This is a genomic window from Streptomyces sp. NPDC127595 (assembly GCF_042671685.1).
Lineage (GTDB): Bacteria > Actinomycetota > Actinomycetes > Streptomycetales > Streptomycetaceae > Streptomyces.
This window is the reverse complement of the sequence record NZ_JBHXWK010000003.1, coordinates 1-56,977: the sequence shown is the minus strand read 5'-3', so window position 1 is coordinate 56,977 and position 56,977 is coordinate 1. Positions and strand designations below refer to the sequence as shown.

The 56,977-nt window shown below is 69.9% G+C and carries 51 protein-coding genes and 1 pseudogene (1 of these 52 cut by a window edge); 38 read left to right on the top strand and 14 right to left on the bottom strand.

Annotation, left to right across the window (positions count from 1 at the left end):
* Positions 1 to 444 carry the 5' portion of a TetR/AcrR family transcriptional regulator gene (locus ACFVKT_RS11325; protein ID WP_385730067.1) on the bottom strand. It extends 204 nt beyond the left edge of the window, so only the first 444 of its 648 coding nucleotides appear in the window; its start codon is at positions 442 to 444; the stop codon falls past the left edge of the window.
* A gap of 179 nt (positions 445 to 623) precedes the next feature.
* Here ACFVKT_RS11325 and ACFVKT_RS11320 point away from each other — a divergent pair, with 179 nt between their 5' ends.
* The 8 genes from ACFVKT_RS11320 to ACFVKT_RS11285 all read left to right on the top strand — a co-directional run bounded on the left by ACFVKT_RS11320 (position 624) and on the right by ACFVKT_RS11285 (position 10,274).
* Positions 624 to 1,706, top strand: a complete 1,083-nt coding sequence (locus ACFVKT_RS11320) for an alpha/beta hydrolase (protein ID WP_385730065.1) — start codon at positions 624 to 626, stop codon at positions 1,704 to 1,706.
* A gap of 462 nt (positions 1,707 to 2,168) precedes the next feature.
* On the top strand, positions 2,169 to 3,068 hold the full coding sequence (locus tag ACFVKT_RS11315) for an alpha/beta hydrolase (protein ID WP_385731042.1): 900 nt from the start codon (positions 2,169 to 2,171) through the stop codon (positions 3,066 to 3,068).
* A 265-nt stretch (positions 3,069 to 3,333) separates the two neighbouring features.
* Positions 3,334 to 4,524, top strand: a complete 1,191-nt coding sequence (locus ACFVKT_RS11310; RefSeq protein WP_385731040.1) for an acyltransferase — start codon at positions 3,334 to 3,336, stop codon at positions 4,522 to 4,524.
* 76 nt (positions 4,525 to 4,600) lie between these two features.
* A complete protein-coding gene (locus ACFVKT_RS11305; RefSeq protein ID WP_385731038.1) occupies positions 4,601 to 6,112 on the top strand; it encodes a sensor histidine kinase in 1,512 nt (503 codons plus the stop codon).
* Positions 6,109 to 6,786 carry a response regulator gene (locus ACFVKT_RS11300; protein ID WP_385730063.1) on the top strand — a complete coding sequence of 226 codons (678 nt, stop codon included), beginning with the start codon at positions 6,109 to 6,111 and terminating at the stop codon, positions 6,784 to 6,786. Before ACFVKT_RS11305 ends, ACFVKT_RS11300 begins: the two co-directional genes overlap by 4 nt.
* Positions 6,787 to 6,949: 163 nt before the next feature.
* Complete coding sequence (locus ACFVKT_RS11295; protein WP_385730061.1) at positions 6,950 to 8,293, top strand: sensor histidine kinase; 1,344 nt, start codon at positions 6,950 to 6,952, stop codon at positions 8,291 to 8,293.
* Positions 8,290 to 8,967: a response regulator gene (locus ACFVKT_RS11290; protein ID WP_385730058.1), complete on the top strand. Its 678-nt coding sequence runs from the start codon at positions 8,290 to 8,292 to the stop codon at positions 8,965 to 8,967. The genes ACFVKT_RS11295 and ACFVKT_RS11290 overlap by 4 nt, the downstream gene beginning before the upstream one ends.
* A gap of 86 nt (positions 8,968 to 9,053) precedes the next feature.
* Positions 9,054 to 10,274 carry a cytochrome P450 gene (locus ACFVKT_RS11285; RefSeq protein ID WP_385730056.1) on the top strand — a complete coding sequence of 407 codons (1,221 nt, stop codon included), beginning with the start codon at positions 9,054 to 9,056 and terminating at the stop codon, positions 10,272 to 10,274.
* Here the strand turns inward: ACFVKT_RS11285 and ACFVKT_RS11280 are convergent.
* From ACFVKT_RS11280 to ACFVKT_RS11265, 4 genes are all read right to left on the bottom strand, one after another.
* Complete coding sequence (locus tag ACFVKT_RS11280) at positions 10,258 to 10,482, bottom strand: hypothetical protein (RefSeq protein WP_385730054.1); 225 nt, start codon at positions 10,480 to 10,482, stop codon at positions 10,258 to 10,260. The two genes, ACFVKT_RS11285 and ACFVKT_RS11280, sit on opposite strands and share 17 nt — an antisense overlap.
* Positions 10,483 to 10,636: 154 nt before the next feature.
* The gene (locus ACFVKT_RS11275; RefSeq protein WP_385730052.1) at positions 10,637 to 10,828 is read right to left on the bottom strand and encodes a hypothetical protein; all 192 of its coding nucleotides are present in this window, start codon (positions 10,826 to 10,828) and stop codon (positions 10,637 to 10,639) included.
* Complete coding sequence (locus ACFVKT_RS11270; protein ID WP_385730050.1) at positions 10,821 to 11,108, bottom strand: hypothetical protein; 288 nt, start codon at positions 11,106 to 11,108, stop codon at positions 10,821 to 10,823. Before ACFVKT_RS11270 ends, ACFVKT_RS11275 begins: the two co-directional genes overlap by 8 nt.
* Positions 11,109 to 11,121: 13 nt before the next feature.
* On the bottom strand, positions 11,122 to 11,517 hold the full coding sequence (locus ACFVKT_RS11265) for an ATP-binding protein (protein WP_385730048.1): 396 nt from the start codon (positions 11,515 to 11,517) through the stop codon (positions 11,122 to 11,124).
* 189 nt (positions 11,518 to 11,706) lie between these two features.
* Here ACFVKT_RS11265 and ACFVKT_RS11260 point away from each other — a divergent pair, with 189 nt between their 5' ends.
* A complete protein-coding gene (locus ACFVKT_RS11260; protein WP_385730047.1) occupies positions 11,707 to 12,570 on the top strand; it encodes a helix-turn-helix domain-containing protein in 864 nt (287 codons plus the stop codon).
* A gap of 2 nt (positions 12,571 to 12,572) precedes the next feature.
* Complete coding sequence (locus ACFVKT_RS11255) at positions 12,573 to 12,776, top strand: DUF397 domain-containing protein (protein ID WP_385730045.1); 204 nt, start codon at positions 12,573 to 12,575, stop codon at positions 12,774 to 12,776.
* 2,311 nt (positions 12,777 to 15,087) lie between these two features.
* Here ACFVKT_RS11255 and ACFVKT_RS11250 read toward each other — a convergent pair.
* Positions 15,088 to 16,608: an APC family permease gene (locus tag ACFVKT_RS11250; RefSeq protein WP_385730043.1), complete on the bottom strand. Its 1,521-nt coding sequence runs from the start codon at positions 16,606 to 16,608 to the stop codon at positions 15,088 to 15,090.
* Between the two features lie 207 nt (positions 16,609 to 16,815).
* On the opposite strand from ACFVKT_RS11250, the gene ACFVKT_RS11245 reads away from it, so the two are divergent.
* Positions 16,816 to 18,210 carry an ethanolamine ammonia-lyase subunit EutB gene (locus tag ACFVKT_RS11245; RefSeq protein ID WP_385730041.1) on the top strand — a complete coding sequence of 465 codons (1,395 nt, stop codon included), beginning with the start codon at positions 16,816 to 16,818 and terminating at the stop codon, positions 18,208 to 18,210.
* A gap of 269 nt (positions 18,211 to 18,479) precedes the next feature.
* The gene (gene eutC, locus ACFVKT_RS11240) at positions 18,480 to 19,268 is read left to right on the top strand and encodes an ethanolamine ammonia-lyase subunit EutC (protein ID WP_385730039.1); all 789 of its coding nucleotides are present in this window, start codon (positions 18,480 to 18,482) and stop codon (positions 19,266 to 19,268) included.
* Positions 19,269 to 19,432: 164 nt separating this feature from the next.
* Here eutC and ACFVKT_RS11235 read toward each other — a convergent pair whose 3' ends face one another.
* The gene (locus tag ACFVKT_RS11235; protein ID WP_385730037.1) at positions 19,433 to 20,296 is read right to left on the bottom strand and encodes a diacylglycerol kinase; all 864 of its coding nucleotides are present in this window, start codon (positions 20,294 to 20,296) and stop codon (positions 19,433 to 19,435) included.
* Positions 20,297 to 20,494: 198 nt separating this feature from the next.
* Here ACFVKT_RS11235 and ACFVKT_RS11230 point away from each other — a divergent pair, with 198 nt between their 5' ends.
* The 5 genes from ACFVKT_RS11230 to ACFVKT_RS11210 all read left to right on the top strand — a co-directional run bounded on the left by ACFVKT_RS11230 (position 20,495) and on the right by ACFVKT_RS11210 (position 24,408).
* The gene (locus tag ACFVKT_RS11230; protein WP_385730035.1) at positions 20,495 to 21,778 is read left to right on the top strand and encodes an adenylosuccinate synthase; all 1,284 of its coding nucleotides are present in this window, start codon (positions 20,495 to 20,497) and stop codon (positions 21,776 to 21,778) included.
* A 432-nt stretch (positions 21,779 to 22,210) separates the two neighbouring features.
* Positions 22,211 to 22,501: a hypothetical protein gene (locus tag ACFVKT_RS11225; RefSeq protein WP_385730033.1), complete on the top strand. Its 291-nt coding sequence runs from the start codon at positions 22,211 to 22,213 to the stop codon at positions 22,499 to 22,501.
* A 174-nt stretch (positions 22,502 to 22,675) separates the two neighbouring features.
* A complete protein-coding gene (locus ACFVKT_RS11220; RefSeq protein WP_385730031.1) occupies positions 22,676 to 23,575 on the top strand; it encodes a hypothetical protein in 900 nt (299 codons plus the stop codon).
* 117 nt (positions 23,576 to 23,692) lie between these two features.
* Positions 23,693 to 23,959, top strand: a complete 267-nt coding sequence (locus tag ACFVKT_RS11215; protein ID WP_225859703.1) for a hypothetical protein — start codon at positions 23,693 to 23,695, stop codon at positions 23,957 to 23,959.
* Positions 23,956 to 24,408: a hypothetical protein gene (locus tag ACFVKT_RS11210; RefSeq protein WP_385730028.1), complete on the top strand. Its 453-nt coding sequence runs from the start codon at positions 23,956 to 23,958 to the stop codon at positions 24,406 to 24,408. Before ACFVKT_RS11215 ends, ACFVKT_RS11210 begins: the two co-directional genes overlap by 4 nt.
* Positions 24,409 to 24,476: 68 nt before the next feature.
* Here ACFVKT_RS11210 and ACFVKT_RS11205 read toward each other — a convergent pair whose 3' ends face one another.
* The 3 genes from ACFVKT_RS11205 to ACFVKT_RS11195 form a co-directional block, all read right to left on the bottom strand.
* Complete coding sequence (locus ACFVKT_RS11205) at positions 24,477 to 25,127, bottom strand: hypothetical protein (protein ID WP_384381357.1); 651 nt, start codon at positions 25,125 to 25,127, stop codon at positions 24,477 to 24,479.
* Positions 25,128 to 25,419: 292 nt separating this feature from the next.
* Positions 25,420 to 26,115: a GntR family transcriptional regulator gene (locus ACFVKT_RS11200; RefSeq protein WP_385730026.1), complete on the bottom strand. Its 696-nt coding sequence runs from the start codon at positions 26,113 to 26,115 to the stop codon at positions 25,420 to 25,422.
* Positions 26,116 to 26,383: 268 nt separating this feature from the next.
* A complete protein-coding gene (locus tag ACFVKT_RS11195; protein WP_385730024.1) occupies positions 26,384 to 27,739 on the bottom strand; it encodes an aspartate aminotransferase family protein in 1,356 nt (451 codons plus the stop codon).
* A gap of 252 nt (positions 27,740 to 27,991) precedes the next feature.
* Here ACFVKT_RS11195 and ACFVKT_RS11190 point away from each other — a divergent pair, with 252 nt between their 5' ends.
* The 5 genes and pseudogenes from ACFVKT_RS11190 to ACFVKT_RS11170 all read left to right on the top strand — a co-directional run bounded on the left by ACFVKT_RS11190 (position 27,992) and on the right by ACFVKT_RS11170 (position 33,954).
* The gene (locus ACFVKT_RS11190; RefSeq protein WP_385730022.1) at positions 27,992 to 28,627 is read left to right on the top strand and encodes a type 1 glutamine amidotransferase family protein; all 636 of its coding nucleotides are present in this window, start codon (positions 27,992 to 27,994) and stop codon (positions 28,625 to 28,627) included.
* Positions 28,624 to 29,115: a MarR family winged helix-turn-helix transcriptional regulator gene (locus tag ACFVKT_RS11185; RefSeq protein ID WP_385730020.1), complete on the top strand. Its 492-nt coding sequence runs from the start codon at positions 28,624 to 28,626 to the stop codon at positions 29,113 to 29,115. The genes ACFVKT_RS11190 and ACFVKT_RS11185 overlap by 4 nt, the downstream gene beginning before the upstream one ends.
* Before the next feature lie 79 nt (positions 29,116 to 29,194).
* Positions 29,195 to 31,213 (top strand): protein kinase, encoded by a 2,019-nt coding sequence (locus tag ACFVKT_RS11180; protein WP_385730018.1) that lies wholly within the window; start codon positions 29,195 to 29,197, stop codon positions 31,211 to 31,213.
* A gap of 195 nt (positions 31,214 to 31,408) precedes the next feature.
* A pseudogene (locus tag ACFVKT_RS11175) lies at positions 31,409 to 32,442 on the top strand (substrate-binding domain-containing protein).
* A gap of 102 nt (positions 32,443 to 32,544) precedes the next feature.
* Positions 32,545 to 33,954 carry a M20/M25/M40 family metallo-hydrolase gene (locus tag ACFVKT_RS11170; RefSeq protein WP_385730016.1) on the top strand — a complete coding sequence of 470 codons (1,410 nt, stop codon included), beginning with the start codon at positions 32,545 to 32,547 and terminating at the stop codon, positions 33,952 to 33,954.
* Between the two features lie 211 nt (positions 33,955 to 34,165).
* Here the strand turns inward: ACFVKT_RS11170 and ACFVKT_RS11165 are convergent, their stop codons facing one another.
* Positions 34,166 to 34,927 carry an SLATT domain-containing protein gene (locus ACFVKT_RS11165; protein ID WP_385730014.1) on the bottom strand — a complete coding sequence of 254 codons (762 nt, stop codon included), beginning with the start codon at positions 34,925 to 34,927 and terminating at the stop codon, positions 34,166 to 34,168.
* A 335-nt stretch (positions 34,928 to 35,262) separates the two neighbouring features.
* Between ACFVKT_RS11165 and ACFVKT_RS11160 the strand changes: the two genes are divergently transcribed.
* From ACFVKT_RS11160 to ACFVKT_RS11150, 3 genes are all read left to right on the top strand, one after another.
* Positions 35,263 to 35,607 (top strand): YbaB/EbfC family nucleoid-associated protein, encoded by a 345-nt coding sequence (locus ACFVKT_RS11160; RefSeq protein WP_384381551.1) that lies wholly within the window; start codon positions 35,263 to 35,265, stop codon positions 35,605 to 35,607.
* 132 nt (positions 35,608 to 35,739) lie between these two features.
* Positions 35,740 to 36,339 (top strand): recombination mediator RecR, encoded by a 600-nt coding sequence (recR, locus tag ACFVKT_RS11155; RefSeq protein ID WP_326721624.1) that lies wholly within the window; start codon positions 35,740 to 35,742, stop codon positions 36,337 to 36,339.
* Positions 36,332 to 36,991, top strand: coding sequence for a DUF5063 domain-containing protein (locus ACFVKT_RS11150; RefSeq protein WP_385730011.1), 660 nt, complete (start codon positions 36,332 to 36,334; stop codon positions 36,989 to 36,991). Before recR ends, ACFVKT_RS11150 begins: the two co-directional genes overlap by 8 nt.
* 194 nt (positions 36,992 to 37,185) lie before the next feature.
* On the opposite strand, the gene ACFVKT_RS11145 is transcribed toward ACFVKT_RS11150, so the two are convergent.
* Positions 37,186 to 38,358, bottom strand: a complete 1,173-nt coding sequence (locus tag ACFVKT_RS11145; protein WP_385730009.1) for an LLM class flavin-dependent oxidoreductase — start codon at positions 38,356 to 38,358, stop codon at positions 37,186 to 37,188.
* Between the two features lie 235 nt (positions 38,359 to 38,593).
* Here ACFVKT_RS11145 and ACFVKT_RS11140 point away from each other — a divergent pair, with 235 nt between their 5' ends.
* From ACFVKT_RS11140 to ACFVKT_RS11085, 12 genes are all read left to right on the top strand, one after another.
* Complete coding sequence (locus ACFVKT_RS11140) at positions 38,594 to 39,283, top strand: HAD family hydrolase (RefSeq protein WP_385730007.1); 690 nt, start codon at positions 38,594 to 38,596, stop codon at positions 39,281 to 39,283.
* On the top strand, positions 39,280 to 39,753 hold the full coding sequence (locus ACFVKT_RS11135) for a DMT family transporter (protein ID WP_385730005.1): 474 nt from the start codon (positions 39,280 to 39,282) through the stop codon (positions 39,751 to 39,753). The genes ACFVKT_RS11140 and ACFVKT_RS11135 overlap by 4 nt, the downstream gene beginning before the upstream one ends.
* A gap of 3 nt (positions 39,754 to 39,756) precedes the next feature.
* Positions 39,757 to 40,293: a DMT family transporter gene (locus ACFVKT_RS11130; protein ID WP_385730003.1), complete on the top strand. Its 537-nt coding sequence runs from the start codon at positions 39,757 to 39,759 to the stop codon at positions 40,291 to 40,293.
* Entirely contained in the window at positions 40,203 to 41,447 is a 1,245-nt protein-coding gene (locus ACFVKT_RS11125; protein ID WP_385730001.1) for a questin oxidase family protein, read from the top strand. Before ACFVKT_RS11130 ends, ACFVKT_RS11125 begins: the two co-directional genes overlap by 91 nt.
* A 50-nt stretch (positions 41,448 to 41,497) precedes the next feature.
* Positions 41,498 to 42,166 (top strand): uracil phosphoribosyltransferase, encoded by a 669-nt coding sequence (upp, locus tag ACFVKT_RS11120; protein ID WP_385729999.1) that lies wholly within the window; start codon positions 41,498 to 41,500, stop codon positions 42,164 to 42,166.
* On the top strand, positions 42,163 to 46,254 hold the full coding sequence (locus ACFVKT_RS11115; RefSeq protein WP_385729997.1) for an amino acid adenylation domain-containing protein: 4,092 nt from the start codon (positions 42,163 to 42,165) through the stop codon (positions 46,252 to 46,254). Before upp ends, ACFVKT_RS11115 begins: the two co-directional genes overlap by 4 nt.
* A gap of 11 nt (positions 46,255 to 46,265) precedes the next feature.
* Positions 46,266 to 47,204, top strand: coding sequence for a pseudouridine-5'-phosphate glycosidase (locus ACFVKT_RS11110; protein WP_385729995.1), 939 nt, complete (start codon positions 46,266 to 46,268; stop codon positions 47,202 to 47,204).
* A gap of 309 nt (positions 47,205 to 47,513) precedes the next feature.
* On the top strand, positions 47,514 to 48,014 hold the full coding sequence (locus ACFVKT_RS11105) for an SgcJ/EcaC family oxidoreductase (RefSeq protein ID WP_385729993.1): 501 nt from the start codon (positions 47,514 to 47,516) through the stop codon (positions 48,012 to 48,014).
* A gap of 364 nt (positions 48,015 to 48,378) precedes the next feature.
* Positions 48,379 to 49,671: an aspartate kinase gene (locus ACFVKT_RS11100; RefSeq protein WP_385729991.1), complete on the top strand. Its 1,293-nt coding sequence runs from the start codon at positions 48,379 to 48,381 to the stop codon at positions 49,669 to 49,671.
* A 49-nt stretch (positions 49,672 to 49,720) separates the two neighbouring features.
* Positions 49,721 to 50,812, top strand: a complete 1,092-nt coding sequence (locus ACFVKT_RS11095; protein WP_385729989.1) for an aspartate-semialdehyde dehydrogenase — start codon at positions 49,721 to 49,723, stop codon at positions 50,810 to 50,812.
* A gap of 605 nt (positions 50,813 to 51,417) precedes the next feature.
* The gene (locus ACFVKT_RS11090; RefSeq protein ID WP_385731036.1) at positions 51,418 to 51,993 is read left to right on the top strand and encodes a SigE family RNA polymerase sigma factor; all 576 of its coding nucleotides are present in this window, start codon (positions 51,418 to 51,420) and stop codon (positions 51,991 to 51,993) included.
* Positions 51,994 to 52,076: 83 nt separating this feature from the next.
* Positions 52,077 to 53,255: a hypothetical protein gene (locus tag ACFVKT_RS11085; RefSeq protein WP_385729988.1), complete on the top strand. Its 1,179-nt coding sequence runs from the start codon at positions 52,077 to 52,079 to the stop codon at positions 53,253 to 53,255.
* Positions 53,256 to 53,473: 218 nt separating this feature from the next.
* Here the strand turns inward: ACFVKT_RS11085 and ACFVKT_RS11080 are convergent, their stop codons facing one another.
* Both ACFVKT_RS11080 and ACFVKT_RS11075 read right to left on the bottom strand, forming a co-directional pair.
* A complete protein-coding gene (locus ACFVKT_RS11080; RefSeq protein WP_385729986.1) occupies positions 53,474 to 54,292 on the bottom strand; it encodes an SURF1 family protein in 819 nt (272 codons plus the stop codon).
* Between the two features lie 44 nt (positions 54,293 to 54,336).
* Complete coding sequence (locus ACFVKT_RS11075; RefSeq protein ID WP_385729984.1) at positions 54,337 to 54,711, bottom strand: nuclear transport factor 2 family protein; 375 nt, start codon at positions 54,709 to 54,711, stop codon at positions 54,337 to 54,339.
* A 121-nt stretch (positions 54,712 to 54,832) separates the two neighbouring features.
* On the opposite strand from ACFVKT_RS11075, the gene ACFVKT_RS11070 reads away from it, so the two are divergent.
* Positions 54,833 to 56,677, top strand: a complete 1,845-nt coding sequence (locus tag ACFVKT_RS11070; RefSeq protein ID WP_385729982.1) for a prolyl oligopeptidase family serine peptidase — start codon at positions 54,833 to 54,835, stop codon at positions 56,675 to 56,677.
* Positions 56,678 to 56,977 lie beyond the last annotated feature (300 nt).

The window sequence follows — 56,977 nt, the reverse complement described above, 5'->3', positions numbered from 1 at the left end:
CTCGGCGACCCGGACGTCGTAGAACCGCCGCAGTGCCTCCGCCGTACGCCCGTCGCCCGCGGCCGCGGCGATGACCGCCTGGAACAGCGCCCCCTGCCGGGGATCGGCGAGCGTCCGCCGTACCAGCGCGGCGTTGGCGCGCAGGTCGCCCAGCACCGATCCGGTCTCCGTACGGGGCAGCGACTGCTCCGCCATGTCGCTCAGCAGGTCGGCGACCAGCCCGGTCACGGACCCCCACCGCCGGTAGACCGTGGTCTTGCCCACCTCGGCCCGTCGCGCCACATCGGCGAGGTCGAGGTGCGCGAAACCCTGCTCGGCGAGTACGTCACCGGCGGCGCGCAGCACGGCCGTACGCACGCGGGCGGTGCGTCCCCCGGGGCGTACGGTGCCGGGCTCGGCGGGGGGCCCGACGGCCTCGGCGGGCCTGGCGCGCTCGGCGGACATGGGGGACTCCCTCGCGTACGTGGTCTGCCCGTCAGCGTAACGAAACAGCAGAACCGTTTGACCTTAACCGACAGTGACATCCCCGTGTCGGCGCACGTCACGGGCCTGATAGCGTCCCCGCCAACGGCCGAATTCTTCCCTGGTCCGCCAAATCCGTTTCACCGCTGAGAGGTTGGAGCATGCAGGACGACGCCGCAGCTAGGGACGACGCCGGGCACGCGGGAGCAGGCGACGCCGCCGTGAGCCGTGAGGCGGCAGTGAGTCGTGAGGCGGCCGTGAGTAGTGAGGCGGCCGTGAGCCGCGACGCCGTGGAAGAGGCGTCCGCCTTCTCGCACCCGCCCGTCGACCCCGACGTCACCGTCGCGTACGGCGACCACCCCGACCAGGTGATCGACTTCTACGCGCCGCGCGAGCCTGATCCCGCCGTCCTCGCCCCCCTCGTCGTAGTCCTGCACGGCGGCGCCTGGCGTGCCCCGTACGACCGTCGCCACATCACCCCGTTCGCGGACTTCCTGGCCCGCCGCGGTTTCGCCGTGGCCAATGTCGAGTACCGCCGGGGTGGCGTGGTTCCGGCGCAGGGCGGCGTGATTCCCGCGCAGGGCGGTGCGGTCCCCGACCAGGGCGGTGCGGTTCTGGCGCAGGGTGACGCGATTCCCGCACGGGGCGGTGCGGTCCCCGCGCAGGGTGACGACGCTCCGGTCGCCGGCCGCTGGCCGGACACATTCGACGACGTGGCGGCCGCGCTCGACGCCCTCCCCGCGCTCGTACGGGAGAAGCTGCCGCAGGCCGACCCGCGCCGCATCGTCGTCACGGGCCACTCGGCGGGCGGCCACCTCGCCCTGTGGGTCTCCGCCCGGCACCTCCTGCCGGCCGATGCCCCCTGGCACACCGACCGCCCGGCGCCCCTGCGCGGCGTCGTCGCCCTCGCCCCGATCGCCGACTTCCGAGTCGCTGAGAAACTCGACGTGTGCGGTGGGGCCGCGCTCCAACTCCTCGGCGGTGAAGACAAGTTCGCGGAGCGCCTGCCGTACGCCGACCCCGCGCAACTCCTCCCCACCGGCATCGCCACGACCCTCGTACAGGGCCGTACCGACATCGTCGTCCCCCAGGCGGTCGCCGAGTCGTACGCCGACGCCGCCGCGAAGGCGGGCGAGGTGGTCGGCCTGACGCTCCTTGAGGACGTCGGTCACTTTCCGCTGATCGATCCGGCGGCAGACGCGTGCGCGGTGGTGGCGGAGGAGATCGCCCAACTGGCTTGGTGAAGAGGGTGGTTGTCCCTCCCCTCCCGGGGAGCTTGACTGTGGCACGCGCGCGGGGTGACGCCTGGAGAGGTTCATTCCCGACTCGTATGCGGCTCGTGATCGGCTGCCCGGTCATACCCCTAATACCTGAGAGCTACCTGCCAAGTGAGCTCCATGGTGGGACGCCGACGACACGTGACGATCCGTAACTTCCCATCCAGTGGCGCCCGATGAGCGGGCGTACGGGGAGGGAAGATCGGCATGGGCTACGGGGCGAAGGAGAGCGGGGCGGGCAGAGGGGTATCGCCTGCGGAGGCGGAGGCGGAGGCGGAGGGGGAGGGGGACGGGGAGACGGCGGCGGGGCCGGTGCCTGTCGTGGGGCCGGAGTCCGTCGCGGTGCCGCTGGTGGCGAGGCCGACGCCCGGTGGGCGCGCCGGACGAGTGGTTCGGCGGTTGCGCCGCACTCTGCTCGCAGCGCTGGTCATGGGCGCGGTCGTCGTCCCCGTGGCCGCGGCGGCCGCCCGGCCCCAGATCCCCGCCCCGGCGCCCGCGACGCTCGGCCCCATGAAGGCATCCACGCTGGACGAGGCGTACGCGGCCAACGGAGCGAACGCCGCAGAGGCGGCCCGCATGGCCGCGGACCGTGGCGACAGCACCCGCGCGGCCGCCGACCGGGCCATGGCCGACTCCTCCCGCCACTTCCTCTCCTTCGACGGCCGGGGACCGGGCCAGGCCGTAGAGGTTTTCGGCGACCTCGCCCAGGCGGACCGCGTCGCGATCCTGGTCCCGGGCTCCGACACCACTCTGGAGACGTACGACCGGTTCCGCGCCGGCGCCCTCTCCCTGCACGAGCGCCTCGGCCCGCGTACGGCCGTCGTCGCCTGGCTCGGCTATGAGGCGCCCCGCACGGTGAGCACCACGGTGCTGACCACAGACCGAGCCGACGCCGCAGCCCCGCGCCTGAAGGGGTTCATACGCGAACTGCGGGGCGTCGTCGGCGAGAAAGCGGCCGTCTCCCTGCTCTGCCACTCCTACGGCACGGTGGTCTGCGGACGTGCGGCGCAGGGCCTGGACGTGGACGACATCGTGCTTGTCGGCAGTCCGGGCACCGGCGCGGACTCGGTCGCGGCACTGCACACGTCCGCCCGTGTCTGGGCGGCCCGGGGAGCCGACGACTGGATAGCGGGCGTCCCGCACACGCGCGCCGACATCTTCGGCACGACCGTCGGCTTCGGCACCGACCCGGTCTCTCCGGACTTCGGCGCCCACGTCTTCGCGGCGGGCGGCGTCGGCCACAGCGACTACTTCACACCGGGCTCGGTGTCCCTGGACAACCTCGCCCGAATCGTCCTCGGCGACACCTTGGAGGTAACCCATGCGTGAGTCGCACCCGGCGCGCTCGTCACACCCGGCGGACTTGTTGAATCCCGCGCAGGTGTTACCGCCGTCGCACCGATCGCATCTGTCGGATCCACCGCATCCGTCGCACCGATCGCGTCCGGCGGATCCACAGCGTCCGTCGGATCCGTCGGATCCCCCGCGCCCGTCGAGTCCCCCGCACCCGCACCCGCACGTCGTGCGAACTGCCAAACCCGGCACAGCTATACGGGCGGCGGCGGCAGCACACGGCATCGGCATCGGCATCGACATAAGGGCCGGTGCCCGTCGTATCGACGAGGCGACCCCCGCCGAGCGGGACCGCGCCGTCGATGCCCTGCGCGCCCTCGCGATCGCCGGCGTCGTACTCGGCCACTGGCTGGTGACGGCCCTGGTCGCGGACGGCGGCGCGTTGCGCGCGGCGAGCCCGTTGCGGCACATGCCCTGGCTGGCCCCCATTTCCTGGGTCTTCCAGACGCTCGCCGTGTTCTTCCTGGTGGGCGGCCATGTGGCCACCAAGGGCTACGCGTCGGCGCGCGCCCGCGGCACGACGTACGGACAGTGGTTGCGCACACGCCTGGCCCGCCTCTTCAGACCGGTGGCGGCGGTGCTGGCCCTTTGGACGGTGGCGGCGGTTTGTCTGCTCGTGTCGGGCACGGGCTTCGAGACGGTCCACGCGCTGGTGAAGCTGGCGCTGTCCCCGCTCTGGTTCCTCCTGGTCTTCGCGGGACTGACCGCGGCGACACCCCTGTTGACGCGGCTCAACCCGCTGTGGCCGCTGGCCGTCGTTCTCCATGTGGATCTCATTCGCTTCGGATTCGGCGGTCCGGCCTGGCTCGGCTGGGTGAACGTGGCGGCGGGCTGGCTGGTGCCGTTCACGCTGGGCGCGGCCTGGACGCGCGGTGAGCTGGACAGTCGGCGCGCGGGCTGGGTGCTGTTCGGGTGTGGGGCGGCGGCGACCGCGGGGCTGGTGGCGTGGGCGGGGTATCCGGCGTCGATGGTCGGTGTTCCGGGCGCGGCGGTCTCCAACCTGGACCCGCCGACGCTGGCCGTTGTCACCTTCGGGCTGGCCCAGTGTGGTCTCGCCCTGCTGCTGCGCGGGCCGCTGCGCCGCTGGATGAGGCGCCCCGCGGCCTGGGCGGTGGTGGCACTCGCCAATCTCTCCGCGATGACGATATTTCTGTGGCACCAGACATCCCTGATGGCGGTCACCGCCTTGGGCCTCCTCGCGGGCCGGCTCCCCGGCCTGCACACCGTCCCCGACAACCTCGGCTGGGTGGCGGCCCGTCTCGCCTGGCTCCCCGTCTTCGCCCTCGCCCTCGCCGTCTGCTGGTCCGCCTTTCGCACCTACGAACAGGGCCCCCACCGCCGCGACCGCCGCCGCACCGGCGGGCCCTCCCGAGTCGTCCGCGTCCACCGCCGTCCCGGCTCCGCCGGAGCGAAGTCGGTTCCCCGTGCCTAGGGTTGACCCCGTGAACGGGGCGAGCGACAAGAGCATCACGCGCGGCGAAGCGTCCGCACCGCCGCCGTCTCCCTCGATTGCGCAGGTGGTCGCGCAGCGACTCCGCACAGTGCTGCGGACGTTGTCGGAGGACGCGGGTGACTTCGCCCGGCTGCCGTTGCCGCCCCTGTCGCGGCCCCGTTGGCTGCGCTGGTTCCCGCATGTCGTGGTCATTGTGACCGCGGTAGTCGCGAGCGTCGCCAACACGGAGCAGATGAGCACCGACTACGGCGTGAGCCCGGAGCTGGGTGTGCTGACCGCGCTTGCCCAGGGCATCGGGGTGGTGCTCGTGCTGTGGCGGCCCGTTCCGGCCTGGTGGCTCTCGTTGGTCGCCACGTTCGTCGCCGCCGAGGCAGCACGCCCCGGCCTGATCTCGAACCAAGCGAGCAACCATGTGGTGAGCGAGGCCTCCTGGCCGTGGGGCGGGCCCGGCATCGTCGCGCACGCGGTCGTGCTGTTCCTGCTGGCTCTGCGGGTGCGCACCCGGGTGGCCATGGAGGCGCTGGCCCTCACCGCGCTGCTGACCTACGTCATCCAGGGGCTCCTCGGCGCCGTGTCCTACTCCTCGACGGGCGTGCCGGCGGTCATCGTCTTCGCCGCTGTCGTCCTCCTCGGCACCGCGCTCCGTGGCCGGCGCGAGGCCCGCAACCAGCTCGTCGAGCAGGCCTCGCTTACCGCGGAAGAGCGGGCCCGGCGCACGCTGTTGGAGGAGCGCAGCCGTATCGCGCGCGAACTGCACGATGTGGTCGCCCACCACATGTCGGTGATCTCCATCCAGGCCCAGGTCGCCCCGCACCTCGTCGAGAACCCGTCACAGGAGCTGAAGGAGAACCTGGAGGGGATCAGACAGAACGCCCTGGAAGCACTCACCGAGCTGCGCCGGGTCCTCGGCGTCCTGCGCTCGGAGAACCCGGAGGACCCGTACGGCCTCGGAGCCGGCACCGGCGCCACCCCGAACTCCCCGCAGCCCACGCTCGACCGCCTCGACGCCCTTGTCGAGAACACCCGCGCCGCCGGACTGGCGGTGACCACCGAGATCACCGGCGACCAACTCCCCCTCCCGCCAGGCGTGGAACTGTCCGCCTACCGGATCATCCAGGAGGCCCTCAGCAACGCCCTGCGGCACGCTCCCGGTTCGGTGGTCCGCGTCGAGCTCTGTCACTTCCCCCGTGGCCTCCAGGTACGGGTCATCAACTCCAGACCCGAGCGCCCGGCCCCGCCGTCACCGGGCGCGGGCCACGGTCTGCTCGGCATGCGGGAGCGCGCCGTGATGCTCGGCGGCACCCTCATGACCTCGGTGACCTCGCACGGCGGCTTCGTGGTTGCAGCCTTCCTGCCCCGCGGCGACGCCTTGCCCCCCGACGCGTCCCCGGACGACAACTCCACAGGCATCTCGGCCACGGCGAAGTCCACAGCCACCAGGGCCATCACGGACACCACGCCCACAGCGGCGGTTACGAACTCAACGGGGACTCCAAGCACCACAGCTCCTACAGGCACGACAAGCACCACAGGTTCCACAGACTTCGCAGGAGAAGAGAACGCATGACGAGCAGCGGCACCATCCGCGTACTGATCGCCGACGACCAGCAGATGGTCCGGCAGGGCTTCACCGTGCTGCTCAACATCCAGCCCGACATCGAGGTGGTCGGCCAGGCGGTCGACGGCCTGGACGCGATTGCCAAGGTCGCCGAACTCGCCCCGGACGTCGTCCTGATGGACATCCGCATGCCCGGGCTCGGCGGCATCGACGCCACCAGACGCATCACCGAGGAGACACCTCAGATCAAGGTGCTGGTGCTCACCACTTTCGACCTCGACGAGTACGTGTACGAAGCCCTGCGCGCCGGTGCCTCCGGGTTCCTGCTCAAGGACGCGTCCGCGGACCAGCTCGCCGAGGCGGTACGGGTGGTCGCGGCCGGCGACGCCCTGCTTGCGCCGGGAATCACCCGCCGCCTCATCACCGAGTTCTCCCGGCTCGGCTCCACACCGCGCTCCCCCCTCAAACAGCGCGTGGGCGAGCTGACCGAGCGCGAGACGGAAGTCCTCGCCCACATCGCCCAAGGCCTGTCGAACGCGGAGATCGCCGAGCGCCTCGTCGTCGCCGAGCAGACCGTGAAGACCCACGTGGGCCGCATTCTGGTGAAGCTCGGCCTGCGCGACCGCACCCAGGCAGCGGTCTTCGCCTACGAGTCAGGACTGGTACGCCCGTCCGGCTACTGAGCCGCGAATAGGTTCGCTCCCTGGGCCCTCCGCCCCGCCCGCTGTGCCCTCCGCCCCCCTCCAGCGAGGGACCGCGGCGATACCCGTAGTACCTGAGACGGATCCCGAAGGACCCTCCTCCCTGGTGACGACCGAGACCCCGGGGGCGGCCTACCTTTTCAATGTGACCGAGACGACCCAGACGCAGATGACGCCGCCGGGCGGGGCAAAGCCGCGCAGCCCGGAGTTCCGGCTGGCCGCGGACGCCCTGCGCGGGCTGCGGCAGGACCTGTTCCATGACGCCTTCGCCTACCGTCCGCTGCCGCGGATGCGGGTGGACGGCCCGCTCACCCGACGGCTGCCCGCGGGCATACGGAAGCACGCGGCCTGGACCCCGCACGCCGTGGTGGCGGCGGCCGGACTGTTCGCGATGGCCATCGCGAACACCACCAGTGACGGCGACAGCATCGTGGCGCTGATATGCGCCCTCCTCGCCCTGCTCCCGGTCCTGCTGACGCTGGTCCGGCCGGTCGGTGCCTTCTGGGTCTCGTTCGCGGCTACCCCCGTCGTCGGCGTCCTCGGCGACAGCTGGACCGCCTGGCCATGGTCGCCGGGCATTTTCGTGGCCCACCTGGTGGTGCTGACGGTCGTGGCGCTCCGGACGAGGCCGCGCACCGCAGCGTGGATGTGGACGCTGACCGCGTTGTACGGGATCTTCGCCGAGACCTTCTTCCACGGGGGGTACTACAGCGGTACCAACACCGTGCCGCTGCTCTTCCTCTCCGCCGTGGCTCTCCTGGTCGTCACCGTCCTGCACGTACGCCGGGACGCCAGGCAGGAGGTGACCGCCCACCAGTCGGAGACGGCGCACGAGCGTTCCAGGCGCACCCTTCTCGAAGAGCGCACGACGATCGCCCGCGAGCTGCACGACGTGGTCGCCCACCACATGTCGGTGGTCGCCATCCAGGCCGAGGCCGCCCCCTACCGGGTGGAGAACCCGCCGCCCGAGCTGGAGCAGGCCTTCGTCACGATCCGGGAGAACGCGGTGGCGGCCCTGACCGAGCTGCGCCGCGTGCTCGGCGTCGTCCGGGCGGAGGACTACGAGGCTCCGGACGCCCCCCAGCCCACCCTCGCCGACCTCGACGCCCTCCTCGCCAATGTGCGGGACGCGGGGCTGACCGTCGACAAGGTGGTGACGGGCGCGGTGCGCGGGCTCCCGCAGGGCGTCGAGCTGTCGGCGTACCGCATAGTCCAGGAGGCCCTCAGCAACGCCCTGCGGCACGCGCCGGGCGCGGCGGCCCGTGTCGAGATCGGCTACGTCCTCGGGGGGCTCGGCCTGCGCATAGTCAACGGCCCCGCACCGAGGACGAGCGTGGCGAAGTCGACGCACGGCGCGGGGCACGGCATCACCGGTATGCGCGAGCGCGTCACGATGCTGGACGGTGAGATGACGGCGGGCGAGGCGGACGACGGGGGATATGAGGTGGCGGTGTTCCTGCCGGTGCCCGCCGCAGAGGAGTCCTCATGACAGGCGGCGCTCCGATCCGCGTCCTGATCGCCGATGACCAGGTGATGGTCCGCGAGGGCTTCTCCGTGCTCCTCGGTGCCATGCCGGACATCGAGGTGGTCGGCGAGGCGGTCAACGGCCGGGACGCGGTCGAGCGGGTCCGCGAGCTCGCCCCGGACGTCGTGCTGATGGACATCCGGATGCCGGAGATGAACGGGATCGAGGCGACCCGGGAGATCGTCGCGGCGGACGGCGCCGCGAAGGTGCTGGTCCTGACGACGTTCGACCTGGATGAGTACGTGTATCAGGCGCTGCGGGCGGGAGCCTCGGGCTTCCTCCTCAAGGACGCCTCGGCGCGCCAGCTCGCCGACGGGGTGCGGGTGGTGGCGGCCGGGGAGGCGCTGCTCGCCCCCTCCGTGACCAGGCGGTTGATCACCGAGTTCGCCAAGCTCGCGGACGTGCCCCGGCTCTCGGCCACGGCGCAGGCGGCGTACGGCGACCTCACCGACCGGGAGACTGAGGTGCTCGTCCTGATCGCGCAGGGACTGTCGAACGCGGAGATCGCGACGAGGCTGTTCGTCGCCGAGTCCACGATCAAGACCCATGTGAGCCGGATCCTGGTGAAGCTGGGCCTGCGGGACCGTACGCAGGCGGCGGTGTTCGCGTACGAGGCACGGCTGGTCACGCCCAGGTGAGACGGGGGTGGGCGAGGTGGTCCGATAGGGGTCGTCCCTGGAGACGCCCCTGGTCAGGGAGGGGCGGGTCGGGCTAGCGTCCGGTCATGGCAGCTTTGGAGACTCCGCAGGCCTTCGACCCTTGGGACCCGGCGTTCCTGGCGGACCCGTACCCCGTGTACGAGGAGCTGCGTGCCCGTGGCCGGGTGCACTACTTCGAGCCCACCAAGCAGTGGGTGGTCCCGCATCACGCGGACGTGTCGGCGCTGCTGCGGGACCGCCGCCTCGGGCGGACGTACCAGCACCGTTTCACGCACGAGGATTTCGGACGCACGGCGCCGCGGCCCGAGCACGAGCCGTTCCATGTGCTCAACGACAACGGGATGCTCGACCTGGAGCCGCCGGACCACACGCGGATCCGGCGGCTGGTCTCGAAGGCGTTCACGCCGCGCACGGTGGAGCAGCTCAAGCCGTATGTGGACCAGCTGGCAGGCGAACTGGTCGGCCGGCTGGTCGCGGCGGGTGGCGGTGATCTGCTCACGGACGTCGCCGAGCCGCTGCCGGTCTCGGTGATCGCCGAGATGCTGGGGATCCCGGAGTCCGACCGGGCGCCGCTGCGGCCGTGGTCGGCGGACATCTGCGGGATGTACGAGATGAACCCGTCGCAGGAGACGGCGGCGAAGGCGGTCCGCGCCTCGGAGGAGTTCACGGAGTATCTCCTTGGGCTGATCGAGGCCCGCCGCAAGGAGCCGGGCGAGGATCTGATCTCGGGCCTGATCGCCGCGTACGAGGACGGGGAGCGGCTGACGGAACAGGAGATGATCTCGACCTGCGTCCTGCTCCTGAACGCCGGGCACGAGGCGACCGTCAACGCCACGGTGAACGGCTGGTGGGCCCTCTTCCGCAACCCCGGTCAGCTCGCCGCCCTCCGCGGCGACCACTCGCTGGTTCCCACGGCCGTGGAGGAGCTGATGCGGTACGACACCCCGTTGCAGCTCTTCGAGCGCTGGGTCCTCGACGACATCGAGATCGACGGTACGACCATCCCCCGCGGCTCCGAGATCGCCATGCTCTTCGGCTCCGCCAACCATGACCCGGCCGTCTTCACCGCCCCGGAGGAGCTGGACCTCTCCCGCGCGGACAACCCGCACATCTCCTTCAGCGCGGGCATCCACTACTGCATCGGAGCACCGCTCGCCCGCCTGGAACTGACCGCTTCCCTGCGCGCGTTGCTGTCCCAGGCCCCGACCCTCCGCCTCACCGCCGAGCCCCAGCGGAAACCGGCCTTTGTGATCCGGGGGCTGGAGGGACTCAGCGTCGCGCTCTGACCCGCCGCCCGAGGGCCCAGAGTCCCAGTGCGGCGGCGACCCCGCCCAGAACCATCAAGGGCAGCTCCGCGTAGACCACACTCCAGTCGGACGCCTGCTCGAACCGCCGAAACCGCCCCTGGAAGCCGACGGTCCACACCGCCAGTCCCACACCCGCACCGACGACAGCGATCAGACATCCGCCGGCGGCCTGCATCCGTTGCCCCATACCTGTCATGGACGTGGCGCGTGGGGCTCGGGGTTCCCGTGGCGCCGCTGCCTTGTGTTCCTGTGTGAACTACTTTGGTCCCCAGGGGTGTTGCACTGCCCAGCGCTGGGGGCGCGGCTTCCGCCCGACCACTGCGGCGCCTCCGGAACGGCAGTCATCGGGGCGTGACGCGCTCGATCAGGGCCCGCGCCTCGCGCAACGCCTTCCGTAGCTCGGCCGCGGTGGCGCAGTCCCTGCCGTGGTGTCGGCAGTCACCGGTGCATGTCTTCACGTGACTGAGCCACGCGAGCCACTCCCGCTCCTCCGGCGCGTCCGACATCCGCACGCTGTCCTTCGCTTCACTCATGCCTCGGCCGCCATCCGCCCGGGGACCACTCCTCGCCCATGGCGTCGCGCACGTACGGGCGGACCGGGTCGTCGGCGTCGCCCCACCCGCGTTGCCACGGCTCGGGCGGGAACCATGCTTCCTCACGCGCGTTCGGCATGGGCCCCACGTACGGGTCCGGGGTCCGTACGGGCTGGGCGACGTCGTGCGGATCCGGCATCGCGTGTCTGACCCGCCAGCGCGGCTGAAAGGGAAGTAACGCGCCCAGCAGGGCGACCATGAACAGGATGGCGTTCTGCAATTCCGACAGCTCCTCAGGGCTTCTCGGCAATGGCGAACCGGGCCCACACGCACTTCGCGTACGGCTGTTGCCTGTGCCCCCACGCGTCCGCCAACCGCCCGACGAGGACCAGACCGCGCCCGTCCTCTCCGTCCGGGCCGGAGCCACGGGCCCGAGGAAGCCTCTCCCTGTCGGGGTCCGAGACTTCGAGGACCAAGTCCCGCCCCCGCATGGAGAGCGTGACCTCGATCCGGGCGAACGTCACACGGCAGTGGGCCACGGCGTTGGTGACGAGTTCGTTCGCCGACACGGTGACGCTGTCGGCGAGTTCGCCGGTGAGTCCCCAGTCGGCGAGGGTGCTGCGGACCCGCTGCCGCGCCGTCGGCACGTGGCGTCTGTGTTTGGGGATGTGGAAGGTGGTTGTGCGCATGTCGGCGTACCCCCTGACGTGTCGTCAAGACTGCGCCGTGGGGCGGCGCGTGCTTCGACGGTAGGTCTAAATCTGCGACGCATACAACTGAAACTCATGAATACATGCAGACGTCTCACTCGATCGTGTGATGTGGCTTAGGGTTGACGTGCTGTATGACAGGGTTGCCCGAGGAGAGAAGGAGAGTCCATGCCCGCAGGTGGACGGCCGACGGTGCGTAGCAGGCGCCTGGGTACGGCGCTGAGGAGGTACCGGCAGGCTGCGAAGCTCGACCAGCCGCGGGCGGCCGAGGTGATCGCGTCAAGTCAGGCAAGAATCAGCCGTGTTGAAAGCGGTCACGCGACGCCTCGCGTCATCGAGGTACGACTGCTGCTGGATGCCTACGGCGTCACGGACCGGGAAGTCCGCGACAAGCTTGAGGAGTTGGCCAAGTACTCGAAGAATCGGGGCTGGTGGCTCGAACACGCGGAACATCTGCGGCCGGACTACCTGGACCACATCGCGTTGGAGGACGACGCGTCGTACATCAGGCAGTGGCAGCCGGTGTTGGTGCCCGGTCTGCTGCAAACGCCGGCTTACGCAGAGGCAGTTATCGCGGCGGGGCCCTACTACGTTGCCCCAGAGCTGATTTCCCAGCTGGTGAAGGTGCGGGAAGGGCGCCAGGCGAAGATCGGGGAGGGTGGAGCGTCGTACACCGCCATCCTCTGGGAGGCGGTCGTCGCACACCCGTTGGTGAGCGCCGAGATCCATCGGGAGCAGCTGGCCGCGATCCTTGAGGTCGGGAAGAGGAAGAACATCACCGTGCAGGTACTGCCGTTCAGTGCGGGAGTACTGGCGGCCTCGACCTCTGCCTTCTCCTCCTTCAGCTTCGACTCCGAACCGACCGTCGAAGCCGTGACCCTGGAGAATCTGCGAGGCACGTCAGTCCTTGAAGCGCCGGAGGATCTTGGGGCTTACAGCAACGCATACGACCTACTACGATCGGCAGCACTGGCGCCGGACGCAAGTGCGCGACTCATCCGGGGCGTACTGCGGAGCACCAAGGAAGACTGATCGTGACCGAGGTTGTAGGCACCTTCTGGAAGTCGTCGTACTCCGGACAGCAGGGCGACTGCGTCGAGGTCGCCGCCACAGCAACCGGCGGCCGAGCCGTACGCGACAGCAAGGCGCAGGACGGGCCGCTGCTCGCCGTCTCCCGCGAGAGCTGGGCCGCGTTCGTCACCGGCGCGCAGGCGGGGGAGTTCGGCAGCTTCGCGTAGCGCAGGCGCCCGAGTCATCGAGGCGGACCGCGATCCGAAGATCCGCCGCGAGGCTGGGCATGACTGCCGCGGTTGTCACTTACCTCTCCTGAATCCTCGGCTCAGGAGCCAAAGGGCTGCCGCCGCGAGCGCGATTCCGAAAACCAGCGGGATGGCTGCCCCAGGTTGCGCCTCATTGACGCCCATGACAATCAGCAAGATTCCACAGCTCAGTGCAATTGCGGCACCGAGGGCGATGATTGCTCTCTGCATTGGTTTCCTTGTCTCGCAACGACGGAGCAGCCGCTGAATCCAGCGACCGTCGGCACCCCTAGCGTGGCGAAGTCCCGGCGGCTGCACCCGCCGCGAGGCACGAAGCGTTAGGCCCCGGGGCGCCTGCTTCGAATCACGACTGCCATTCCCAGCGCGGGAGCAACGAGTCCAAGTGGGCGAATCCAGGCGCTCCCTGCAGAGGTTCCCGTGACCATCAGGATTACGCCTGTCATGAAATAGAGTACAAGAAATGCAAGGGCAAGGTTTCTCCATGCTTTCCGGTACTCTTCGCTTGGCAGTGAGTTTTTTCTCCGCGGATGCGTAACGTAGATCATTTCACCTTCCTGGCCTCTGGCGAACGATTGCCGTGAGGATCTGAGAGGATCCGCCGACAGGTGCAAGCACCCCGGCTCCCAGAAGCGCGTAGTTCTGGCTTTGCGCGCCCAAAATTATGCAGAACATTCCGAACGCCGTACCTGTCACTACGAACCATGTCGGCTTCTTGGCCGGGCTGATTGGCATAACTCCTCCTACGCGAAGTCGGCCGGCATCGGACTGGGCGGGGACGGAGGTGCGCCGGTCTCCGGTCATCCGGATCGTCGGGACCAGTACGGCATGCGCAATCGAGTCCGAATCATCGTGTCAGGAGCGAGTCTTCCGATGGCCTGGAAAGGCCAGGACCGCCAGGACCACTCCGCTGACTGTGCCGATCGCCCCGAGCGCGACCGGCACAGCATCGCCAGTAACCGTTCCTGCAATGCACGCACATATCCCTCCCGCGATCAAAACCGCAGAAAAAGTTCGCACTCCTCTTATTGCGTCATCCACCGATGTACCCTTCCGTCGCATTCCACCACCGCTCCCTCCCCATTCACAGGAAACCTGTGGGCCGGGAACGAAATACCAGCCCACAGCGATCTACGGGGGCTGCGGTTCCCCTGTCTAGCTATTCTTCATGTGCTACCCGTAGGTGAGGATGTCCGCTCCGTAGTAACCCATGGCACTCCAATCGCGCAGCTGCCGACTACGGCAGCACCAGCGCCTACAGCACTGCCGACTCCGGCGCCGGCTACGCCGCCGACCGCGGCGGCGTATGCGATGCTTCCGGTCTCTGCCGCAGCTCTAACTCCCCCCACGCAACAGGCCGGTCGGGTCGGCGTAGGCGCCGGTGTAGCGGTAGGGCTGGGGGACTGCTTCGGTGGGTGTGGTGCGGGGCAGGCCGGCGGGGCCGTAGGCGTAGGTGTGGGTGCGCTTGCCCGTGTCGTCGACGAGGCCGAGGACGTTGCCGGTCGCGTCGGTGAGGTAGTAGTAGGACTTCCCCCCCAGTTGTCATGGAATTCAGGGTGCCCCCGGGTTCGCGGATGAATCCGGTGTCGACGCCGTTCGTGGTGGTGGACGCCAGGCCGAGAGCGGTGTGGTGGAACCAGGTCGAACCCAGCTTGGTGCGCTCGGAGTTGTCGGTCCCGGCGTGCACCGCGTCGTAGGCCGAGCCGCTGACCGTGATGCCGGACAGGTGGCTGTGGTCCGTCCATGTCTCATTCGTACGTGCGGTGGCAGCGACGCGTCCGCCGGCGGTCTCGTTGCCCGTCTTGTCGTAGGACCAGGGGGTGGCGGAGCCGGTCTGGGCGGTCAGTTGGGAGGCGTCGTTTTAGGTGAAGGCCGAGCTGGCGGGGCAGGTGGCCAGCTGACCGTCCTGGGGGGGGGGGGTGAGGTTGCCGGCCTTGTCCCAGCAGTACAGCCATGACGCTGTGCGTGCGCCGGCCGAGTCGGCCTCCAGCGCGTAGGACAGGCGGTCCTGTGCGTCGTAGGTGTAGGACGTCTTGCGCCCGGTGGTTTTGTCGGTGCGGGTGCGGATCTTGTTGGTACGCGACCGCGCCCTGCACCGCGCACGCCGTGACGAACAGGAGGTGCACCCACCAGCGCAGGCCCGCCGAAGGGTGAGGTCGCCTAGAGAGGTGGGTGGGGGACTGCGGGCCCGCCCGCCGTGGCTGGTCGCGCAGTTCCCCGCCCCCGAAGGGGCGCTCCCGTCACCGGCGACAGATGGTCACCGTTCCGTTCGTCACCGTTCCTTCGTCTCCTCCAGTACCGTCCGCCCCAGCAGCGCGTACCGCTCCGGAGCGCGTCGCTTCAGATAGGTCGCGTACCCGACGCCGCCCACCGCGATCAGCGCCACGATCCACGGGGTCGCCTTCAGGACCAGGGAGCCGGACTCCGCCCCCGCCGCCGCGCCCATGTTGGAGAGCAGCAGGACCACTACGCCGAGCATTGCGAGGCCGCCGATGAGGGGCGCGGTGAAGGTCTTGAACCAGTGCCTGCTCTCGGGGTGGTGGGTGCGGAAGTAGGCGAGGACCGCGAAGGAGCAGACGGCCTGGACGACCAGGATGGCCATGGTGCCGAGGATGGCGAGCAGGACGTACGTGCCGGTGTAGGGGTCCTTGCCGGCGATCCAGAACGCGCCGATCAGGATCGCGCTGACGACGGACTGGACGAGGCCCGCGATGTGCGGGGAGCCGTGCTCGGGGTGGGTGCGGCCGATGGTGCGCTGGAGGGAGGGGAGTACGCCTTCGCGGCCCAGGGCGTACATGTAGCGGGCGGCGCAGTTGTGGAAGGCCATGCCGCAGGCCAGTGAGCCGGTGATCATCAGCCATTGCATGACGTCGACGGCCCAGTGGCCGACGTACCGCTCGGTGGGGTTGAAGAAGAGGGCGAGGGGGTTGGCGGAGGAGGCGGCGGCGACCGCTTCGGTCTCGCCGTTGCCGATGATGGCCATCCAGGAGACGAAGACGTAGAAGACGCCGACGCCCAGGACGCTGATCATCGTCGCCTTGGGGATGATTTTCTTCGGGTCGCGGGACTCCTCGCCGTACATCGCCGTCGACTCGAAGCCGACCCACGACCAGAAGGCGAAGAAGAGGCCGAGCCCGGCGCTGGTGCCCTGGAAGGCGTTGACCGGGTTGATGGGACCGAAGGTGAAGCCGTGCGGGCCGCCGCCGTGCAGGGCGACGGAGATCGCCATCGCGGCCAGCACCGTCACCTCGGTGGCGAGCAGTACGACCAGCAGTTTCTCGGCGACCGAGACGCCGAACCACGTCCCCGTGGCGTTGACGGCGAGCATCACGATCGCGAACGCCCACCACGGGATGTCCATCCCTGTCTGGTCGTTCAGCGTCGTCGTGGCGAAGGTCGAGAAGATGCCGATGAGCGCCGGCTCGAAGACGACGTACGCGAAGGTCGCGAGCAGCCCGGACGCCAGACCGACGGTGCGGCCGAGACCGTACGAGATGAAGCCGTAGAAGGCGCCGGTGGACGTGATGTGCTTCGCCATCGAGGTGAAACCGACCGCGAAGATCGCGAGTACGGCCATCGCGACGAGGTAGCTGGCGGGGGCGCCGATGCCGTTGCCGGCGGAGACCATGAAGGGCACGTTGCCGGTCATGGCGGTGATCGGGGCCGCGGTGGCGACGGCCATGAAGACCACGCCGAGCAGGCCGATCGCGTTCGGCTTCAGCCGGTGGACGGTGCCGTCCCCCGCCCCCGTGCTCGCCCCTTCCGCAGGAGCTACGCCCTCTTGAACCGCCATCGGGTGGCCCCTCTCCTCGATCACCGAATGCTGATCTCTGTCCACGGTCAATGGGCCGGAATCCTGCTGGCCGAATGATTCGCCCCGCAGGTCGAGGCGTTAAATGTTTGTCAACTAGACCTTTAGGCCGCCTGAGGATCGAACGTCTGCGTAAACTCTCCGGCCGGCCCTGGACCCCGGGTCACAGGCCTTCGTACGGTCGCCGGCATGACCACCTACAGCGCCACCCTCGGCGGCCGGAGCTACCGGTTCGACGGACTGGCCCGGCTGCTCGCCGCCGCGAGCCCCGAGCGGTCCGGCGACCGTCTGGCCGGTCTCGCCGCCGAATCCGCGCAGGCCAGGGTCGCTGCGCGGTGGGCGCTCGCGGATGTGCCGCTCGCGCGGTTTCTCGCCGAGCCGGTGATCCCGTACGAGGACGACGACGTGACCCGGCTGATCGTGGACACGCACGAGGCGGCGGCCTTCGCGCCGGTGGCCGGGCTCACGGTCGGCGAGTTCCGCGAGTGGCTGCTGTCCGCGACGGCGGACGCGACGGCCCTCGCCGCCCTGGCCCCCGGTCTGACACCGGAAATGGTCGCCGCCGTCTCCAAACTCATGGGCAACTCCGACTTGGTGGCCGTCGCCCGCAAGGTGAGCGTGGTCACCGCCTTCCGCTCCACCATCGGGCTGCCCGGCCGGCTGGCGACCCGCCTCCAGCCCAACCACCCCACCGACGACCCGGCGGGTGTCGCCGCGGCGCTCCTGGACGGGCTCCTCCTGGGCTCCGGCGACGCCGTCATCGGCATCAACCCGGCGACCGACAGTCCAAAGGCGGTACGGGATCTCCTGGACCTCCTGGACGGAGTGATCGCCCGCTACGACATCCCCACCCAGTCCTGCGTCCTGTGCCATGTGACGACGAGCATCGACCTGATGGAACGCGGCGCCCCCGTCGACCTCGTCTTCCAGTCCATCGCCGGTACGCAGGCCGCGAACGCCTCCTTCGGCGTCACCCTCGGCCTCCTCGACGAGGCGTACGAGGGCGCGAAGGCGCTGGGCCGGGGGACGGTGGGTACGAACGCCCTGTACTTCGAGACCGGCCAGGGCAGCGCGCTGTCCGCCGACGCGCACCACGGTGTCGACCAGCAGACGGTGGAGGCACGCGCGTACGCCGTGGCCCGCCGCTACGACCCGCTCCTCGTGAACACCGTCGTCGGCTTCATCGGCCCGGAGTACCTGTACGACGGCCGCCAGATCCTGCGGGCGGCGCTGGAGGACCACTTCTGCGGGAAGCTCCTCGGCCTGCCGATGGGCCTGGACATCTGCTACACCAACCACGCCGACGCCGATGACGACGACATCGCGACCATGCTCACGATGCTCGGTGTCGCCGGCGCCTCCTTCGTGATCTGCACGCCGGGCGGCGACGACATCATGCTCAATTACCAATCCGCCTCCTACCACGACGCGTTGTACCTGCGCGAGGTGCTCGGCCTGCGCCCGGCACCGGAGTTCGAAGCGTGGCTGGAGCGGATCGGACTGCTGGACGACACGGGCGGCGTCCGCGATGTCTCCGGTACGGCCCATCCCCTGATGACGATCGGCAAGGAGTTGGCAGCGTGACGGATTCTGAATGCCTGTTCCCTGGCGGGGAGTTGGCGCGCGCTATGGGCCGTGGATCGGCCACTGGGAGCTGGATCACATGACGGGCCGTGGATCGGCCACTGGGAGCTGGGTCGTATGACGGGTCTTGGATCGGTTGTCGAGGGTGGGGTCGTGTGACGGGTCTTGGATCGGTTGTCGAGGGTGGGGTCGTGTGACGGGTCTTGGATCGGTTGTCGAGAGTGGGATCGCATGACGGGTCTTGGATCGGCTGTCGAGAGTGGGATCGCATGACGGATCGTCAATTGGCTGATCTCGTACGGGCCTTGGTGGCGCCCGAGTCCGACGCCGCGATGTGGGCCACCCTGCGCCGGCACACCCAGGCCCGGATCGGCCTCGGCCGGGCGGGCTCGGCCCTGCCGACGCGGCACCGGCTGGAGCTCCAGGCCGCGCACGCCGCCGCGCGGGACGCGGTGCACTCGCCGTTCGAACCGGAGGTGGTGGCGGCCGCGCTGACGGGAGTGGCGACCGTACGGGTCCGGAGTGCCGCCCCCGACCGGCTCACCTATCTCCAGCGTCCCGACCTGGGCCGCCGTCTCGACGACGTCGACCGGGCCCATCTGCCCCGGGACGACTGGGACGTGGTGTTCGTGGTCGCCGACGGGCTGTCGAGCCGGGCCGTGCACGAGCACGCGGCGCCGGTGATCCGCGCGACGACCTCGCTGCTGCCGGGTGACTGGCGCGTCGCTCCTGTCGTCCTCGCCGAGCAGGCTCGCGTGGCCCTCGGCGACGACATCGCCCATGCGCTGGGTGCCGCGATGGTCGTCGTCCTCATCGGGGAGCGTCCCGGTATGTCCGCGGCGGACTCGCTGGGTGCGTATCTCACGTACGCGCCCGTCCCGGGCGTGACGACGGACGCCGACCGCAACTGCCTCTCCAACATCCGGCCGCCGCTGGGGCTGTCCCACGCCGGGGCTGCCGCGAAGCTGGCGGCGCTGATGCGGCGGGCGCGGGAGCTCGGGGGGACGGGGGTGGCGTTGAAGGACGAGTCGGATACGGAGGCCCTGCCTGCGGCGTGATGGGCGGGTGTTTTCGCCCCCTCCGCCCCTGCCCGTCCCTTGTTCCTGGGGGCTGCCGCCCCCTGACCCCCGCCATCGCGCTGAACGCGCTCGTCCTCAAACGCCGGACGGGCTGAAACGGGGCGTAGGGGGTGAGAACCTCCACCCCCAGCCGCCCCGCCCCCTCACCCCACCGGCAACGTAAGCCCCCAAGCCCCCTCCCACACCACCCACGTCCGAGTCCGGACGGGCCCCCCGACCACCGCATCCGCCCGGTAGCGGAAGTCCGCCCCGGAGACGGTCACCCGTCGCCCCACGACCCGTAGCGGTGCGACCGCCGCCCCCACGGACACCGGGCGGACCTCGACCTCCGCACCGCCGAGGACCCCCGGCGTCACGGAAACCGACTCCACGGGCTGGTCGAGGTCGACGAGGAGCACCCCGTCGACCTCGACCCGCAGCCGCGAAGGCCTCGATGGTGCGGGCGCGGGCGCGGCGACAAGGCGCCCCGGCCGCGAGGCCAGCGTGCGGACCAGCGACTGGCAGGTCCGCAGCCAGGGTGGCCGGGCGGCGGCCGACTCCCCGGAGACGGAGAAGGGGACCCCACCCGGAGAGGGCAAGGCCACCGACGGAATCCGCAGCGCCCCCACCACCACCCCGTCACTGTCGTCCACCAGCATGTCCATCCGCCGCTCGACCCCGTCGAGCACGGCACGGGCCGCCGCGACCGCCCCCATGGGCACCCCCAGCGACCGGGCGAGCGACAGCACACCCCCCACCGGCACGAGGGACACCGCGCACGCCCCCAGCGCCCGCTGCCGGTGCAAAAGCGACACCGCGCGCAGCAGCGCCCGGTCGTCCCCGACGACAACGGGCCGTCGGGACCCCCGGCGGGCGAGCACACGAGCAAATTCCTCAGGCCCGGCCGGGAGGCACACTTTCGTGGCCGCACCGGCGCTGAGCACGTCTTTTGCGATCCGTACCGACTCACCGTCACTGCGATGGGCGACCGGGTCGATGACCACCAGGAGCTGGTCGGAAGGCGCCACCTCGGTCTTGCCTCGCTTCCTCGGGTAGCATCTTTGTGCAAGAGCCCCTTGCGCTATTGCGCCAGGGGCTTGGTCTATTCCGGGGCATCCGGTCCGATAGGTCGCGGCCAAAGAAGGCCGCCGGCATACGCAGCCGTACACAACAGCCGCGTACGTCCCCGACCTTGGACATGCCCCGCCCGGAAGGGGTGTACGCGCGTGCCCGCACTTGTGCTGCTCGGTGCTCAGTGGGGTGACGAAGGCAAGGGAAAGGCCACGGACCTGCTCGGCGGTTCCGTGGATTATGTGGTGCGCTACCAGGGCGGCAACAACGCCGGCCACACGGTAGTCGTGGGCGACCAGAAGTACGCCCTCCACCTCCTCCCTTCCGGAATCCTCACACCGGAGTGCACTCCGGTCATCGGAAACGGAGTCGTCATCGACCCGTCGGTCCTGTTCTCCGAGCTGAACGGACTGAACGAGCGAGGCGTCGACACGTCCAAGCTCCTCATCAGCGGAAACGCGCACATCATCACGCCGTACAACGTGACGGTGGACAAGGTGACGGAACGCTTCCTCGGGAAGCGGAAGATCGGCACCACCGGACGCGGTATCGGCCCGACGTACGCGGACAAGATCAACCGCGTGGGCATCCGCGTCCAGGACCTGTACGACGAGTCGATCCTGACGCAGAAGGTCGAAGCGGCCCTCGACGGCAAGAACCAGCTCCTCACCAAGGTCTTCAACCGGCGCGCCATCGAGGTAAGCCAGGTCGTCGAGGAACTGCTGGCCTACGCGGACCGCCTCAAGCCGTACGTCGCCGACACCGTGCTGCTCCTCAACAAGGCGCTCGACGACAACAAGGTCGTCCTCTTCGAGGGCGGCCAGGGCACGCTGCTCGACATCGACCACGGCACGTATCCCTTCGTCACGTCCTCGAACCCCACCGCGGGCGGGGCGTGCACGGGCTCGGGCGTCGGCCCGACGAAGATCAGCCGCGTCATCGGCATCCTCAAGGCGTACACGACCCGAGTCGGCGCGGGCCCGTTCCCGACCGAGCTCTTCGACGCGGACGGCGACGCGCTGCGCCGCATCGGCGGCGAGCGGGGCGTCACGACGGGCCGCGACCGCCGCTGCGGCTGGTTCGACGCGGTCATCGCCCGCTACGCGACCCGCGTCAACGGCCTGACCGACTTCTTCCTCACCAAGCTGGACGTGCTCACCGGCTGGGAGGAGATCCCGGTCTGCGTGGCGTACGAGATCGACGGCAAGCGCGTCGAGGAACTCCCGTACTCCCAGACCGACTTCCACCACGCGAAGCCGATCTACGAGACCCTCCCCGGCTGGTCCGAGGACATCACCAAGGCGAAGTCCTTCGCCGACCTCCCGAAGAACGCCCAGGCCTACGTCAGGGCCCTCGAGGACATGTCCGGCGCCCCGATCTCCGCGATCGGCGTCGGCCCGGGCCGCGACGAGACGATCGAGATCAACTCGTTCATCTAGCCTCCGCCAGGAAGCGATTGGCGCACCTGGGCCACATACGAGGGAGTTGTACGCCTCGTATGTGGCTCGAGTGCGCCAATCGCTGTTTTCTGGCCTGGGCCCGCCGATGGCGACGACTGGCAGATCTGTACCAGCTCCGACGGCTGTCACCAGGCCGTTCCGAGGCTGCGAGTGGTACGGATCTGCCAATCCTGCTATGGCTCCACCGCTTGACTTCTCTCGGCGTACATCCTGGCGTCGGTCGGCAGTTCAGCGCACAGGGCGCGGCCGGACGGGGGTGCGCCGGCGTCGAAGGCGCCCCCGTACACACCCTGCTCCGGCGATCCGCACATCAGTCTCAGAAGTGGGCGTACCTCGCATAACAGGCATAGGCTGAAAGTGCAAACGCACGTGCGTCGACCAGGAGAAGTCGATCAGAAGAAGGTGAGTGCGATGCGCGTCCTGCTCAGGGCCACCCTGGACACGGAGAAGTCGAACGAAGCGATCCGCAGCGGCAAGATGCCGGAGCTGATCAAGGAGATCCTGGACCACCTCAAGCCAGAGGCGGCGTACTTCGCGCCCTTGGACGGCCGCCGAACCTGCCTTCTGGTCTTCGACATGAAGGACAGCTCCGACCTGCCTCCTGTCGGTGAGCCGTTCCTCACCCAGTTCAACGCCAAGGTCGAGATCAGCCCGATCATGAACGCCGAGGACCTCCAGAAGGGCCTGTCCCAGATCCGCTGACCGCAGGGGCGTCCGATTCACCCCCAGGGATGAAGAACGCGAACTTCCACCTGGGAAAAGGCAGTTGTGGCTTGCTTTCGTCGCTGTGCGTGCCCATAGAGTCACGCCAACGAAACGCCCCCGCGGTGCGCCAACACCCGGGGGCTTGGCACCAGGAGTAAGACGGAGCTCCCAATGCGCATTCATCGTACGACGCCCACGCGTGCCTTTTCAGTTTTCGCGAACGCCCTCCTCCGCGACCGGAGCATCTCCTGGTGTGCGGTCGGCGTACTGACGTACCTCCTGAGCCTCCCGAACGGCGCCCGCGCCACCATCCGTACGCTCGCCGAGCAGCGCAAGGAAGGGCGGGCGCGGATCGCGGCCGCCCTGCATGAGCTGGAGGAATCCAGGTATCTGCGGCGGGTGCTGCACAAGAACCCGGAGAGCGGCCAACTCTTCACCGTGTACGAGGTGTTCGACACTCCGTACGACGACGAACCACCCTCGGGTGAACCCGAAAAAATCCAGAACCAGGCCTCCGGCGAGTCGGAATCCGCCGCCTCGGGCCCGCTCCCTTCGGGAGAAAAAACCAGGGAACAAGAACCTCCCTCCCCGCCGACGGCGGAGTCGGCAGCGGATTTGCCAGCCGATTTGGCAGCGGAGTCGACGCTTGCGTCGGCACCGCCGTCGCAGAGCGAGCGCACGGCGCTCGCCGCGAAGCTGCTCGGCTCGCTCGGCCGCGCCGAACCCCGGCTCGCGCTCGGCGCGGCGGAGGCGTTGCGGCTCGCGCCGCTGGTGGAGGAGTGGTGGGAGCGGGGCGCGAGCAGCGCGGCGGTGCGGGCCGCGCTGACGCAGGGGCTGCCGTCTCCGGTGTACTCGGCCCGGGCCCTCGTCGAGGACCGCCTGCGCCGCAAGCGCCCGGTCGGCCCTGCGCCAACAGCGTCTCCGGTCACGACCGTTGAGATCCGCAGCACCGCCGAGATCCTCAGCACCGCCGAGATCCGCAAACCCGGCGCCCCCGCCTACCGGGACGCCGCGCGCCGGGGCGGCGCACTGGCCCGCGCGCTGCTGAGCGGGCGGGCGGCGCCCGCGTAGGTCCACGAAGACTGCCGGCCGTGTGTCCGTGCGGCCGGGTCGCTCAAGAGAAACGGAGTGTCGATGACCGTCACACTCGTACGCCCAGAGACGGTATACCGCGAGTATACTTTCCTCATGGCTGACACCACGATCAAGGTCGACCCCGCTGTCCGAGACCGCCTTCAGGAGCTGGCCCGGGAGCGCGGGATCAGCATGCGGGACCTCGTGGCGGAGCTGGCCGGGGCCACGCCCACCAAGGAAGAGCTGCGCAAGCGGTACGAGGAGACCAGGGCGTACGTCGAGGAGCACTTCCTGGGCAGGCCCTACACGGAAGAGGACGAGAAGGCCGGCGAGAAGCTGTGGGCCGACCTTGAGGCGGGGCGTATCGGGGAGGTCCAGTGACGGACGAGAACAGGTACCCGCTGCCGCGTGCCGTCATCTTCGACGACACCGCCGCGCTCGCGCTGGGCGCGGGGAACAGCATGACCTCCCGGCTCGTCGTCGAGGCCGAGAAGGATCCGGCCCTGCGGGTCTACATCCCGGCGCTCAGCCTGGCCGCCGCCGAGCGTGAACGGGCGGGGGTTGCCGAGCATGTCGGCGCACTGCCTTCGGTCAACATCGAGGGGCTCGACTTTGCGGCGGCGACCGCCGTGGGCAAGCGCCTGCGGACGGCGGCTTCCGGGGACGGGGATCAGAGTGGCAAGGACGAGCCGGACTGGAGCGGCGCCCATGTGCTGCACCTCGCCCTGCCCACTGTCGAGTGGCCGCGTGGCCGTCCAGTCCTGACCCGGACGCCCACCCGGTACCGGGGCACGGGGATCCGGACGATCCGCATCGTCGAGCAACGCTGACGGCTGCCGACGGATGGTGTGGTGCGGTCCGGGCCGCTTACAGCCCGGACCGCACCCACCACGCCGCCTCAGCTGAAGATGATCATCGACCCCTGTGCCAGGCTGCGTGTCGCGGCCGCGTGCAGCCCCAGCCAGACGTGGCGTTCGCGGGCGAAGGGGCTGGCGTCGTAGGGGGCGGGTGCCGCCGGTTCCTCCAGGTCCGTGGGGGCCATGGGGGGTTGTGGGGCGGCCGGTGGGTTCGCCGGGTCGATGCCGATCGACGGGGCCACGAATTCGAGTTCGCGCAGCAGCGTCTGGGAGGAGCCCAGGGGGCCGCCGCCTGCCAGGAGTTCGTCGTTGGCGAGAGGGTGCGGGAAGTCCACCGGGACGTACGCGCCCGCGTGGTCGTAGTGCCAGACCAGATGCGACTGTTGGGCGTTCGTCCCGAACATCTCCAGCAACTGCTCGTAGTCGCCGCCGAGTTCGTCCACGGGCGTCACCGCAAGGCCGCACATCTGAAGAAGGTACGCACGGCGCAGGAAGTGCAGGGCGTCGTAGTCGAACCCCGCGACCGGAGCCACGTCGCCGGACAGGCCCGGCATGTACGCGTACACAGGGACCGGCGGGAGTCCTGCCTCCGCCAGCGTCTTGTCGTACAGCGCGAGTTCTTCGGCGAAGGGATTGTCGGGGGTGTGGCACAACACGTCGACGAGCGGGACCAGCCACAGGTCACAGGCCAACAGACGGCTCCTCTAGCTCCTTGGTGTGCACGGTGGTCAGGGAAGCGTAATGCGCGCGGAGGCCTTGGTCAGGCCTCGGTGCGTAAGTTGGCTTCCCGGTGGTGGCCCGGACGGGTCCCGCGACTCAGTGCCGCGCCCTCGAACCCCCGATCGCCCGAAGGGCTCGTCACCCCAAACCCCCGATCGCCCGAAAGCCTCGTCCTCAAACGCGGGACGGCCAGAAGATCTCCGGCCCCGGGTCACGCAGCCCCCTGATTCGGCGGGCGGGCGTACTACTCGGTGGCCAGGCGCGTCATTCGGCGGCCAGGCGCTCGATCAGCGCGAGCGAGTGCGCGTTGTACGCCGTCACGATCGCGTGCGCCTCGGCCGAGTCGCGGCGGGCGAGGGCGTCCACCAGTTCCGTGTGGGCCGACCACAGGTGGCCCTTGAGGTCGGCCACCTCGCGCAGGTGCTGGACCGCGCAGGCCCAGGACTGGATGCGCAGCCGGTGCAGGAAGTCGGCGAGGTAGGGGTTGCCGAAGAGGCCGCTCAGCTCGCGCCAGAAGCGGAGGTCGTAGCCGATCAGGATGTTCAGCTCGCCTGCGGCGGCGGCGCGCTGGGCCTCCTCGGCGCGGCGGCGGACGCCCGCGAGGGCGGCGGTGGTGCGGGGGTCCTGGGGCCGGGTCATGACGCCGACGGTGACGGAGCGGAAGATGCCGTCCGTGACGAGGCTCCGCGCCTCGATCATGCCGCGGTAGTCGGCCGGGGAGTACTCGTGCACCCGGAAGCCGCGGTGCTGGTCCGCCTCCAGCAGGCCCTGCGCCGACAGGTCGACCAGGGCCTCGCGGACCGGGGTCGCCGAGACGCCGTACTGCTCGGCGATCTCCTTCACCGTGAACGCCTGGCCCGGCTGGAGGCGGCCGGCCAGCACCTCGTCGCGGAGCGCGTCCGCGAGCTGCTGGCGCAGGGTGCTGCGGGTGACGGCGCCCTTGGCGCCGGGGCCGGGCATGGTGTGGGGGTCCCCTTGTCGCGTATGTCTAGGAGCCAGTCACCTTACGCGGTGGGGGGCAGGGGATGGTTTTTCGCCCCCTCCGCCCCTGCCCGTCCCTTGTTCCTGGGGGCTCCGCCCCCAGACCCCCGTATCGCTCTGAACGCGCTCGTGCTCAAACGCCGGACAGGCTAAAGATTTTCAGCCTGTCCGGCGTTTGAGGAGCGGGGTCTGGGGCGGAGGGGGCGAACTGCATCCATCAGCGGCTCCGCCGCGGGCCACCCCGCCCTCACCCCACATACCCGTCCGCCACCCCCAACGCCTCGTCCAGCACCGCGAGCCCCTCCTTGGCCTCCCCCTCGGTGATGTTGCACGGCGGCACGACATGGGTGCGGTTCATGTTGATGAAGGGCCACAGACCACCCGCCTTGGCGGCGGCGCCGAACGCGGCCATGGGCGCGTTGTCCACCCCGGCGGCGTTGTACGGCACCAGCGGCTCCCGCGTCTCCCGGTCCCGCACCAGCTCAAGGGCCCAGAACACCCCCGTACCCCGCACCTCCCCGACGCTCGGATGCCGCGAGGCAAGCTCCCGCAGCCCGGGCCCGATCACCGTCTCCCCGATGGACGCGGCCTGGTCGACGATCCCCTCCTCCTCCATCACGTTGATCGTGGCGACGGCGGCGGCACAGGCCAGCGGATGCCCGGAGTACGTCAGCCCGCCGGGGTACGGCCGCCGCGCGAAGGTCTCCGCGATCGCGCCGGAGATGGCGACACCGCCGAGCGGCACGTACCCGGAGTTCACCCCCTTCGCGAAGGTCAGCAGGTCCGGCGTCACGCCGTAGTGATCGGCGGCGAACCACTTCCCCGTACGCCCGAACCCGGCCATGACCTCGTCCAGGATGAAGACGATCCCGTATTGGTCGCAGAGCGCGCGCACCCCGGCGAGATAACCCGGCGGCGGCGTCATGATGCCCGCCGTACCCGGAATCGTCTCCAGGATCACGGCCGCGATCGTGCCGGGGCCCTCGAAGGCGATCGTGTCCTCGAGGTGCTGAAGCGCCCGCTCCGACTCCTGCTGCTCGGTCTCCGAGTGGAAGGGGGAGCGGTAGAGGAAGGGCCCCCAGAAGTGGACGACACCGGCCGCTCCGCTGTCGTTCGGCCAGCGTCTCGGGTCACCGGTGAGGTTGATCGCGGCGGAGGTGGCTCCGTGGTACGAGCGGTACGCGGAGAGGACCTTCGGGCGCCCGGTGTGCAGCCTGGCCATGCGCGTCGCGTTCTCGACCGCCTCCGCACCCCCGTTGGTGAAGAAGATCTTGTCCAGGTCGCCCGGGGTCCGCTCGGCGATCAGCCGGGCCGCCTCCGAACGCGCCTCCACGGCGAAGGCGGGCGCGAACGTGGACAGGGTCGCGGCCTGCTCCTGGATCGCGGCGACGACCTTCGGGTGCTGGTACCCGATGTTGGTGAAGACGAGCCCGCTGGTGAAGTCCAGATACCGCTTGCCGTCGTAGTCCCAGAAGTACGACCCCTCCGCACCGGCGACGGCGAGCGGGTCGATGAGCTCCTGCGCTGACCAGGAGTGGAACACATGCGCACGGTCCGCGGCCTTCACGGCGGCGCCGGCCTGGGGGTTGGGCTGAGGGGTCATGCGCCGCAGCGTAAATGTCCACGAGGTGGGCGCGATATCGGCGTCCTGTCTGCGGTCGGGGGCTTTCCACGACAGTCTGTCGGGCTTCAAGGGGAGGAGCGGTCCTCAGTCTGTCGGGCTTCAAGGGGAGGAGCGGTCCTCAGTCTGTCGGGCTTCACACAGAGGAGGGTCCTCCGAGCGTCTCTTGACAGCATGCTGTCTAAATGACAGCATGCTTACATAGTCACTCGCGCGCCCGGCCAAGGAGGAGCGATGAACCACAGCACGCCTGAGTTCAAGCCGTTCGAGCCGCTCAAGCCCGTACACCTCGCCGTCTACGACACCTACGCCGACTGGGAGACCGGTCACACCACCGCCTACCTCGCCCGCGCAGGCCGCGAGATCCGTGCCGTCGGCCCCACCCGGGAGCCCGTGACGACGGTCGGCGGCGTCCGTATCCAGCCCGACCTCGCCCTGGACGAGCTCCGCCCCGAGGACAGCTCGCTGCTGATCCTCACCGGCGCGGACCTCTGGGACACGGGCGACGACCTCGCCCCCTTCGCCCGCAAGGCCCGTGCGTTCCTCGACGCGGGCGTCCCCGTCGCCGCCATCTGCGGCGGCACCGCCGGCCTCGCCCGCGAAGGCCTGCTCGACGACCGCGCACACACCAGCGCCGTGTCCTTCTACCTCGCCGCCACCGGCTACCGGGGCGGCGAGCGGTACGTCGACACCGACGCCGTGACCGACGGCAATGTGGTCACGGCGGGCCCCACCGAACCCGTCGCCTTCGCCCGCGAGGTCTTCGGGCTTCTCGGTGTGTACGAGGGCGAGGTCCTTGACGCCTGGTACCGGCTGTTCCACGACTCCGACCCCGCCGCCTACGCCGTACTCGAAAAGGCCGGGCAGTGAGCCGGGCGCGCCAGGACCTGCTGAGCCGCAGCGCACTCGGCGTCTTCCGGCTCAACGGCCAATTCCTCTCCGTCGCCGAGGAGTTGGCCCGGCCCGCCGGACTCACCGCCGCCTGGTGGCAGGTGCTCGGCGCGGTGCTCCCCGAGCCGCTGCCCGTCTCCGGGATCGCCCGCGCGATGGGCATCACCCGCCAGAGCGTGCAGCGCATCGCCGACCTGCTGGTGGACAAGGACCTGGCCGAGTACCTCCCCAACCCCGCCCACCGGCGCGCCAAACTCCTCACCCCCACCGAGGAGGGCCGCGCCGCCATCACCAAGGTCGACCCCGGCCACGCGGACCTGGCCGACCGGCTGGCCGAGACTCTCGGAGAGGACGAATTCGCGGAGACCGTACGGGTGTTGGAACGCCTGTCGGCGGCGCTCGACGCCATGACTACGGACAGCGCCGCCGGTGTCACTGAAACGGAACACCCCGTTACGGAACCGTAGACACCGCTCCGCCCGCCTCCCCGTACGGCCGCACTATCCTCAGCCTGTCGCACAGGCACGGGGGAGGGTGGGCGCAACCATGGAGAAGCTGGGAGCTGGGGATCCGCAGCGCATCGGCGCGTATCGGCTGCTGGCGCGGCTCGGTGCCGGCGGGATGGGGCACGTGTATCTCGCCCGGTCCGACCGGGGGCGTACGGTCGCGGTCAAGCTGGTGCGCCGGGAGCTCGTCGAACAGGAGGAGTTCCGGGCGCGGTTCCGGCAGGAGGTGCTGGCCGCGCGGCGGGTCGGCGGCTACTGGACGGCGCCCGTCCTCGACGCGGACACCGAGGCCGAGATCCCCTGGCTGGCCACGGGCTATGTCGCCGGCCCCACCCTGCAGACCGTCGTGGGCCACGACCACGGGGCACTTCCCGAGCGGTCGGTACGCATCCTCGCGGCCGGGCTCGCGCACGCCCTCCAGGACATCCACGCCGCGGGGCTGATCCACCGGGACCTCAAACCCTCGAACGTCCTCGTCACCATCGACGGCCCCCGCGTCATTGACTTCGGGATCGCGCGCGCCCTGGAGACCGTGACCGAGAACGGCCTCACGCGCGCCGGAGCGCTCGTCGGCTCGCCCGGGTTCATGGCCCCCGAGCAGGTCCGCGGCGACCGCATCACGCCCGCGTGCGACGTGTTCTGCCTGGGCTCGGTCCTCGCGTACGCCACCACGGGCGTCCTTCCCTTCGGCAGTGCCGACTCCGGTGCGCACGCGATGATGTTCCGCATCGCGCAGGAGGAACCCGACCTGGAGGGGGTTCCGGAGGGCCTCGTCGACCTCGTACGCGCCTGCCTGCACAAGGATCCCGCCGCCCGGCCCGGCCTCGGCGAGATCCTGGAGCTGTCCGGGGCGGAGGACACCGTCCTGGACGGGCGTTCGCGCGATCCCTGGCTGCCGAGTGCGCTGGTGGCCCAACTCGGGCGGCATGCCGTGCAGTTGCTGGACACGGAGGATCCGGACGAGGGGCCGGGGTCGGGGGCCCCGACGACACGGCTGGGACGAGTCCCGGCCGCCCCGACCTCGACGCCGGCCCCGGCCCCGGCACCGACCCCGACTCCGGCTCCGGACCTGTCCAAGCCGCCGGGGCGGCCCGCGACTCCTCCCCAGCCCTCCCCGGAACGCGCTCCCACCCCGTCCGAAGGCCCGACCCCGCCCCCGCCGGGACGACCGGCTCCCGTGGAGCACCAGCCCACGATGATCGCGGGTACGGGTACGGGTACGGGTACGGGCCAGGCGCCGCCCCCGCCGGCTCCGCCGACCACCCCACACCCCACGTACGGCTATCCCCAGCAGTATCCGCATCCCCAGCAGCCTCCGTACGCGCAGCCGCAGCCCCCGGTGAGCCCGGCACAGCCCCCGCACCCCGCGTACGGCTATCCGCAGTCGGGCGGCTGGACCCAGCCGCCGGGGACAACGCCCCCGTACGGCCCCGGAGTTGCCCCCTTCTCTCCCTTCCCTCCCCAGCCCGACCGCTCGGGCAGGAGCAGCCGCTCCACCGCGGCCCTGATCGTGGTGGCGCTGGTCGTCGCCCTCGGCGCGGGCGGCTCCGTCTACGCGCTGATGAGCGGCGGCGGAAGCGACACGACCGACGACGCCAAGCCGTCGCCCGAGGCCAGCGCGCCCGTGACACCCGGCCCGGCCACGCCCGAACCGTCTCCGACCAGCGCAAGCGCCTCGCCCACGACGCAGGCGTCCGAGGGCGGCACGATTCCGGAGGCGTACCTCGGCACCTGGAGTTCCGGCATCGACAACGACTCGGGCTCCAACACCCGCCAACTGGTCATCCAGCAGGGCGAGGTGGGTGACACGGTCCTCTCGCTCACCGCGGACGGCCCGGCCGGCGGCGGCACATACCACTGTGTCTTCCAGGCCCCGCTGGCCGAGGCCCCGACCGCCGACGGGCCACTGGAGATCGGTCCCTCCAAGGTCACCGTCGGTGAACCGGCCGCCTCCTGCTCCCCGGGCGCCGCCTCCGAGGTCACGCTCCTCCCGGACGGCAGCCTGCGCCGCGTGAACACGGACACGGGCGAGTCGCTGACGTACACGAGGAGCAACTGACGTACCCCGCAAGGCCTGTGACGTACCCCGCAGGGCCTCTGACGTACACGAAGAGCAACTGACGTACCCCGCAGGGCCTCTGACGTACACGGAGCCCGTCTGGCGGCGCCTCAGTGAGTTCACCTGGCGTCTTCCGGACGTTCCCGCTCCGCGCCGTACCGTTTCCGGACCATCGGGCGCGGGGGAGTGGCTCAAGTGGAGTGGCTGAGCGCGGAGAACGTGGTGGCTGTCGGGACCGCTGTGATCGGTGTCGTCGCCTCCGCGGTGATGGTCTGGTACGAGCGCCGGGTGCCGCGCCGCTGGGGGCACCGCCCGCGCCCTTAAGGCAGTGGGGGAGGATCGGCTACCGGGTGCAGATGGACAACCCGGTGGGCGACGACGTGCGTTCGGGGCGTGCGAACGTCCGGCAGGGATGGTTCGACGAGGCGCCCGGCATGGCCGACGCCACCCTCGTGCTGCTGCGGATAGAGAACGACGGCTCGCAGAGTGTCGCAGGCGACGACTACACGAGCCGTGAACGGCACGGTGTGACCGCGGTGTTCACGGACCGCGTCATCCGGGGTGTGTCCGTCACCCAGCCGTCCGGCACCGACCACCTGATGGATCCCTTCACCCGCGCCGCGGGCTTCAACTACGAGGACAGCACGCTGCTCATCCCGCGCGTCCCGCTCAATCGGAGCGAGCACTTCAAGCTGCTGATGCTGCTCTACCGCGGCGAGATCAAGAGCTGGTCGGAGCTCGACGGACCCGACCTGCCCGTCCTCCTCGTCAGCCGGGACGCCAACTCCCGTACCCGGCAGGTCTTCCAGCGGCGCGTGCTGGGGCGCGGCGAGATCGCGAACTCCTCGCTGGACTGCGTCCACAAGGACGACCCGGCCGCCCCGGTCGTGCGCTGCGAACCCGACTCCACCGACCAGGTGCTGAGCACGGTGGCCGAGCTGCCCGGCGCGATCGGCTACAGCGAGCTGAACAACGCCAACGGCTTCGGCGGCCTGCACCGGATCGGCCTCGACGGGCACGACGCCTCCGTCGAGGACCTCGAACACGGCACCAGCGACTACCCGTACCGCGAGATCGAGTACGCCTGCACGTACGGCGCCTCGCCCGTCGACTCCGTCATCTCCAGCTTCCTCACCTATATCCGGGGCGCCGGCCAGGACGTGATCCGCACACACGGGCACCTGCCGTGCGGGACGCCGGTGGGGCTGAGGATCTGCGGCGAGGGCTGAGTCCGGGGTTGCTCTCACGGCGACGCACCCTTGCCGAGGCTTGTTGCGTACACAACCATTGCAGTGGCAGCCCAGCGGTTGACATCGGCCTCAGGAGGACGCATGCGCCACAGCAGGAGATCGATCCTGACCGCGACGGCGGCGGGTGCGGTGACGCTGGGAGCGACGGCACCTCCGGCGCAGGCGGCTCCCCCCGACTCCGCCTCAGGCTCCCGGCCGCCCGCGACCGCCCAGCCTCCCACCCGCGAACTCCGCACTCTCCTCAAGGAGATCGACCCCGCACGCATCGAGGCGACCGTCCGCAAGCTGGTCTCCTTCGGCACCCGCCACACCCTCTCCTCGCAGGACGACCCGGTACGGGGGATCGGCGCGGCACGCGACTGGATAGCTGCGGAGCTGCGGACGTACGCGGCGGGCTCCGGTGGCCGGATGACGGTCGAACTCCAGTCGTACGTCCAGGAACCGGCATCCGGTATCCCCACCCCGACCCGCATCACGAACATCGTCGCGACCCTGCGCGGTTCGGTCACACCGGAGCGCGTGTACGTCGTCTCCGGCCACTACGACTCGCGGGTCACCGACCTGATGGACGCCACCTCGGACGCGCCGGGCGCGGACGACGACGCGTCCGGGGTGGCGCTGGCGATGGAACTCGCCCGTGTGCTGGCCCGCCGCCGCCCCGCCTCGACGATCGTCTTCGCGGCGGTCGCGGGGGAGGAACAGGGTTTGTACGGAGCCGCATACATGGCGCAGCTCTACAAGGCGGCCGGTGCGGACGTCCAGGGCATGTTCACCAACGACATCATCGGCAGCTCCACCGCGGACGACGGCACACGGGACCCGTACACAATCCGCCTCTTCGCCGAGGGCGTGCCCACCTCCGAGACCCCGGCGCAGGCCGCGACGCGCCGCTCGGTGGGCGGTGAGAACGACTCTCCCTCCCGCCAACTGGCCAGGTTCGTCAGGGATGTCGGTGACAACGACGCGACCGGGATGCACGTGCGGGTCATCTACCGCCGCGACCGTTACCGCCGGGGCGGCGACCACATCCCCTTCCTCGAACGGGCCTACCCCGCCGCCCGTTTCACCGAGCCCGCCGAGGACTTCGCCCACCAGCACCAGGACGTACGCGTCGACGAGAACGGCCAACAGTTCGGCGACCTCCCGGAGTTCTGTGACTTCGCGTTCATCACGCGCGTCGCGAAGGTCAACGCGGCAGCCCTGTGGACTCTGGCCCAGGCCCCGGGAACCCCACGCGACGCGAAGATCATCACCTCCACCCTCACCAACTCCACCAAGCTGGTCTGGACCCGCGGCCCCGAGCCCGACCTCGCCGGCTACGAGGTCGTCTGGCGCGAGACCACCGCCCCCGAGTGGACCCACGTGCTCCCCGCCGGCGACGTCACGACCTACGAGGTCGACCTCTCCAAGGACAACGTCTTCTTCGGCGTACGAGCGGTGAGCCACACGGGAGCGAGAAGCCCGGTGGCGTTCCCGACGCCGCAGGTGTGAACGTCTTCAGCCCGTCCGGCGTTTGTCCGCGATGTGGTGCATCCCGATCCCCCACCCACCCGTGGGGGCGGCGTTTTCAGCCCGTCCGGCGTTTGAGGACGGGGCCGTTCAGGCCGAAGCGGGGGGGGTCTGGGGGCGCAGCCCCCAGGAACAAGGGACGGGCAGGGGCGGAGGGGGCGAAAAAACTCCACCCCAGCCTCCCCCCGGGGCGCTACCGCGGCTCCGGCGGCCGCTGCCGAGGCATGTTCGGCCGAGTCCCCGGCGGCAACGGGAGCCGCCCCGGCGGCGCCCCCTCGGCCCGGGGAGCCCCGCCCACCGCCGACTGGATCCCCATAGGCGCAGACCCCGTCCGGAACTCCACCATCCAGTCCGCCGTCTCCGCCCGCACCAACTCCGTCACATCATCCGAAAACCGCCGCAGCACCCCAAGACACCGATCCGCGGCCTCACTGGCCGTCCCCTCCGTCGGCCCCAGAACCTCCCGCACACTCTCGGACGCCCAGTCGAACTGGAGCACCTGGAGCCGCCGCTGCACCGCCTGCGCCGTGGCCACGTCCCTTATCCACCCGGACGTCACCCCGAAGAACCGGTCACCCGCCACGCACGCACCCCCGAGCAGCAGCGCCAGATACCCCCAGGGGGCAACCCCGCCGACCACACCCGTGAGGTCGAGCAACGGCAGGGCGGCCCCGGCGACAGCGCCCAGCGCGGCCCCGCACCGCAGCACCCGCGCCCCGCGCCGCTTCCGTACCCGGTCCGCGAGATACCAGGAAGCCGTGTCGAGCGCCCCGCGCTCCACCCACCGGTACAGCTCGTCGAGCCGCTCCGCGGGCTCGCCCCAGTCCCCGAGCGGAAACGGCCGCCCGGTCAGGTCGCCGCCCGGCCGGGCCCCCGCGGCGCCGTCGTCGCGCCCGCCCGGCCCGCCCCGGCCGTCCTGGGGCGGCCCCTCGGGCTGCATCTCCGGCTGGCTCACCCGGCACTCCCTACTGACGACGGTGATGACGTTCCGTGACGTCACGTGACGCATGATGCAGGAGCGTCGCACCCTTCTTACCGCCCAATGGGTGGCGATGGCCCGGGTTTCACCGCTTTTCCGACCGGAAGTGGGGCTTGATCAGGTATAGGCTTCCGGACCGTCTCACTCGAAAGAGTGCTTGAGCGACGGACCGGCCGACCACGTAGGCTCGTGCCGAGAGGGAAAACCCGTACTCGAAGCCGTACTCACAGCCGTACTCGAAGCGGTATGACAACCCCACTCACAACTGCACTCACATCCGCACTTCCAGCCGTACGAACCAGGAGCTGATCGTGATTCCCGGTGGTGGCCAGCCCAACATGCAGCAGCTGCTCCAGCAGGCCCAGAAGATGCAGCAGGACCTCGCGAACGCGCAGGAGGAACTCGCGCGCACCGAGGTCGACGGTCAGGCGGGCGGCGGCCTGGTGAAGGCGACGGTGACGGGCTCCGGTGAGCTGAGGGCCCTGGTCATCGACCCGAAGGCCGTGGACCCGGACGACACCGAAACCCTCGCGGACCTGGTCGTCGCGGCGGTCCAGGCGGCGAACGAGAACGCGCAGGCGCTCCAGCAGCAGAAGCTCGGCCCGCTCGCCCAGGGCCTCGGCGGCGGCAGCGGTATCCCCGGCCTGCCGTTCTGAGACACAGGGTGCCGATTGAGACACGGCCTGCCGTTCTGAGACGTGGCCTGCCTTTCTAAGAAGGGCAACGGCCAACTACGGTACGTACGTACCGCCCAAGCACGCACGTGAGGACCCAGGAAAGGCAGTCCGTTGTACGAAGGCGTGGTCCAGGACCTCATCGACGAGTTGGGGCGGCTCCCCGGCGTCGGTCCCAAGAGCGCGCAGCGGATCGCCTTCCACATCCTCCAGGCCGAGCCGACGGACGTCCGCCGTCTCGCGCAGTGCCTGATGGAGGCCAAGGCGAAGGTCCGCTTCTGCGCGACCTGCGGGAACGTCGCGCAGGAGGAGCTGTGCAACATCTGCCGCGACCCGCGCCGTGACCTGTCGGTCATCTGCGTGGTCGAGGAGTCGAAGGACGTCGTGGCGGTCGAGCGCACGCGTGAATTCCGGGGCAAGTACCACGTCCTGGGCGGCGCGATCAGCCCGATCGAGGGTGTCGGCCCCGACGACCTGCGCATAAGGGAACTGCTGGCCCGCCTGGCCGACGGTGTGGTCACGGAGCTGATCCTCGCCACGGACCCGAACCTGGAGGGCGAGGCCACGGCCACGTACCTCGCCCGCATGATCAAGCCAATGGGCCTCAAGGTCACCCGCCTGGCCAGCGGCCTCCCGGTGGGTGGCGACCTGGAATACGCGGACGAGGTCACGCTCGGCCGCGCCTTCGAGGGGAGACGACTCCTAGATGTCTGACGCCACGCTTCACGCGACCAGCCAGGACCCGGACGACTTCGTGGTCCAGATCGCGGACCAGGTGGAGAGCTTCCTGGTCGCCGTCTCCGAGGTGGCGAAGGGCGACGAGCCGGACTCGGCGGTCCCCTTCCTCCTCCTGGAGGTCTCCCAGCTCCTGCTGGCCGGCGGCCGCCTCGGCGCGCACGAGGACATCCTTCCCGACGAGCGCTACGAGCCCGACCTGGGCCCGGAGCCCGATGTGGACGACCTCCGCGAGCGCCTGGCGGTGATGCTGGAGCCGATCGACGTCTACTCGGAGGTCTTCGACCCCTACGAGCCGCGCAAGGCCCCGGTCCCGGCCCGCATCTCCGACGACCTCGCCGACGTCATCGCCGACCTCCGCCACGGCATGGCCCACTACCGCGCCGGCCGCACCACCGAAGCCCTCTGGTGGTGGCAGTTCTCCTACTTCTCCAACTGGGGCTCCACCGCCTCCGCCACCCTCCGCGCCCTCCAGTCCGTAGTGGCCCACGTCCGCCTCAACCAGCCCCTCGAAGAACTGGACGGCCTCGACACCGACCAGGACCTCGGCGAGGACGCCCTCGCGGAGGCTGCCGGCAAGGTCATGGCGGAGGAGATCGCGGAGCCGTTGGGGCTTCGGACGGTCAAGTAACCGACGGGTCGGAGAGGCGTACGGTCCGTGTGGGCCACCATCTCCGGGAGATCCGCGAGGAGCAGGGGCTGACGCAGGCTCAGGTGGCCGGGCCGGTGATCACTGTGACGATCGATACGCGCGACGCGTCTGACGGAACCGGGCATCCCCGGTTCCGCGGCTCCCGTCAGGCAGCCACAGTGCGACCAGTGCACTCATCCCGCGGCTGCGGTCGCCCGTGGCCGGTCTCCCAGCCGTTCCTGGATCCGCTTCAGCTCCTGCGGGCCGCGGGGGGCGCCTTCGCGATCGCGCCGCGCCACCTCCTCGCGGACCAGCGGGATGACGTACCGTCCGAAGTCGATGGCGTCGCCGAGCAGGTCGTAGCCGCGGGCGGAGATGATGTCGACGCCCAGGTCGTAGTAGTCGAGCAGGGCCTGGGCGACGGTCTCGGGAGTGCCGACTAGGGCGTTGGAGTTGCCCTCTCCGCCGGTGGCCGCCGAGGTGGGGGTCCACAGGGCGCGGTCGAAGCGCTCGCCCCGCGCGGCGATGGCGATGAGCCGCTGCGCGCCGGTGTTCTCCGGGGCGTCCGGGTGGTGCCCGCGGGCCGCGCTGCGGCCCGCCGAGCGGCGCTCCCGGATGGCGGCGACCGTGCGGTGCGCCTTCTCCCAGGCCAGTTCCTCGGTGGACGCGAGGATCGGCCGGAACGCCGCCTGGATGCGCGGCGTTCCGGCGCGGCCCGCCGCACGTGCCGCCTCGCGCACCGACTCGATCTGCTGGGCCGTCTCCGCGAGCGGCTCCCCCCACAGGCAGTAGATGTCCGCCTCGGCGCCGCCCGCTGCGTAGGCGGCGGGCGACGAACCTCCGAACGAGACTGCCGGGTAAGGCTGTTGGACGGGGAACACATCGCTGACGTAGTCGTGGAAGCTGTAGTACTCGCCCTCGTGGTCGAACGCCTCGCGCCGAGTCCACACCTTCTTGACGATCTCGATGTACTCCCGGGTACGGCTGTAGCGCTGGTCCTTGGTGAGGGTGTCGCCCTCGCGCTGCTGCTCGTGGTCGTTGCCGCCGGTGATGAAGTGGACGGCGAGCCGTCCGTCGCTGATCTGGTCCAGCGTCGCGAAGGTGCGCGCCGCGTAGGTGGGATAGGAGACGTTCGGCCGGTGCGCCAGCAGGATCTGCAAGCGGTCCACCTTCGCGGCGAGGTACGCCGCCGCCGGCGTGGGAATCGGCGTGTCGGACCCGTACGCGAACAACACCCGGTCCCAGCCGTGGTCCTCGTGCGCCCGCGCGAGCCTGAGCGTGTACTCCTTGTCGAACGAGGCGCCGGAGCGAGCCGTCGTCTCGGAGGCGTTGTTGGTGTACGCGATGCCGAGGAATTCCACAGGCATGACAAAGCCCTTCGTGTGCGGACGGCGGCGGGAGATCCATTCAGCACCGGGCCCCGCGACCCGTCAACCACAGGAGAGCACCGGTGGGAACGCTGCCACACACTGTTCATGACTCCGCAGCAGTGCATTCGTAATCGTTTGGTCAGGTAACTGTTGGGACAGGAAACGGTTCGACCAGGCAACTGTCTTTCAGGCAACTGTCTTTCTCATCCCTGGTGTTGACGAAAGGATTTCCATGGCCCAGCTGGCCGTCTTCGACCTGGACGGAACACTTGTCGACACGCCGCGCGCGATCGTCGAGACGTTCTCCGCAACGTTCGGGTCTCTGGGTGTCGCGGTTCCCGACGCCTCGGACATACGGGCCACGATCGGGCTTCCCCTGGAGCAGGGCTTCGGCCGGCTCCTGGGACTCGCCACGGACCACGAACTGGTGACCCGTGGGGTGGGCCAGTACCAGGTCCACTTCAAGGAACTCGTCCTGCCCCGTGCGCCCGAGCTGCTCTTCACCGGCGTCGTCGAGGGACTGGACACCCTGCGCGACAGGGGAGTCACCCTCGCGGTCGCCACCAGCAAGTTCCACGCCAGCGCGGACGCCCTGCTGACCGCGGCCGGCCTGCGCGACCACTTCGCACTCGTCGTGGGCGCGGACGAGGTCACCCACCCCAAACCCCACCCGGAATCAGGGCGGTTGGTACTCGACACCCTCGGCATTCCCGCCGAGCGCGCCGTGATGGTCGGCGACACCACGCACGACCTGAAGATGGCGAACGCCGCGGGCCTGCGATCGATCGCCGTCACCTACGGCATCCACGACGCGGCCGAGCTGGCGACCGCGGAGCCGACGTGGATCGTGGACACCTTCGACGAGGTCGTCGCACACCTCGGCACCGCACTGACGGCTCCGGCAGAGGAGTCCACCGTATGACCACTCGAGCAACCGACTGGCTCCTGGCGATCGCGGGCGGCGTCCTCCTGACGCTGATGACCGAGTTCAACGGCCAACTGGCGCACCATACGACCGCCGTGTACGCCTCCTGGGTCGCCCATGGCCTCGGCGCCGTGGTCGCCCTGGTACTGGTCGCCGCGACCGCACGCGCCGTGAGCCGGCCGAAGCCGCCGTCGCTCCCGGCGGAAGCGGACCGGGCGCCGCTCTGGTTCTACCTCGGCGGCATCCTGGGCGCCTTCGTCGTGATCCTCTCGGCGACCAGCGTGAACAGCTCGCTGGCCCTGTCCGGGACCACCGCCCTGATGCTGACCGGGCAGGTCCTGTTCGGCGTCGCGTCGGACCGGCTGGGCCTGCTGCGCATCCCGAAACGCCGCATCACCGCCACCGACCTGGGGACAGCCGCACTCGTCCTCGCGGGCAGTGCACTGATCGTCCTCGGCGGAGCGTAAAAGGTGACCCTTTATGTCCTACTGGCGCTGCTCAACGGCGTCCTCATCGGTACGAGCCGTGCCGTCAACGGCCAACTCAGCACGCGCGTGGGCCCGTTCAAGGCCTCGGTGTGGAATCACGCGGTGGGGTTCGCCTTCCTGACCGTGGTCCTGTTCGCGCTGTCCAGCTGGCCGAACTCGGGATCGGCGCCCGTCGCCGCCTACCTGGGCGGAGCGGTCGGCGCCCTCTTCGTCGCCGTCAACAGCCATGTGTTCCCCCGCCTCGGCGCGATGAACGCCTCGCTGCTTGTGATCAGCGGCCAGGTGCTCTCCGCGGTCACCATCGACTGCATCCAGGAGAAGTCGGCCCCCTCCGCCATCAGACTCCTGGGTGTCGTCCTCGTCCTCGCGGGGCTCTCGCTGCCCCGGCTGACCGCCCAGATCCGCAGGAACAGGAAGGAGACGCAGGAATGCCCGAGCAAGACGGAGCAGCCGGAGTCCGCGACCACGACGGAGACCGGGACGACGACCGAGAGCGGAAGCTCGTCGACGACCTCCTGAACGACCGCACGTACCACATCGAGTTCAACGGCCACCTCACCAACCACGCCAAGCACGCCGTCGTCGCGCTCGCCGGGCTCGGTGTGCCCGCGCAGCAGATCAAGGCGTACTACGACAACTACGCCGCGCTCACCACGTACGGATACGGCCTCGAACCACCCAAGCCCGACCGGCACACCATCACCGAGGACAACTGGCGCCAGTACCTGGGGCAGCGCACCAGCTTCTGGTCGTACACCGACTTCTTCGACGCGCGCGAGCGGGAGCTCGGTCTCGACGAGGTGCTGCGCCGCTACGTGCCCGAGCTGCTGACCGGCTGGGTGGGCGCCTTCACCCACGCCACCATCCACCTCGGATGGGCACTGGACGTGGGCAACCGCTGGATGGCGATCGAAGGCCTGGCGTACATGGCGTTCACGTACGTCGACTGTCACCCCGAACGTTCGACGGGCCCGGCCACGGACGACGCGTCCCCGGCCGACTCCCTGTTGCGCCTCGCGGGGGAGTGGGACGACCGCCGGGACGAGCTCACCCAGTGGGTCGCAGAGGTCCTCGCCGACACCTCGCCCGTCGAGGACGGCCGCATCCACCCCGAACTCCTGCGCTCCGGGCTGCAGTTCCGCATCGCCCGCACCTTGGACGCGGGGCATCCGCTGATCCATGCCGAGCCGGGCTGGCTCAAGGACGGCACGCCGGACTGGGACGCGCTGTACTACGCGGTCACCCTGCTCTACCTGTCGCAGCCCGGGGACTTCGTGCTGCTCCACCTGATCACCTCGCTGCACGCCGTGGAGCAGATCAGCCGACGGCTGCCCGCCGGCGAACACCGCCGCGCGGTCCACTGTTTCTGGACCGGGCTGCTCGGCACCGTCTTCTCCGGCGGCAGCTTCCCCCGCCGGCCCAAGCTCGCCGCACTGCACGGCCTCTTCGAGGACGCCGCCGACAGCGGTGCGGACGAGGCGCGGCAGCAGGACTGGCGCACGATCGTCGCCAGGGCCGTGCTGGAAGAGGAAGAGCACAACCCCAAGCTCGTCTACGTACTGCGGCGAGTGTGGGAACGCACCGGCCGCCGCTCCGTCTACCGCGTCGCGGCAGGCCAGTTCACCGCCACACCGGAGCTTCCTCCCACCTTCGAGGAGCCCCCCACCGAATAAGCACCGGCACACGTACCAGCACACGTACCAGCACAGGAGAAGCATCATTCATGTCGCAACTCCCGTACAACAACGTGAATTTAATTCCCCAGACCAATCAACTACGCGCGTTACACACGGTCATCCGCGACCGTGACGCCTCCCGCGCGGACTTCGTCCACTACTCCCGCCGGATCATCCGCCTGCTCCTGGAGGCCGGTCTAGACCAACTCCCCTTCGAGGCGCACGAGGTGACCACCCCGGTCGGCGAGACGTACCAGGGCCTCAAGTTCGCCGACAAGGTGTGCGCCGTACCCGTCATCCGGGCCGGCGAGAGCATGGAGGCCGAACTGCGGGAGATCCACCGGGGTATCCGCATCGGCAAGATCCTCATCCAGCGGGACAAGCAGACAAAGCTCCCGCACCTGTACTACTCCCACCTCCCCGACGACATCGCCGAGCGCCATGTCCTGCTCCTGGAACCCATGCTGGCCACCGGCGGCTCGGCGAAGGCCGCCATCGGCGTTCTGCTGAAAGCGGGGGTACGCGAGGAGCGCATCGTCCTCGTCGACTTCCTCGCGGCGCCCGAGGGCATCCGCGCCGTGCACGACGCCCACCCGGCCGTGCGGATCGTGACGTCCTCGATCGAGGAACGACTGAACGAACACTCCTTCATGATCCCCGGCATCGGTGACTTCGGGGACCGCTTCTTCGGCACGACCGACTCGGGGGCCAGGTGAACACCACGACCCGCACGCCCGGTCAGGCCGCCGCACTGCCACGGCGCACCCCCGCGGGCACCGGTGCGAGCCTTCCCGACCTGCTGCTCCAGCAGGCGAGGATCCGCCCGGGCGACGTCGCCGTGACCGACGGCCTCCGCAGCCTGACGTACCAGGATCTGGTCGCGTCCGCGGCCCGGCTGGCCGGCCGGCTGCGCGAGCTGGGGGTCGGCCCGGACGACAGCGTCGGCCTGTACGCGGAGCCGTCCGCCGATCTGATGGCCGGGGCATGGGGCATCCTCTTCGCCCAGGGCGCCTATCTGCCGCTGTCCCCGGAGTACCCCGACGCCCGGCTGCGCTACATGATCGAGGACAGCCGCACCACCGTCGTGATCACCCAGGACCACCTGGCGGAAAGCCTCGCCGAACTGGTCCCACAGGGAACGAGGATCGTCGCCCTGTCCGAGGCCGCCCACCGCACGGATTCACCGCTCGGGAGCTGGCGGCCCGACTCGCTGGCGTACGTCATCTACACCTCCGGAAGCACCGGCCGTCCGAAGGGGGTGATGATCGAGCACGGCGGCGTCGCCTCCCAACTGCGCTGGATGCACACCTGCGGGCACCTCGGCGAGGGCACCACCGTCCTGCAGAAGACGCCGATGAGCTTCGACGCGGCGCAGTGGGAGATCCTCGCGCCCGCGGTCGGCAGCCGGGTCGTCACGGCGGTTCCCGGCAGTCACCGCGACCCACAGGCCCTGATCGCGACCATCAGGGCGCACGAGGTCAGCACCCTCCAGTGCGTGCCCACGCTGCTCCAAGCCCTCCTCGACACCGAGGAGTTGGGCCACTGCACCTCACTCACCCGGGTCTTCTCCGGCGGCGAGGCACTCACCCGCAGCCTCGGCCGGGCCTTCTTCGCCGAACTGCCCGGGGCGTCACTGATCAACCTGTACGGACCGACCGAGTGCACGATCAACGCGACCGCTCATGTGGTCGACCCCGAGGCGATCCCTGACGGCGCGGGCACCCTCCCCATCGGTATACCGGTCGACAACACCCAGTGCTTCATCCTCGACGAGAACCTGGCCCCCGTGGACATCGGGGAGCCCGGTGAGCTCTACATCGGCGGAACCCAGCTGGCCCGCGGCTATCTCCACCGCCCGGAACAGACCCGCGAGCGGTTCATCCCGTCGCCGTTCATCCCGACCCAACGCCTCTACCGCACCGGCGACTTGGCGTACTGGAACCCCGACGGCACGATCCAGTTCTCCGGCCGCGCGGACAACCAGGTCAAGCTCCGCGGTTACCGCATCGAACTCGACGAGGTCGCGCTCGCCGTCGAGCAGCACTCCTGGGTGCGCCGGGCCGCCGCGGTCGTGGTCGACGACGCGCGCACCGGCCACCAGCAACTGGTGGCGTGCATCGAGCTGAACCCCAAGGAAGCCGCCCTGATGGACCAGGGCGAAAACTCCGGCCACCACCGCTCCAAGAGCGACCGCCTCCAGGTCCGGGCGCAGCTGGCCGACGCAGGGGTACGGGAATCGGCCGGGCGCGCCGTGATACCGCTGCCGGGTGCCCAGGAGACGCAGGCCCAGCGCCGCGCGGTCTTCGCGCGCAAGACCTACCGCTTCTACGAGGGCGGCGACGTCACCCGCGCCGACCTGCTGGAGCTGCTCGCACCGAAGCCGCCCGCGGTCGGCCCCCACGCGGACCTGAACCTGACACGGCTCGGCGAGATCCTGCGCTGGTTCGGCCAGTTCCGCAGCACGGAGCGGCTCCTGCCCAAGTACGCGTACGCCTCGCCCGGCGCCCTCTACGCGACACAGCTGTACGTGGAGACGGGCGGCCTGCCCGGACTGGCGCCCGGTGTCTACTACCACCATCCCGTCGACCATGCCCTGGTTCGCATAGGTCCCTCCGAACTCCCTCCGGAATTAAGCCTGTTGGTCCACCTGGCCGGGCGCCGCAGCGCCATCGAGCCGGTGTACCTGACCAACGTCGAGGAGGTGCTGGAGTTCGAGGCCGGGCACATGGTCGGCGTCTTCGAGGAGGTGCTCCCCGCACACGGACTGAACCTGCGTCCGCTCGACCGGCTCCCCGGCGTCAAGGAGCGGCTCGACGTGGCCGACGAGGACCACTACATGGGCACGTTCGAGGTCGTCCCGAACGAGGGGACGCCCCGGCGGGAGTCCGTCGACCTCTATGTCCAGGCGCACCCCGGCCGGGTGGACGGTATGGCGTCGGGCCAGTACCGCTACCGTGACGGCGGCCTGGAGTGGCTGTCCGACGATCTCGTCCTGCGCAAGCACGTCGTCGCCATCAACCAACAGGTCTACGACCGGGCCTCGTTCGGCATCACCGCCGTCAGCCGCCACAGTGACCGTCCGTGGCTGTCGTACATCGGGCTCGGCGCCTACCTGCACCGCCTCCAGCGCAACGGCCTCGGCCTCGGCTTCATGGCGTCCGGCTACAGCTCGAGGTCCGGCAGGCCGCTTCCGGCCGCACGGCACATGGACGCCGTCCTGTCCCGGCACGGCATCGCCCCGGGCGAGGCGTCGTACTTCTTTCTCGGCGGCAGGGTCGGCGAGGAGCAGATCCGCAGCGAGGGCATGTACGAGGACTCCGTCCACATGAAGGGTCCGACCGAGATCATCAAGGACGAACTCGGCCGCATGCTGCCCGACTACATGCTCCCCAACCGGGTCCTCGTCCTGGACAGGCTGCCGCTCACCGCGAACGGAAAGGTCGACAGCAGGGCCCTGGCAGCCTCCGACGAGGTCAACTCGGCAGCCCCGGACGGCCCGTTCACCGCTCCCGAAACCCGGACCGAGCGGTGGCTGGCCGAGGCCTGGGGCAAGGCGCTGCGCTACGAACACGTCTCCACGACCGACGAGTTCTTCGCCTGCGGAGGCAACTCGCTGACCGCCGTCACGCTGGTCAACGCCATCAACGGCGAGTTCGGCATCCGGCTGCCGTTCCAGGTCGTCTTCGAGTGCCCGCGGCTGGCGGACCTGGCGGCACGCATCGACAGCGACGGCGACACGCCTCCCTCGCGACTGGTGCCGCTGCGACAGGGCGGCGCGGGCAGCCCGGTGTTCTGCTGGCCGGGCCTCGGCGGCTATCCGATGAACCTGCGCGTACTCGCCCGTGAGACCGATCTCGGCGGACCGTTCCTCGGCATCCAGACGCACGGCCTGAACGCCGGCGAGGTGCCCTACGCCACGATCCGTGAGACCGCCGCCGCCGACGTGGCCGAGATCCGGCGCGTCCAGCCGCACGGGCCGTACACGCTGTGGGGGTACTCGTTCGGCGCCCGCGTCGCCTTCGAGGCGGCCTGGCAACTGGAGCAGGCCGGGGAGAGTGTCGCCGACCTGCTGCTGATCTGCCCCGGAAACCCCGAGATCCGGGGCGCCGACGTCGAGACACACGGGCGTACGGCGTCCTACACGAACCCCGCCTACGTCACGATCCTCTACTCGGTCTTCGCCGGGGCGATCAGCGGCCCCGACCTCGACCGCTGCCTCAAGGAGACCCAGGACGAGGACAGCTTCGTGGAGTTCTTCCACCGACAGCTGCCGGAACTGGGTGCGCCGTTGATCCGGCGCATCACCCAACTCGTCGCGCGGACCTACGAGTTCGAGTACACCTTCCGCGAACTGGCCGAGCGCCGGCTGAGCGCCCCGGTCACCGTCTTCAAGGCGGCCGGCGACGACTACTCGTTCATCGACGGCCACTCCGGATACGCCGCCACGCCGCCCACGGTGATCGAACTGACCGGCGACCACTACAGAGTCCTCAAGGATCCCGGCGTCGCCGAGCTGGCGCAGACGATCCGCGACCGCACAGCAGCCCGCCGACAGACCGAGGAGTCCGTCATGCCGCACCTCACCATCAAACACTTTCCCAAGAACTTCACCGAGCAGCAGAAACAGCGCCTCGCCGAGTCCCTCACCGCGGTCATCGTCGAGCAGTTCGGCACCTACGAGGGCGCCGTCTCGATCGCACTCGAACCGGTGGCCCAGGACGCCTGGCAGGAGTCCGTGTACGAACCGGAGATAACCCGGCGGGGCCATCTGCTGATCAAGGCACCCGACTACGCCCAGAACTGACGAGGACGCACATGAGCACCCGCGACACGATCCCCCTCGTCTTCGGCGAAGAGGTCGCCGAGGCCCTGGCAGCCGGGGAACCGGTCCTCGCCCTGGAGTCCAACGTCATCACCCACGGCCTGCCCTACCCGGACAACGCCGCCACCGCCCACAAGGTGGAGGCCGCGGTCCGGGCGGGCGGCGCGGTGCCCGCGACCATCGGCGTGGACGACGGCCGCCTCCTCATCGGCATGGACGAGGCCGACATCGAACGCTTCGCCTCGACGCCGGGCATCCCGAAGGTGAGCAGCAGGGACCTGCCCGTCACCCTGGCCCGCGGTGGCAAGGGCGCCACCACGGTCGCCTCCTCACTGGTCGCGGCCGAACTGGCCGGTATCCCCTTCTTCGCATCAGCGGGCATCGGCGGCGTGCACCGGGGTGCCGAGACCTCGATGGACATCTCGTCCGACCTGGTTCAGTTCACCCGCTCCAGGGTGGCCGTGGTCTGCGCCGGCGCGAAGAACATCCTCGATCTGAACCTGACGATGGAGTATCTGGAGACGCAGTGCGTCCCGCTGGTCTCGTACCGCTCGGACGACTTCCCGGCGTTCTACTGCGCCTCCAGCGGCATCCGCAGCCCGCACCGCGTCGACGACCCCGAGGTCATCGCGCGCATTGTGGAGAACCACTGGGCAACGGGCAGCAACAGCGCGGTCGTCATCACCACCCCGCCTCGCGCCGAGGACGCCGTGGACAGTGCGGTGGCCGAGGCGGCCCTCCAGGACGCACTGGCCGGCGCCGAACGCGAGGGTATCCGCGGCAACGCGCTCACCAAGTACCTGATGCGCGCGATCGACAAGACCACCGGGGGCCGCACCTCGGAGGCCAACATGGCGGTCCTCATCAGCACGGCGGAAACCGGCGCGCACCTCGCGGCCGCCCACGCCCGCCACCGCAAGGAGGCCTCTTGACCGAGGGTTCCTTCACCGTGGAGAACCTCAGGTCCGGTAACGCTCACCGGCTCCGCCGACCGGAGTGACCTGTGACTGCATGCGGGGAACGCAGGTGACGGATCGCCACTATCACTCCGGTGTGTTGCCGTCCGCGGGCTGACCGTCACGGTCGACCGCGGACGGCCGGGACTCCCGCTGAATCCCCGGGAAGTCTTGGCCATGCACTGATCGTTTCCTGGTCGGGTCTTTGCCTGCACGAGAGGAAAGTGGAAGCGCTCCCGGAGGCACCAAGTGGGAGCAACTCACTTAACCTGCACAGGAGTTGTGATGCATCACATACGGACTCGCGCGGCCATGGCCACCGCCGCGGCGCTGATCGCCGCGGGCACCATCACCGCCGGCGTCAGCACGGCCAGCCCTGAGGTGAAGAGCACCAAGCCCACCAAGGCGGAGATCGCCGCCCTCTTCGACGGCTGGAGAGCCGCGCTGGCGACGGGCGACCCGGAGGTCGTCGCCGACCGGTACGCGAGCGACGCGGTGCTGCTCCCCACCCTCTCGCCCGTGATCCGTACGGACCGCGCGGGGATCGTCGACTACATGGAGGGCTTCCTCGCCAAGAAGCCCGTGGCCACGAAGGTCCAGACCGTGATCAAGGTTCTCGACGACAACGAGGCCATCGACACGGGGCTTTACGAGTTCAAGCTCACCGACCCCGACACCGGCGTGGTGAGCACCGTCGAGGCGCGCTACACGTTCGAGTACGAGAAGCAGGACGGCCACTGGCTGATCGAAAACCACCACTCCTCGCTGCTGCCGGCCACGAGCTGACCGCGACGCACAGGCCGCCACCGGGAGCGTTCCGCAACGCCACGGTCCCGCCGTCGTCCGGCACCAGCTGTTGACGACGGCGAGGCCCCCGGCTTGTCTTCCAGCAGGAGCCGGCCACGCCCGACCTCCAGGGCCTGCCCGGCCCTGCAGTGTGACGCGGCGCACTTTTCCGAGTGACGGGTCCCGGCTGCGGGCAGGTGCCGTCCGGAGCGGCCGGAGGACTTCGCTGACCTGACGGACCGGGTGATCACTTCGTGGGCGGGACATCTCACGATGCGATACCCCGGAGGGGAATTCCGGCCGCTCGTTAGACTGAGCCGACCGCAGTTGTGCGGTGCAGAGACGGATTGATCGAGGAGCGCACGTGGGCCTTGTCGTGCAGAAGTACGGAGGTTCCTCCGTAGCCGATGCCGAGGGCATCAAGCGTGTTGCCAAGCGGATCGTGGAAGCGAAGAAGAACGGCCACCAGGTGGTCGTGGTCGTTTCCGCGATGGGCGACACGACGGACGAACTGATCGATCTCGCCGAGCAGGTGTCTCCGATGCCCAGCGGGCGGGAGTTCGACATGCTGCTGACCGCGGGGGAGCGGATCTCCATGGCGCTGCTGGCCATGGCGATCAAGAACCTGGGCCACAGCGCCCAGTCGTTCACGGGCAGCCAGGCGGGTGTCATCACCGACTCGGTCCACAACAAAGCGCGGATCATCGACGTCACGCCGGGCCGTATCCGTACGGCCCTCGACGAGGGCAACATCGCCATCGTCGCCGGCTTCCAGGGCGTCTCGCAGGACAAGAAGGACATCACCACGCTCGGACGCGGCGGGTCGGACACGACCGCCGTCGCGCTGGCGGCGGCGCTCGAAGCCGAGGTGTGCGAGATCTACACCGACGTGGACGGCGTGTTCACCGCCGACCCGCGGGTGGTCAAGAAGGCCCGGAAGATCGACTGGATCGCCTTCGAGGACATGCTGGAGCTCGCCGCTTCCGGCTCCAAGGTGCTGCTCCACCGCTGTGTGGAATACGCGCGCCGTTACGACATCCCGATCCATGTGCGCTCGTCCTTCAGCGGACTGCAGGGCACCTGGGTCAGCAGCGAACCACTCGTGCAGAAGACACAGCAGCAAGGGGACCAGAAGGTGGAGCAGGCCATCATCTCGGGTGTCGCGCACGACACCTCCGAGGCCAAGGTCACGGTCGTCGGCGTCCCGGACAAGCCCGGCGAGGCCGCCTCGATCTTCCGCGCGATCGCCGACGCCCAGATCAACCTCGACATGATCGTGCAGAACGTGTCCGCGGCCTCCACCGGCCTCACCGACATCTCCTTCACCCTCCCCAAGACCGACGGCCGCAAGGCCATCGACGCCCTGGAGAAGGCGAAGGACGTCATCGGCTTCGAGTCCCTGCGCTACGACGACCAGATCGGCAAGATCTCGCTCGTCGGCGCGGGTATGAAGACGAACCCGGGTGTCACGGCCAGCTTCTTCGAGGCCCTGACCCAGGCCAACGTGAACATCGAGCTGATCTCGACCTCCGAGATCCGCATCTCGGTCGTCACCCGCGCCGACGACGTGAACGAGGCCGTGCGCGCCGTGCACACCGCCTTCGGGCTCGACTCCGACAGCGACGAGGCCGTCGTCTACGGAGGCACCGGACGATGACCGTCCTCTCGTACGACTTGCACGACTCGTGCGGAGGTACGGGCCGCTGATGGCCCGTACCGGTGCCGCCCATGCCGGGTCGCGGACCGAACGGCCGACGCTCGCGGTCGTGGGCGCGACCGGCGCCGTCGGCACGGTAATGCTCCAGATCCTGTCCCAGCACGCCGACATCTGGGGCGAGATCCGTCTGATCGCCTCTCCGCGCTCGGCCGGCCGCAAGCTGGCCCTGCGCGGCGAGGAGGTCGAGGTCGTGGCCCTCACGGAGGAGGCCTTCGACGGGGTCGACGTCGCCATGTTCGACGTATCGGACGAGATCGCCGCACGGTGGGCGCCGATCGCCGCCGCCAAGGGCGTGGTCGTCGTCGACAACTCCGGCGCCTTCCGGATGGACGCGGACGTGCCCCTCGTCGTACCGGAAGTGAATCCGCACGCGGCGCGGGTCCGGCCGCGCGGGATCATCGCCAACCCGAACTGCACGACCCTCTCCATGATCGTGGCGCTCGGCGCGCTGCACGCCGAGTTCGGGCTCCGCGAGCTGGTGGTGTCCAGCTACCAGGCGGTGAGCGGGGCGGGCCGCGCGGGCGTCGACACCCTGCGCCAGCAGTTGTCACTGGTCGCGGGTACGGAACTGGGGACCAAGCCCGGTGACGTACGGCGTGCCGTGGGCGACAACACCGGGCCGTTCCCGGAGCCGGTGGCGCTGAACGTGGTGCCGTGGGCCGGGTCCGTCGCCGAGGACGGTTTCTCCTCGGAGGAGATGAAGGTACGGAACGAGACCCGCAAGATCCTCGGGCTCCCGGCGCTTCCCGTGGCCGTGACATGCGTACGCGTCCCCGTCGTCACCACGCACTCCCTCACCGTCCACGCCCGCTTCCAGGGTGAGGTCACCGTCGCCAAGGCGCGGGAGATCCTCGCCACCGCGCCCGGGGTCGTGCTGTTCGACAACCCGGCGGCCGGCGAATTCCCCACACCGGCCGACGTGGTGGGCACCGACCCGACCTGGGTGGGCCGGGTACGCCGGTCGCTGGACGATTCGACGGCACTCGAACTGTTTGTCTGCGGGGACAACCTGCGCAAAGGTGCTGCATTGAACACCGCGCAGATCGCGGAGCTCGTGGCGGCGGAGATCACGAGAGCTTGAGTTCTGCGTTTTCGCTGTCCGGTAACCGGAATCCTGGTGGCCACAGAGGGATTCGTTTGTAGGATCTGTGTTGGATGTGTGGTGCGAGCATCCGGATGGGCGCGCCGGTCTTCAGGTGACCGGTGCGGCTGCATGAGCCCTTCGGTCTTCAGGTGACTGGCGGGTGTCTGGGCCTTCCGGTCTTCGGGTGACTGGCGGGTGTGTCTGGGCCTTCCTTGGCGCGGTCTGGTCGCAGTGGTCGGCCGGATGTGTGGTGAAGGTAATGGTCCATACCACTTGAAACGAGTCACCGGTCGTTCGAAGATTTTCCTCCCCGTCCTCCGCAACCGTGCGGAGGGCGGGGAGCGTCTTTGCGGTCGCCGTTCAGGGGTGGTCGGACGTCGCGGTAAAACGGGACATAGGGGATGAGCTGGTCGCATGAGGGCATTTGACGCATTGTCAAAAGGGGTGCCTGACGCAAACGCGACGCCTGATGCGTACAACCCTGGCGGGGGGACGCGTGTCCAACTGGCGTGGCAGAGGTACTCGATTTCACAGCGGTACAGACAAGGGGCAGCGCCCTGCGTCCGCCCCGCCGACTCCGCGGCCCCGGTGCGTCCGGCGGCATGCCGGTGATCGCGCCCATGCCCTCAGCGCGGCCCGCCCGCATTCCGGATCAGCGCGACGGCGCCGAGGACAGCACGGCCGCCGGAACCACCGTCGACCATCTGACCGAGACCTACCGCGCGCACTACCGCTCGCTGCTGGGTCTCGCGGCACTCCTGCTCGACGACACCGCGTCCTGCGAGGACGTCGTCCAGGAGGCCTTCATCCGGGTGCACTCGGCGCGTAAACGCGTCCGCGACCCGGAAAAGACGCTCGCGTATCTGCGTCAGACCGTGGTGAACCTCTCGCGTTCCGCCCTGCGGCGGCGCATCCTCGGTCTGAAGCTCCTCTCCAAGCCGATGCCCGACATGGCGAGCGCCGAGGAAGGCGCCTACGACCAGTTGGAGCGTGACGCGCTGATCAAGGCCATGAAGGGACTCCAGCGCCGCCAGCGCGAGGTCCTGGTCCTGCGCTACTTCGCGGACATGACCGAGGCCCAGGTCGCCGAGACGCTCGGGGTGTCCCTGGGGTCGGTCAAGGCGTACGGCTCGCGCGGCATAGCGGCGCTCCGTGTTGCCATGGAGGCGCCGGCATGAGCGGCTACGACGAGCAATGGCGTCCCGGGGAACCCCGGCGCCCAGAACACGAGCACAAGCAATCGCACGCTGGGAACGGAATTGTGAATCACGGCCCTGAAGCACACGGCCGCGACGGAGCCGGCCCGGAGGAACGGGGCTCGGCGGGACGGAGCCCGGCGGGACAGAGCCCGGGAGGGCTCGGTCCTGACGCACCCGGCTCAGGAGGACTTGGCTCCGACGGACACGGCTCCGGAGACGCCTCGGGAGGACTTCGGTCCGAGGGGCTCGACTTCGAAGGGCTCGGCTCGGACGAGCAGGCGCTGCGGCTGCTGCTGCGGCAGGCCGTCCAGGAGATCGAGCCCACCGACGGCACCCTGGATCACCTGCGCCGCGCGGTGCCGGTCAGGCGGGCCCGCAAGCGCCAGGCCGTCGTCGGCATGGCGGCCGCGGCGCTCTTCATCGGCACCGCGGTCCCGGCTCTGCTGCACGTCTCGAACGCCTCGGGACCGAACGCCAATCCGTCCATCGCGGGCAACAGCTCGCAGACTCAGGGCGGCTCCGGCCAGGGCAAGACCGCGGACGGGGGTGAGCGCGCGGTGGGCGGTTCCTCCGGCACGGTCAAGGAGCCGGGCAAAGGAGGCGCGACGAGCACGCCGGAGGCGAGCAAGGACGCGGGGAGCGGGGCAGTCACAGGCGGCGCCGATCCGACGGAGGCCTCGACGATGAGCGCGCCCCTGTGCACCGCGGCCCAGCTCGGCGGGGCCACCAGCACCCTCGGCGACCCGGACTCCACCGGCACGGTCTACGGCTCCTTCGCCGTCTCGAACGTCTCCACCGCACCCTGCGCGGTCAGCGGCGCGGGCAGCGTGACCACCGTCACGGGGGGCGCCGCGGAATCGGCCAAGGTCAACGTGGTGAACCATGTGACGGGCGACGCGGCCACCGGCCTGCCCGACCCGTCCACCGAGGTCAGCTCGCTGGTACTTCAGCCGGGCACCTCGTACGTCGTGAGGTTCGCCTGGGTGCCCTCGGAGACCTGTCCGACCACCAGCGAGCCCTCACCGGACCCGAGCCCGACCGACGACGTGACCACCGGCGGCACCTCCACGGACTCCGGCGGCACCTCGACGCAGTTGATCACGGAGGACGGGGTGGCCGAAGGCAGCGTCACCGTCTCGCACACGGATCAGACGGGTACGGCCACGGCGGCCACGACGATCTCCAACGCGTGCGCGGGGACGGTGTACCGCACGGGGGTGCTCGCACCCGAGGGGTCCTGACTCTGGTCCCGCCTCCCGCGGGTCTTCGCGAGACCGGTGTGACTGAGGGCTGAGGACTGAGGACTGAGCACTGCGTAAGGTCTGCGAGACGGTGTGACCGAGGACTGGGGACGGTCTACGAGACCGGTCTACACGAGACCGGTCTACACGAGACCGGTCTACACGAGACCGGTCTACACGAGACCGGTCTACACGAGACCGGTCTACACGAGACCGGTCTACGACACCGGTGTACGGGCGTCGGTGTCCGGTGCTGGTTCCTCGGCCGGGACCGTCGGGTCCGGTACCAGACCCAGTTCCGAGTCCCGCGCGAACTCCACCTCGCGGCGCAGCAGCCGGAACCACATGAAGAGCACGAAGCCCGCGAAGACGAACCACTCACCGGTGTAGCCGAGGTTCTGGAACGCCTTCAGGTCCAGGCCGGTGTCCTGCGGGGCGGTCGCGGGGACCGCGGTCATTCCGCTGTCGGCCTTGTCGAGGGTGATCCACGCGTCGTACACCTTGTACGGCACCAGGTTCACCAGTGACGCCGCGCTGATCGCGCCGGTCTGGCCCTTGGGCAGCCCGCCGACGGCACTCACACCGTTCGACCCCGGGCTCTCCGATGCCTGGAGCGCACCCGTCACCGTGACCTCGCCGCCGGGCGGGGCCGGGGCTTTCGCCGGGTCCGCGTCGCCGGGCAGCCAGCCCCGGACGACGGGCAGCGCCCTGCCGTCGTCGGTCCGCAGCAGCGTCAGTACGTAGAAGCCCTGCTTGTCGCCCAGGTCGCGGTCCGGCACGAGCAGTTGGTCGGCGTAGCGGCCGGTCGCGATCGCCTGATTGCCGGACGTGCTCTTGTCCACGGGCAGCAGGTCGGCCAGCGGCCGCGGCGCTTCCGTCTTCGCCGCCTCGACCTGCTTGTCCGCGTCGCGGCTGGTCTGCACCCGGTCCTCGAACCGCCCCAACTGCCATGAGCCCATGAAGATGCAGAAGGGGATGGCCAACAGCACGAAGACGTTGATCCCCCACCAGCGGGGCGTCAGCAGGAACCGGTACACGCCTTCAACGGTACGGGGCCGCGGGGCGGGGCCGGGCTTCGGGGTCAGTACCGCTCGGCCAGGTGCTCGCGCCCGGGCGGGGGCTCGTACGGCTCCGGCCAGAAGTCGGTGACGGTGGCTATTCGCCCGGATCCGTCCGCCGTGAAGAACGTGATGGCGTGCATCTCCTCCAGGCCCACGGTGACGCAGGTCCAGGAGACGGCTTGGTCCGGCTCGGTGATGACGCGCTCGATCCGGACGTGCCAGTCGCCCGGATACTCGCGGTTGAACTGGACGTACCTCTGCCTGCCGCTGATGCGTTCGCGCGTCTGCGGCAGGGTGTAGACGACGTCCTCGGTCAGTGTGTCCGCGAACGCGGTCCAGTCCCGGGCGTCGGCGGAGGCCCAGTAGTTCTCGACTGTTTTGCGCAGTTCGGTCATGGCACGAAGTCTGCACCCGCCCACTGACAATCGGCCTCGGCCCGCCTGCCGGGCCGGGAAGTTATCCACAGGCTGGGGACCTCGGCAGCGGATTGCCGGGCGGGCCAGGCACTATGGGGCCATGACTGAGAGCAACGGGCCCATCCAGGGGAAAGCGACCGCAGCGCAGGACGGATCCATGCCGGACTGGGAGAAGCGCTTCAGGGCGCCGCGGGTGTCGCTGCCGGACTGGGCGGAGGACGCACCGCACCGCTCGCTGTTCGTCTCGAACGCGACGGGGACGTATGAGCTGTACGCGTGGGACCGGGCGACGGGGGAGCAGCGCCAGGTCACGGACCGGGCGAACGGCACGACGGACGGGGTGCTCTCGCCCGACGGCGAGTGGATCTGGTGGTTCGACGACAAGGACGGCGACGAGTTCGGGATCTGGCGCCGTCAGCGATTCGAGGGTTCCCCCGCCTCCGACGGTCCCGATGAACCCGCGGCCCCGGGCCTCGAGCCCTCCTACCCCGGGGGACTGGCGATCGGCCGGGACGGGCGGACGGCTGTCGTGGGGCGCTCCACCGATGAGGACGGCTCGACGATCCATGTGGCCAGGACCGGCGAGGACCCCGTGGAGATCTACCGCCACCGGGAGTCCGCAGGCGTCGGCGACCTCTCGCACGACGGCTCGCTGATCGCTGTCGAGCACACCGAGCACGGCGACGCGATGCACTCGGCGCTGCGGGTGCTGCGCCCGGACGGTTCGGCGGTCGCGGAGCTCGACGACACCAAGGGCGGCACGGTCGAGCTGGGCCTGGAGGTGCTGGGCTTCGCCCCGGTCGACGGGGACACCCGGCTGCTCATCGGGCATCAGCGACGCGGCCGTTGGGAGCCCCTGGTGTGGGACGTGGCGACCGGTGAGGAGACGGAGCTGGTCCTCGACCTGCCCGGCGACGTGGGCGCCGAGTGGTATCCGGACGGCTCCGCGCTGCTCGTCGCGCACAGCTTCGAGGCCCGCAGCGACCTGTGGCAGTACGACCTCGCGTCCCATGAGCTGCTCCCCGTGCCGACCCCGCCGGGCTCGGTGTCGGGGGCGACGGCCCGGCCCGACGGAACCGTGGAGTACCTGTGGTCGTCGGCGGCCGAGCCGTCGGTGGTCCGCTCGACGACGGGGGCCGTGGTCCTGGACCCGCCGGGTCTGAAGTCCCCGGGATCGGTCCCGGTGGAGGACGTCTGGGTGGAGGGACCGGGCGGCCGCGTGCACGCCCTCGTCCAGAAGCCGGCGGGCGCGAGTGGCCCGCTCCCCACGGTCTTCGACATCCACGGCGGCCCGACCTGGCACGACAGCGACTCGTTCGCGGCGGGCCCGGCGGCATGGGTGGACCACGGGTACGCGGTGGTGCGGGTCAACTACCGCGGTTCCACCGGGTACGGGCGTGAGTGGACGGACGCGCTCAAGCACCGCGTCGGTCTCATCGAGCTGGAGGACATCGCCGCGGTCCGCGAATGGGCGGTGACGTCCGGGCTCGCCGACCCCGACCGGCTGATCCTCACCGGCGGTTCCTGGGGCGGGTACCTCACGCTTCTCGGCCTGGGCACCCAGCCGGACGTCTGGACCCTCGGTATCGCCGCGGTCCCGGTCGCCGACTATGTCACGGCGTACCACGACGAGATGGAGGCGCTGAAGGCCATGGACCGCACGCTCCTCGGCGGCACCCCGGAGGAGGTCCCGGAACGCTTCGCGGCGTCGTCCCCCCTGACGTACGTCGACGCGGTCAAGGCCCCGGTCTACATCTCGGCCGGGGTCAACGACCCCCGCTGCCCCATCCGTCAGGTCGAGAACTACGTCGACCGCCTCGCCGCCCGCGACGCCGTCCACGAGGTGTATCGCTACGACGCGGGTCATGGGTCCCTGGTCGTGGACGAACGCATCAAGCAGGTCCGCCTGGAACTGGACTTCGCGGAGAGGCACCTGGGCGGGTAGCGGGGGGTTTGCTCGCCCCCTCCGCCCCTACCCGTCCCGTACCTGGGGGCTGCCGCCTCCAGACCCCCGCTGTCGCGCTGAACGCGCTCGTCCTCAAACGCCGGACGGGCTAAGAAACTTCAGCCCTCCGGCGTTTGAGGAGCGGGGTCTGGGGCGGAGCCCCAGAAGCAAGGGACGGGTAGGGGCGGAGGGGGCGAAAAAACCACCCCCCCCCCCCCCCCCCCCCCCCCCCCCCCCCCCCCCCCCCCCCCCCCCCCCCCCCCCCCCCCCCCCCCCCCCCCCCCCCCCCCCCCCCCCCCC

What these genes read in the sequence shown, in the direction of transcription:
- eutC (WP_385730039.1), top strand. Translation starts at nt 18,480, where the DNA reads ATGACGGATCGTCAATTGGCTGATCTCGTACGGGCCTTGGTGGCGCCC.
- ACFVKT_RS11150 (WP_385730011.1), top strand. Translation starts at nt 36,332, where the DNA reads ATGTCTGACGCCACGCTTCACGCGACCAGCCAGGACCCGGACGACTTC.
- ACFVKT_RS11275 (WP_385730052.1), bottom strand. Translation starts at nt 10,828, where the DNA reads ATGAGTGAAGCGAAGGACAGCGTGCGGATGTCGGACGCGCCGGAGGAG.
- ACFVKT_RS11300 (WP_385730063.1), top strand. Translation starts at nt 6,109, where the DNA reads ATGACGAGCAGCGGCACCATCCGCGTACTGATCGCCGACGACCAGCAG.
- ACFVKT_RS11090 (WP_385731036.1), top strand. Translation starts at nt 51,418, where the DNA reads ATGCCGGTGATCGCGCCCATGCCCTCAGCGCGGCCCGCCCGCATTCCG.
- ACFVKT_RS11095 (WP_385729989.1), top strand. Translation starts at nt 49,721, where the DNA reads ATGGCCCGTACCGGTGCCGCCCATGCCGGGTCGCGGACCGAACGGCCG.
- ACFVKT_RS11260 (WP_385730047.1), top strand. Translation starts at nt 11,707, where the DNA reads ATGCCCGCAGGTGGACGGCCGACGGTGCGTAGCAGGCGCCTGGGTACG.
- ACFVKT_RS11280 (WP_385730054.1), bottom strand. Translation starts at nt 10,482, where the DNA reads ATGGGGCAACGGATGCAGGCCGCCGGCGGATGTCTGATCGCTGTCGTC.
- ACFVKT_RS11135 (WP_385730005.1), top strand. Translation starts at nt 39,280, where the DNA reads ATGACCACTCGAGCAACCGACTGGCTCCTGGCGATCGCGGGCGGCGTC.
- ACFVKT_RS11200 (WP_385730026.1), bottom strand. Translation starts at nt 26,115, where the DNA reads ATGCCCGGCCCCGGCGCCAAGGGCGCCGTCACCCGCAGCACCCTGCGC.
- ACFVKT_RS11195 (WP_385730024.1), bottom strand. Translation starts at nt 27,739, where the DNA reads ATGACCCCTCAGCCCAACCCCCAGGCCGGCGCCGCCGTGAAGGCCGCG.
- ACFVKT_RS11220 (WP_385730031.1), top strand. Translation starts at nt 22,676, where the DNA reads ATGCGCATTCATCGTACGACGCCCACGCGTGCCTTTTCAGTTTTCGCG.
- ACFVKT_RS11180 (WP_385730018.1), top strand. Translation starts at nt 29,195, where the DNA reads ATGGAGAAGCTGGGAGCTGGGGATCCGCAGCGCATCGGCGCGTATCGG.
- ACFVKT_RS11215 (WP_225859703.1), top strand. Translation starts at nt 23,693, where the DNA reads ATGGCTGACACCACGATCAAGGTCGACCCCGCTGTCCGAGACCGCCTT.
- ACFVKT_RS11245 (WP_385730041.1), top strand. Translation starts at nt 16,816, where the DNA reads ATGACCACCTACAGCGCCACCCTCGGCGGCCGGAGCTACCGGTTCGAC.
- ACFVKT_RS11110 (WP_385729995.1), top strand. Translation starts at nt 46,266, where the DNA reads ATGAGCACCCGCGACACGATCCCCCTCGTCTTCGGCGAAGAGGTCGCC.
- ACFVKT_RS11070 (WP_385729982.1), top strand. Translation starts at nt 54,833, where the DNA reads ATGACTGAGAGCAACGGGCCCATCCAGGGGAAAGCGACCGCAGCGCAG.
- ACFVKT_RS11125 (WP_385730001.1), top strand. Translation starts at nt 40,203, where the DNA reads ATGCCCGAGCAAGACGGAGCAGCCGGAGTCCGCGACCACGACGGAGAC.
- ACFVKT_RS11190 (WP_385730022.1), top strand. Translation starts at nt 27,992, where the DNA reads ATGAACCACAGCACGCCTGAGTTCAAGCCGTTCGAGCCGCTCAAGCCC.
- ACFVKT_RS11320 (WP_385730065.1), top strand. Translation starts at nt 624, where the DNA reads ATGCAGGACGACGCCGCAGCTAGGGACGACGCCGGGCACGCGGGAGCA.
- ACFVKT_RS11105 (WP_385729993.1), top strand. Translation starts at nt 47,514, where the DNA reads ATGCATCACATACGGACTCGCGCGGCCATGGCCACCGCCGCGGCGCTG.
- ACFVKT_RS11170 (WP_385730016.1), top strand. Translation starts at nt 32,545, where the DNA reads ATGCGCCACAGCAGGAGATCGATCCTGACCGCGACGGCGGCGGGTGCG.
- ACFVKT_RS11285 (WP_385730056.1), top strand. Translation starts at nt 9,054, where the DNA reads ATGGCAGCTTTGGAGACTCCGCAGGCCTTCGACCCTTGGGACCCGGCG.
- ACFVKT_RS11290 (WP_385730058.1), top strand. Translation starts at nt 8,290, where the DNA reads ATGACAGGCGGCGCTCCGATCCGCGTCCTGATCGCCGATGACCAGGTG.
- ACFVKT_RS11140 (WP_385730007.1), top strand. Translation starts at nt 38,594, where the DNA reads ATGGCCCAGCTGGCCGTCTTCGACCTGGACGGAACACTTGTCGACACG.
- ACFVKT_RS11250 (WP_385730043.1), bottom strand. Translation starts at nt 16,608, where the DNA reads ATGGCGGTTCAAGAGGGCGTAGCTCCTGCGGAAGGGGCGAGCACGGGG.
- ACFVKT_RS11225 (WP_385730033.1), top strand. Translation starts at nt 22,211, where the DNA reads ATGCGCGTCCTGCTCAGGGCCACCCTGGACACGGAGAAGTCGAACGAA.
- ACFVKT_RS11145 (WP_385730009.1), bottom strand. Translation starts at nt 38,358, where the DNA reads ATGCCTGTGGAATTCCTCGGCATCGCGTACACCAACAACGCCTCCGAG.
- ACFVKT_RS11265 (WP_385730048.1), bottom strand. Translation starts at nt 11,517, where the DNA reads ATGCGCACAACCACCTTCCACATCCCCAAACACAGACGCCACGTGCCG.
- ACFVKT_RS11075 (WP_385729984.1), bottom strand. Translation starts at nt 54,711, where the DNA reads ATGACCGAACTGCGCAAAACAGTCGAGAACTACTGGGCCTCCGCCGAC.
- upp (WP_385729999.1), top strand. Translation starts at nt 41,498, where the DNA reads ATGTCGCAACTCCCGTACAACAACGTGAATTTAATTCCCCAGACCAAT.
- ACFVKT_RS11315 (WP_385731042.1), top strand. Translation starts at nt 2,169, where the DNA reads ATGGGCGCGGTCGTCGTCCCCGTGGCCGCGGCGGCCGCCCGGCCCCAG.